This window comes from Allobosea sp. 05T438 (genome assembly GCF_056396025.1).
Map to the genome: position 1 here is coordinate 115,210 of NZ_JBFTKQ010000010.1, position 56,054 is coordinate 171,263.

At 66.3% G+C, this 56,054-nt stretch carries 50 protein-coding genes and 5 pseudogenes (2 of these 55 only partly in view); 31 read left to right on the forward strand and 24 right to left on the reverse strand.

Annotated elements, in window-relative coordinates:
* Together AC1DIN_RS19555 and AC1DIN_RS19560 are read left to right on the forward strand one after the other, a co-directional pair.
* Positions 1-479, forward strand: the 3' portion of a protein-coding gene (locus tag AC1DIN_RS19555) for an SDR family oxidoreductase (protein WP_476810997.1). 229 nt of this gene lie to the left of the window's left edge; the window shows 479 of its 708 coding nt (coding positions 230-708); its start codon lies beyond the left edge, outside the window; the stop codon is at positions 477-479.
* A gap of 314 nt (positions 480-793) precedes the next feature.
* A pseudogene (locus AC1DIN_RS19560) lies at positions 794-1,069 on the forward strand (3'-5' exonuclease); the annotation flags it as partial.
* Between the two features lie 74 nt (positions 1,070-1,143).
* Here AC1DIN_RS19560 and AC1DIN_RS19565 read toward each other — a convergent pair.
* From AC1DIN_RS19565 to AC1DIN_RS19575, 3 genes and pseudogenes are all read right to left on the reverse strand, one after another.
* Entirely contained in the window at positions 1,144-1,842 is a 699-nt protein-coding gene (locus tag AC1DIN_RS19565; RefSeq protein ID WP_476810998.1) for a hypothetical protein, read from the reverse strand.
* Between the two features lie 585 nt (positions 1,843-2,427).
* Positions 2,428-2,860 (reverse strand): annotated as a pseudogene (locus AC1DIN_RS19570) (NrsF family protein).
* Positions 2,861-3,272: 412 nt separating this feature from the next.
* Positions 3,273-4,271, reverse strand: a complete 999-nt coding sequence (locus tag AC1DIN_RS19575) for a GNAT family N-acetyltransferase (RefSeq protein ID WP_476810999.1) — start codon at positions 4,269-4,271, stop codon at positions 3,273-3,275.
* A gap of 112 nt (positions 4,272-4,383) precedes the next feature.
* Here AC1DIN_RS19575 and argE point away from each other — a divergent pair, with 112 nt between their 5' ends.
* The 6 genes from argE to AC1DIN_RS19605 all read left to right on the forward strand — a co-directional run bounded on the left by argE (position 4,384) and on the right by AC1DIN_RS19605 (position 10,979).
* A complete protein-coding gene (argE, locus tag AC1DIN_RS19580) occupies positions 4,384-5,517 on the forward strand; it encodes an acetylornithine deacetylase (protein ID WP_476811056.1) in 1,134 nt (377 codons plus the stop codon).
* Positions 5,518-5,541: 24 nt separating this feature from the next.
* A complete protein-coding gene (locus AC1DIN_RS19585; protein WP_476811000.1) occupies positions 5,542-6,465 on the forward strand; it encodes a 2-hydroxyacid dehydrogenase in 924 nt (307 codons plus the stop codon).
* Positions 6,466-6,495: 30 nt separating this feature from the next.
* Positions 6,496-6,855, forward strand: coding sequence for a cupin domain-containing protein (locus tag AC1DIN_RS19590; RefSeq protein ID WP_476811001.1), 360 nt, complete (start codon positions 6,496-6,498; stop codon positions 6,853-6,855).
* 132 nt (positions 6,856-6,987) lie between these two features.
* Positions 6,988-8,451 carry an aldehyde dehydrogenase family protein gene (locus tag AC1DIN_RS19595; protein WP_476811002.1) on the forward strand — a complete coding sequence of 488 codons (1,464 nt, stop codon included), beginning with the start codon at positions 6,988-6,990 and terminating at the stop codon, positions 8,449-8,451.
* 10 nt (positions 8,452-8,461) lie between these two features.
* Positions 8,462-9,505, forward strand: a complete 1,044-nt coding sequence (locus tag AC1DIN_RS19600; RefSeq protein ID WP_441471905.1) for a tartrate dehydrogenase — start codon at positions 8,462-8,464, stop codon at positions 9,503-9,505.
* 19 nt (positions 9,506-9,524) lie between these two features.
* Positions 9,525-10,979, forward strand: coding sequence for an NAD-dependent succinate-semialdehyde dehydrogenase (locus AC1DIN_RS19605; RefSeq protein WP_476811057.1), 1,455 nt, complete (start codon positions 9,525-9,527; stop codon positions 10,977-10,979).
* A 64-nt stretch (positions 10,980-11,043) separates the two neighbouring features.
* Here the strand turns inward: AC1DIN_RS19605 and AC1DIN_RS19610 are convergent, their stop codons facing one another.
* Positions 11,044-12,321, reverse strand: coding sequence for an NAD(P)/FAD-dependent oxidoreductase (locus AC1DIN_RS19610; RefSeq protein WP_476811003.1), 1,278 nt, complete (start codon positions 12,319-12,321; stop codon positions 11,044-11,046).
* A gap of 11 nt (positions 12,322-12,332) precedes the next feature.
* On the reverse strand, positions 12,333-13,001 hold the full coding sequence (locus AC1DIN_RS19615; RefSeq protein WP_441471907.1) for a haloacid dehalogenase type II: 669 nt from the start codon (positions 12,999-13,001) through the stop codon (positions 12,333-12,335).
* Positions 13,002-13,322: 321 nt separating this feature from the next.
* On the opposite strand from AC1DIN_RS19615, the gene AC1DIN_RS19620 reads away from it, so the two are divergent.
* From AC1DIN_RS19620 to AC1DIN_RS19650, 7 genes are all read left to right on the forward strand, one after another.
* Positions 13,323-14,174 carry a GNAT family N-acetyltransferase gene (locus AC1DIN_RS19620; RefSeq protein WP_476811004.1) on the forward strand — a complete coding sequence of 284 codons (852 nt, stop codon included), beginning with the start codon at positions 13,323-13,325 and terminating at the stop codon, positions 14,172-14,174.
* A 14-nt stretch (positions 14,175-14,188) separates the two neighbouring features.
* Entirely contained in the window at positions 14,189-15,565 is a 1,377-nt protein-coding gene (locus AC1DIN_RS19625; protein WP_476811005.1) for an aminotransferase class III-fold pyridoxal phosphate-dependent enzyme, read from the forward strand.
* Positions 15,566-15,857: 292 nt separating this feature from the next.
* A complete protein-coding gene (locus AC1DIN_RS19630; RefSeq protein WP_476811006.1) occupies positions 15,858-16,574 on the forward strand; it encodes an HAD-IA family hydrolase in 717 nt (238 codons plus the stop codon).
* A 64-nt stretch (positions 16,575-16,638) separates the two neighbouring features.
* A complete protein-coding gene (locus AC1DIN_RS19635) occupies positions 16,639-18,252 on the forward strand; it encodes an ABC transporter substrate-binding protein (RefSeq protein ID WP_476811007.1) in 1,614 nt (537 codons plus the stop codon).
* 88 nt (positions 18,253-18,340) lie between these two features.
* Entirely contained in the window at positions 18,341-19,291 is a 951-nt protein-coding gene (locus tag AC1DIN_RS19640; RefSeq protein ID WP_476811008.1) for an ABC transporter permease, read from the forward strand.
* A 2-nt stretch (positions 19,292-19,293) separates the two neighbouring features.
* Positions 19,294-20,151 (forward strand): ABC transporter permease, encoded by an 858-nt coding sequence (locus tag AC1DIN_RS19645; protein WP_476811009.1) that lies wholly within the window; start codon positions 19,294-19,296, stop codon positions 20,149-20,151.
* Positions 20,151-21,818, forward strand: coding sequence for an ABC transporter ATP-binding protein (locus AC1DIN_RS19650; RefSeq protein WP_476811010.1), 1,668 nt, complete (start codon positions 20,151-20,153; stop codon positions 21,816-21,818). The genes AC1DIN_RS19645 and AC1DIN_RS19650 overlap by 1 nt, the downstream gene beginning before the upstream one ends.
* A gap of 6 nt (positions 21,819-21,824) precedes the next feature.
* On the opposite strand, the gene AC1DIN_RS19655 is transcribed toward AC1DIN_RS19650, so the two are convergent.
* A complete protein-coding gene (locus tag AC1DIN_RS19655) occupies positions 21,825-22,313 on the reverse strand; it encodes an Lrp/AsnC family transcriptional regulator (RefSeq protein ID WP_199086284.1) in 489 nt (162 codons plus the stop codon).
* 219 nt (positions 22,314-22,532) lie between these two features.
* Here AC1DIN_RS19655 and AC1DIN_RS19660 point away from each other — a divergent pair, with 219 nt between their 5' ends.
* The 6 genes from AC1DIN_RS19660 to AC1DIN_RS19685 all read left to right on the forward strand — a co-directional run bounded on the left by AC1DIN_RS19660 (position 22,533) and on the right by AC1DIN_RS19685 (position 28,464).
* Entirely contained in the window at positions 22,533-23,858 is a 1,326-nt protein-coding gene (locus AC1DIN_RS19660; protein WP_476811011.1) for an NAD(P)/FAD-dependent oxidoreductase, read from the forward strand.
* Between the two features lie 143 nt (positions 23,859-24,001).
* Positions 24,002-24,745 (forward strand): ABC transporter substrate-binding protein, encoded by a 744-nt coding sequence (locus AC1DIN_RS19665; protein WP_441471915.1) that lies wholly within the window; start codon positions 24,002-24,004, stop codon positions 24,743-24,745.
* 22 nt (positions 24,746-24,767) lie between these two features.
* Positions 24,768-25,424, forward strand: coding sequence for an amino acid ABC transporter permease (locus AC1DIN_RS19670; RefSeq protein ID WP_476811012.1), 657 nt, complete (start codon positions 24,768-24,770; stop codon positions 25,422-25,424).
* 2 nt (positions 25,425-25,426) lie between these two features.
* Positions 25,427-26,155 carry an amino acid ABC transporter ATP-binding protein gene (locus AC1DIN_RS19675; RefSeq protein ID WP_476811058.1) on the forward strand — a complete coding sequence of 243 codons (729 nt, stop codon included), beginning with the start codon at positions 25,427-25,429 and terminating at the stop codon, positions 26,153-26,155.
* An 11-nt stretch (positions 26,156-26,166) separates the two neighbouring features.
* Positions 26,167-27,477 carry an NAD(P)/FAD-dependent oxidoreductase gene (locus AC1DIN_RS19680; protein WP_476811013.1) on the forward strand — a complete coding sequence of 437 codons (1,311 nt, stop codon included), beginning with the start codon at positions 26,167-26,169 and terminating at the stop codon, positions 27,475-27,477.
* Between the two features lie 87 nt (positions 27,478-27,564).
* The gene (locus tag AC1DIN_RS19685) at positions 27,565-28,464 is read left to right on the forward strand and encodes a LysR family transcriptional regulator (protein WP_476811014.1); all 900 of its coding nucleotides are present in this window, start codon (positions 27,565-27,567) and stop codon (positions 28,462-28,464) included.
* Positions 28,465-28,474: 10 nt separating this feature from the next.
* Here the strand turns inward: AC1DIN_RS19685 and AC1DIN_RS19690 are convergent, their stop codons facing one another.
* The 4 genes from AC1DIN_RS19690 to AC1DIN_RS19705 are packed head-to-tail and all read right to left on the reverse strand — an operon-like array spanning position 28,475 to position 34,225.
* A complete protein-coding gene (locus AC1DIN_RS19690; RefSeq protein WP_476811015.1) occupies positions 28,475-29,857 on the reverse strand; it encodes an FAD/NAD(P)-dependent oxidoreductase in 1,383 nt (460 codons plus the stop codon).
* The gene (locus AC1DIN_RS19695) at positions 29,854-30,171 is read right to left on the reverse strand and encodes a (2Fe-2S)-binding protein (RefSeq protein WP_476811016.1); all 318 of its coding nucleotides are present in this window, start codon (positions 30,169-30,171) and stop codon (positions 29,854-29,856) included. The genes AC1DIN_RS19690 and AC1DIN_RS19695 overlap by 4 nt, the downstream gene beginning before the upstream one ends.
* Positions 30,168-32,156 (reverse strand): hydantoinase B/oxoprolinase family protein, encoded by a 1,989-nt coding sequence (locus AC1DIN_RS19700; protein ID WP_476811017.1) that lies wholly within the window; start codon positions 32,154-32,156, stop codon positions 30,168-30,170. Before AC1DIN_RS19700 ends, AC1DIN_RS19695 begins: the two co-directional genes overlap by 4 nt.
* 5 nt (positions 32,157-32,161) lie before the next feature.
* Complete coding sequence (locus tag AC1DIN_RS19705; protein ID WP_476811018.1) at positions 32,162-34,225, reverse strand: hydantoinase/oxoprolinase family protein; 2,064 nt, start codon at positions 34,223-34,225, stop codon at positions 32,162-32,164.
* Between the two features lie 183 nt (positions 34,226-34,408).
* Here AC1DIN_RS19705 and AC1DIN_RS19710 point away from each other — a divergent pair, with 183 nt between their 5' ends.
* A complete protein-coding gene (locus AC1DIN_RS19710; RefSeq protein ID WP_476811019.1) occupies positions 34,409-35,551 on the forward strand; it encodes an NAD(P)/FAD-dependent oxidoreductase in 1,143 nt (380 codons plus the stop codon).
* A gap of 13 nt (positions 35,552-35,564) precedes the next feature.
* Here AC1DIN_RS19710 and AC1DIN_RS19715 read toward each other — a convergent pair whose 3' ends face one another.
* On the reverse strand, positions 35,565-37,619 hold the full coding sequence (locus AC1DIN_RS19715; RefSeq protein ID WP_476811020.1) for an oxidoreductase: 2,055 nt from the start codon (positions 37,617-37,619) through the stop codon (positions 35,565-35,567).
* 168 nt (positions 37,620-37,787) lie between these two features.
* On the opposite strand from AC1DIN_RS19715, the gene AC1DIN_RS19720 reads away from it, so the two are divergent.
* Positions 37,788-38,783 (forward strand): LysR substrate-binding domain-containing protein, encoded by a 996-nt coding sequence (locus AC1DIN_RS19720; RefSeq protein WP_476811021.1) that lies wholly within the window; start codon positions 37,788-37,790, stop codon positions 38,781-38,783.
* Between the two features lie 426 nt (positions 38,784-39,209).
* Here the strand turns inward: AC1DIN_RS19720 and AC1DIN_RS19725 are convergent, their stop codons facing one another.
* The 3 genes and pseudogenes from AC1DIN_RS19725 to AC1DIN_RS19735 all read right to left on the reverse strand — a co-directional run bounded on the left by AC1DIN_RS19725 (position 39,210) and on the right by AC1DIN_RS19735 (position 42,256).
* A complete protein-coding gene (locus AC1DIN_RS19725) occupies positions 39,210-40,442 on the reverse strand; it encodes an anion transporter (RefSeq protein ID WP_441471926.1) in 1,233 nt (410 codons plus the stop codon).
* 5 nt (positions 40,443-40,447) lie between these two features.
* A pseudogene (locus AC1DIN_RS19730) lies at positions 40,448-40,882 on the reverse strand (MFS transporter); the annotation flags it as partial.
* 246 nt (positions 40,883-41,128) lie between these two features.
* Positions 41,129-42,256, reverse strand: a complete 1,128-nt coding sequence (locus AC1DIN_RS19735; protein ID WP_476811022.1) for a trans-sulfuration enzyme family protein — start codon at positions 42,254-42,256, stop codon at positions 41,129-41,131.
* 127 nt (positions 42,257-42,383) lie between these two features.
* Here AC1DIN_RS19735 and AC1DIN_RS19740 point away from each other — a divergent pair, with 127 nt between their 5' ends.
* Genes AC1DIN_RS19740 through AC1DIN_RS19770 form a run of 7 tightly spaced genes read left to right on the forward strand, consistent with a single transcriptional unit; the run spans position 42,384 to position 48,334 of the window.
* Complete coding sequence (locus AC1DIN_RS19740; protein WP_476811023.1) at positions 42,384-43,574, forward strand: M20 metallopeptidase family protein; 1,191 nt, start codon at positions 42,384-42,386, stop codon at positions 43,572-43,574.
* Between the two features lie 36 nt (positions 43,575-43,610).
* Entirely contained in the window at positions 43,611-44,474 is an 864-nt protein-coding gene (locus AC1DIN_RS19745; RefSeq protein WP_441471929.1) for a transporter substrate-binding domain-containing protein, read from the forward strand.
* A 19-nt stretch (positions 44,475-44,493) separates the two neighbouring features.
* Positions 44,494-45,219, forward strand: a complete 726-nt coding sequence (locus tag AC1DIN_RS19750) for an ABC transporter permease (protein ID WP_441471930.1) — start codon at positions 44,494-44,496, stop codon at positions 45,217-45,219.
* 2 nt (positions 45,220-45,221) lie between these two features.
* The gene (locus AC1DIN_RS19755; protein ID WP_476811024.1) at positions 45,222-45,923 is read left to right on the forward strand and encodes an ABC transporter permease; all 702 of its coding nucleotides are present in this window, start codon (positions 45,222-45,224) and stop codon (positions 45,921-45,923) included.
* Positions 45,920-46,693: an ABC transporter ATP-binding protein gene (locus AC1DIN_RS19760; RefSeq protein ID WP_476811025.1), complete on the forward strand. Its 774-nt coding sequence runs from the start codon at positions 45,920-45,922 to the stop codon at positions 46,691-46,693. The genes AC1DIN_RS19755 and AC1DIN_RS19760 overlap by 4 nt, the downstream gene beginning before the upstream one ends.
* A 10-nt stretch (positions 46,694-46,703) precedes the next feature.
* Positions 46,704-47,426 carry a GntR family transcriptional regulator gene (locus tag AC1DIN_RS19765; protein ID WP_476811026.1) on the forward strand — a complete coding sequence of 241 codons (723 nt, stop codon included), beginning with the start codon at positions 46,704-46,706 and terminating at the stop codon, positions 47,424-47,426.
* Entirely contained in the window at positions 47,423-48,334 is a 912-nt protein-coding gene (locus AC1DIN_RS19770; RefSeq protein WP_476811027.1) for a homocysteine S-methyltransferase family protein, read from the forward strand. The genes AC1DIN_RS19765 and AC1DIN_RS19770 overlap by 4 nt, the downstream gene beginning before the upstream one ends.
* A 634-nt stretch (positions 48,335-48,968) precedes the next feature.
* Here AC1DIN_RS19770 and AC1DIN_RS19775 read toward each other — a convergent pair.
* The 3 genes from AC1DIN_RS19775 to AC1DIN_RS19785 all read right to left on the reverse strand — a co-directional run bounded on the left by AC1DIN_RS19775 (position 48,969) and on the right by AC1DIN_RS19785 (position 50,531).
* Positions 48,969-49,223, reverse strand: a complete 255-nt coding sequence (locus AC1DIN_RS19775) for a DUF2171 domain-containing protein (protein ID WP_476811028.1) — start codon at positions 49,221-49,223, stop codon at positions 48,969-48,971.
* A gap of 127 nt (positions 49,224-49,350) precedes the next feature.
* Positions 49,351-49,632: a chaperone modulator CbpM gene (locus AC1DIN_RS19780; RefSeq protein ID WP_441471935.1), complete on the reverse strand. Its 282-nt coding sequence runs from the start codon at positions 49,630-49,632 to the stop codon at positions 49,351-49,353.
* Positions 49,629-50,531, reverse strand: coding sequence for a DnaJ C-terminal domain-containing protein (locus tag AC1DIN_RS19785; protein WP_476811029.1), 903 nt, complete (start codon positions 50,529-50,531; stop codon positions 49,629-49,631). Before AC1DIN_RS19785 ends, AC1DIN_RS19780 begins: the two co-directional genes overlap by 4 nt.
* A gap of 133 nt (positions 50,532-50,664) precedes the next feature.
* Here AC1DIN_RS19785 and AC1DIN_RS19790 point away from each other — a divergent pair.
* A pseudogene (locus tag AC1DIN_RS19790) lies at positions 50,665-50,784 on the forward strand (IS3-like element ISMxa1 family transposase); the annotation flags it as partial.
* Between the two features lie 107 nt (positions 50,785-50,891).
* Here AC1DIN_RS19790 and AC1DIN_RS19795 read toward each other — a convergent pair.
* The 7 genes and pseudogenes from AC1DIN_RS19795 to AC1DIN_RS19825 form a co-directional block, all read right to left on the reverse strand.
* Positions 50,892-50,948 (reverse strand): annotated as a pseudogene (locus tag AC1DIN_RS19795) (hypothetical protein); the annotation flags it as partial.
* Positions 50,949-51,023: 75 nt separating this feature from the next.
* Entirely contained in the window at positions 51,024-51,221 is a 198-nt protein-coding gene (locus AC1DIN_RS19800) for a Clp protease/crotonase-like domain-containing protein (RefSeq protein ID WP_441471938.1), read from the reverse strand.
* Positions 51,222-51,359: 138 nt separating this feature from the next.
* Positions 51,360-52,652 carry a TRAP transporter large permease gene (locus tag AC1DIN_RS19805; protein ID WP_441471939.1) on the reverse strand — a complete coding sequence of 431 codons (1,293 nt, stop codon included), beginning with the start codon at positions 52,650-52,652 and terminating at the stop codon, positions 51,360-51,362.
* Complete coding sequence (locus tag AC1DIN_RS19810; protein ID WP_476811030.1) at positions 52,649-53,194, reverse strand: TRAP transporter small permease; 546 nt, start codon at positions 53,192-53,194, stop codon at positions 52,649-52,651. The genes AC1DIN_RS19805 and AC1DIN_RS19810 overlap by 4 nt, the downstream gene beginning before the upstream one ends.
* Positions 53,195-53,255: 61 nt before the next feature.
* Positions 53,256-54,287, reverse strand: coding sequence for a TRAP transporter substrate-binding protein (locus tag AC1DIN_RS19815; protein ID WP_476811031.1), 1,032 nt, complete (start codon positions 54,285-54,287; stop codon positions 53,256-53,258).
* A 58-nt stretch (positions 54,288-54,345) separates the two neighbouring features.
* On the reverse strand, positions 54,346-55,872 hold the full coding sequence (locus tag AC1DIN_RS19820; RefSeq protein ID WP_476811032.1) for an AMP-binding protein: 1,527 nt from the start codon (positions 55,870-55,872) through the stop codon (positions 54,346-54,348).
* A 4-nt stretch (positions 55,873-55,876) separates the two neighbouring features.
* A protein-coding gene (locus tag AC1DIN_RS19825) for an ABC transporter ATP-binding protein (RefSeq protein ID WP_476811033.1) crosses the window boundary here: on the reverse strand, positions 55,877-56,054 show its 3' portion. Its footprint extends 533 nt past the window's final position; 178 of the gene's 711 nt are visible here — the last part of the coding sequence; its start codon lies off the right edge, out of view — the gene reads right to left on this strand; the stop codon is at positions 55,877-55,879.

The following is a 56,054-nucleotide window of genomic DNA, read 5'->3' on the forward strand; positions in this document are numbered from 1 at the left end:
CCGGTATCACCGGCCCCAATAGGCTGATCGAGGACTATTCCTTCGCAGATTGGCAGCGCACCGTCGACATCAGCCTGACCAGCACCTTCCTGTGCTGCCGGGCCATCGTGCCTACCATGCGGGCGCAGAACAGCGGCCGCATCATCAATCTCGCCTCTATCGCCGGCAAGGAGGGCAACGCGACGATGACGGCCTATTCGGCTGCGAAAGGCGCCGTCATCGCCCTGACCAAGTCACTCGGCAAGGAACTCGCGGATACGGACGTCCGTGTGAACTGCGTTGCGCCCGCGGTCATCGCCACGCCGATGAACCAGCAGATGACACCGGATGCCTATGCAGCGGTCGTTGCCAAGATCCCGCTGGGACGCCCCGGACGACCGGAGGAAGTCGCCGCGATGATCGCCTGGCTGGCGTCCGACGAATGCTCGTTTTCGACCGGTGCCTGCTTCGATCTCTCCGGCGGTCGCGCGACTTACTAAAAGTGCTTGATCCACGCATAGAACCGACCTTGTGGCCAGCTCTCGTCGCGATGTTCAGGATGGCTAGGTCAATGCGGAGACTGAAGATGCGACACATCCTCGGTCCGCTGCCTCCATAGGCTGAAGAGTCCCATTCAGGGCATCCCAACGCTCGCCCCTTTGTTCGGCGCTCTCCGGGTCAGCCTCTGCAGCAGATCCAGACCCGGGACCGTCGTGCCGCCCTGGCGCAGTGTCAGTCCGCCCCCTGAGAGAAAACGTCCCTTTGGGAAAACCTCGCGTAGGCGGGCATTGGCAGCCTCCGCGCGGGGCCGAGCGGGGCGCGACCGTTCTCGGAGCTATTGCTATCGAGCGTTCGGAGCAGAGCTCGCGTCTACGCTGAGAACGCGCCTTTCGATATGAAGGATCACCTCAAGGCGAGAGGCTACCGATGGTCGGAGGGGAGTGACGGAAGGCCGCGCGCCTGGTGGATAGAAATCGACGAAGAGCTCTAAGACGACGAGCTCCGTTACCTCTGTTCTGACAGTTACTGCTGGGAGGACGCCGAGCCACTGACGCGACGACTGACGGCTGTTGATCGGTTTCGGGCGTGATCTGTTGCGCCTCGAGGAGGCCGTCGTCCAAGGCCGCAGTCGGCAGCACCCAACAGGTATCCCGCGAAAGCGCGCTAAAGGGCTCGGACCTCAACGAGGTCGGGCGTAGGTCGAAATCTCTGCAGTTTGAACCAGGCCTCCGGCAGCCCGGCTTGCTCGATCATCAGCCGTCCGAGGCCTACCTTGTCGTCTGGTGCCTGCTTGTGCCAAGCCTCCAGCCGGTCAACATTCGCCGTGATACCGATCGCCCCGGCCATTTGTTCGGCATCGCGCCTGACTGCCGAGTTGGGCAGAACGGCACGAAGAAAGAGCAAATGCCTCGATAGATCAGAAGTTACATGGTCTGAGTTCGGCACGCCTTTGAGAACTTCGGAGTAAAGCGCTTCCCAAAACTCACCGGCGCCCGGGAGCACGAGTTCGAACGGCACAATCGTCAAATGCTCCAAGTCGTTTTCGAGTGCCGCGACTTGACGCCGTTGCGGTACCGGCAATGCTTCGGCGGGAGCGAACTGCCAAACCCGATCAACCAGATAGCGCTCCAGGTGACGCAACTCGTGAGCTTCAATTCGATGGTCGAGCTCGCCACTGACTACGACATGAGCGGCTCGCGAATTGGGATCGACCTTGGCAAATGAGCGGTTCCGAACGTCGAGGAACCCCGCTTCACTGGGAACCGGCCGACGCATTCTGACAAGGTAGCCTGATTGCCCCTCGATATATTTAGCAAGAGTCCGGGCCTCTTGGCTGACTCTAAGACTGGAATCGATCCGCACCCGTCATCCCCTACCGCGCGCGACCGCCGCGCTCGGAGGCATTGATAGGGCCGAAGCAATAGATGGTCGAGCCGGCCACCGTCTGCGCTCTATCGCCTCGATCCGCGTCAGCATCCCGCCACTTGTAGAAGCCGATCTCGTTCGCAAATTCGCGGCCGGCCGCCAACTCGACGTCCTCGAGGGACGATAGCTTGAAGTTTAGGCCGATAGGTGTCGCGGCCGATGGGCTTGGACACATGCCAGGCCGTGCGAAACTTGAGAGGGCTGCGCGATAGGCCCCCTGGCTCAACAGCCGTCACAGAGGCATCACCCAATGTGCGCCCGCAGATCGAGATCCTGTCTTTGGCGAATGCGGCGCAGGTCTATCAGCGAACGGAATCGAGCGACGCCAAATTTCGCATGGTTCCGATGATGGTGGTCCTCAGCGCTGATCCGTTGGCGCCCCAATTCCTGACATTGGAGGCTTGCCCGAAAGCGGACGCCTGCCGAGCACCCACCTGGAACGCTCCAAGGCAGGTGCCAGAAGCGATGCCGGAATCTGAATCATCGTGACTGGCTGCCTCCCCGCGTTGGAAAGGCTTCATCTCACCAGTGCAGAAGGCGTGGAAAGATAAGCGCGCCGAGCGCTGCACCGATTACGGTCGCTATAGTGTACCAGGTTGCGAGAAAGGCCGCCGTATCATCCGGGCAATGCAGGCTGTACGCGACAGTAGCAGGCCCAGCCGAGGCGAGGCCGGCAAAGGCCCCTGTCAGGACTCGATCTACCGGTGCGCCGCGGCGCGCCAGCAGCAGCAGCAGGATGAGCGGAAGCAGCGCGTACAGCGGCACCGCGATCCACAAGGAGCGGGGCCGCGATGAGCGGCAGGCGCCGCGACGGCTTCAGGCCCGGCCGCAGGCTGTTCTGGAACAGCACGAGCGCGATGGCCGCAACGCTCGCGCCGAACGCGGCCTTGGCGATGACCGGCAGCGTGGTCCAGGCGCTGGCGAAACCTGGCCTGGTGCCGAGCGTGAGCAGCACGAGCCCAACCGTGATCGCGAGTGCTGCGAGGGCACAGAGCCACGTCGCGCGGCGCAGCCAGCCGGCATCTCGGATGATGGCAGCGGCAGCGGTGCAGGGCAAGGGACGCAGGCCGAGTTGGCCCAGCTATGTCGAGCCCGCCGGTCTGTCTCGGATGCCGGTTCGTCGCTGAAATCATCGCTTTTGCAGAATATAGTGAACTGCTCAGCATCGGCGTCTCACGCCGCACATGGCAATCTTGCCCTAGCGAGGCGCGTGCATTTCTCCGATGGGATTTACCTCGATCGAAAGATCAATCTCGGTTCCTCCCCTTCAGACGCCATCGCAAATGGGCCGCCTATGCGGAGGATTGCTTATTGGGAATTCAGCACGCCACCGACTTTGCCAAAGTACTGGACCTTTGACTGTAGCTCTAACCGATTGCTTGGCTGGCAAGTGCGATACGGCGCGGACCGAGAGCCGATAGCGGCGCGAACGGCGTCCGTCCCAGCCCCATCGACGTGGCGCTGTCGTGGATTTGCATTCCGCTTGCAACCAGAAAGTTCGTAAAGGCGGCATTGCATGCTGGCGTGTCGGCACGCAGGAATCGCCCGGCATGCGCCTCGACATGCGGGCGCGAGACGACGATCGCATCATCCTCGCTCGCAGCGACGACAGGGCCGATGACATGCCCTCGGCCGAAAGGCCGGCACAGGGCAAAGGCGACGATCTCGTCATTGCGAACGAGGACGTACCCTCGCGACACCGGCAGCAAGGCCTGGAAGGCGACGGAGCGATCATGGCCGGTCGCGGCATGGTCGAGCCGCTGAAGGCTGTCGTGATCGCTCTCGGCGAGAGGGCGAACCAAGCCTTCCACCTTTGCCGAAGGCGCAACCAACCCGGGAGTCAGCGCTTCCAGCGTCGCCTCTCCCTGGCACCGCAGAATCCTCTGTTCGTAACCATATCCGAGCGAACGATAGAGCCGCTTTGCCTCTCGTGTCGCGTTGAGGCCGAAGACGGCCCCCATGTTCAGCTCATGCGCCTTTTCCATGAGCCAGCGGCCCGCGCCCTGCTCCTGCAGCCGAGGCAGGGTGATGAGCATGCAGACCATCGCGAAATCCGCGTCGTAGCGCAGCCACATCACAGTTCCGACCACCCGCCCGATCTCATCAACGGCGGCGAGCCCCTGCCCCAGTTCAAGCAGCATTTGCCAGTCGCTGTCCCGGTGCGGCCATCCCACCGAAACGGAAAGCGCATGCAGCAGCTTGGGATCGACCTGCTTGATGTCGCGCAAGGTGAGCTCGAACGTGTCGATATGCAGTCGAGCAATCGTCTCCAAAGCGCGGCCTCCGCCGTGTCCACGGCTCTGTCCGGCCATGGGATCCGGCCGGTTTACCGATCGGTTGTAAACCAATCTTGCAACAGGAAGCACCGTTCTTCCGGGGCATTTCGGCAGGGAAGTCCGTCAGACCGCGATGAAACGATCCGACCGCCGGCGCACCGCCCCTATCCTGTCGCGAGCGCAGCTGGAGCCGGAGCCGTCCGTGACGCCGGAAGAGATCCTGAAGGCATTGATCCGATTCCCCTCCGTGGTGGGGCAGTCCAACGCCGCCATCGCGGGCTGGGTCGCGCAGTATCTCGGCGACTTCGGCATCGAAGCACAGCTACTCCCCGGCCCGGAAGGCGACCGGGCAAACCTGTTCGCCACGATCGGCCCGCGCGATGTCGCCGGCCTCGTCCTGTCCGGCCATATGGACGTCGTCCCGGCGCAGGAGCCGCAATGGAGCGCCGATCCGTTTCAGCTGCGCGCGGAGGGCGACAAGCTGTTCGGGCGCGGCACGAGCGACATGAAGGGGTTTCTCGCCGCGGTGCTCGCGATCGTCCCGGCTCTGGTTGCCCTGAGGTCCGCCCGGCCAATCCACCTCGCCTTCTCCTATGACGAGGAGGCCGGCTGTCGTGGCGTTCCCCATCTCATCGCCCGGTTGCCCTCGCTCTGCGCCATGCCAGCGGCAGCCGTCATCGGAGAGCCGAGCGGGCTCCGGCCGATCCTCGCCCATAAGGGCAAGGCCGCCGCGCGCGCCGAGATTCACGGCCGGTCCGGCCATTCCTCCCGCCCCGATCTCGGTCTCAATGCCATCCATGCAATGGGGCGGGTGATCGCAGCAGCGGAAAAGGCTGCCTCGAAGCTGAGCGACGGCCCGCTCGATCCCGTCTTCGAACCGCCCTACTCCACCATCCAGATCGGCACGATCCGTGGCGGCGACGCGCTGAACATCATCCCGGAAAGCTGCATCGTCGAGATCGAGGCGCGCGCCATCGCCGGCGCTTCGCCGGCGGCCTTGCTCGAACCGGTTCGCCGGGCGCTCGAGGCCCTGAGGGTCGAGGGCTTCGGAACCAGCTGGCAGCCGATCGCCGGCTACCCTGCCCTGTCCCTCCCCTCCGATGCGCCGATCGCCCGCCTCATGACCCGGATCACGGGCGAAGCGCCTCTCGCGGCAGTGAGCTATGGCACGGAGGCCGGCCTCTACCAGGCTGCCGGAATCGACGCGATCATCTGCGGGCCTGGCGACATCGCCCGCGCCCACAAGCCCGACGAATACATCACGCGCCGCGAGCTTGCGGCCTGCGTCGGCATGCTCGAACGGCTCTGCGCGCAATTCGCGCAGGAAACACTCTGATCTCCCGATCTCAAGGAGCTCGCCTTGACCTTCCTTTTCAATTCGACTGACGAGCGGGCACGGGTGTTCGCAGCGCAGTTTGCCGAAGAGCTGCCCGATATCCGCTTCATCAGAACCAGCGATCCCTACGACCCCGCCGAAATCCGCTACCTGATCACCTGGACGGCGCCGGAGAATCTCGAGCGCTTCTCCAATCTGGAGATCCTGTTCTCGATCGGGGCCGGCATCGACCAGATGAACACGGATGGCTTGCCGGCCGAGGTCCTGGTCGTGCGGATGGTCGACGAGGGCATCACCCGGATGATGCAGGAATACGTCACGCTCGGCGTTCTCGCCCTGCACCGGCAATGGCCGCTCTACATCGCCCAGCAGAGAGCTGCACACTGGGAACCCTACGATCTCGTATCCGCCCCGGACAGGCGGATCGGCGTGCTGGGGCTGGGCATGATGGGGTCGGCGGTCATCGAGCGCCTGAAGCCCTTCGGCTTCCCGATTTCCGGTTGGAGTCGCTCGCCGCGGACGATCGACGGGATTCGCTGCCTTCACGGATCGGCGGGCCTTGCGACCCTGCTCGCCGAAACCGACATCCTGATCTGCCTGCTGCCGCTCACGCCGGAGACCGCCGGCATCCTGAACGCGGAACTCTTCGCGCAGCTGCCTGCCGGCGCCGGCCTCGTGCATGTCGGCCGCGGACAGCATCTCGACCACGCCGCCCTTCTTGATGCCCTCGACAGCAGCCATCTCTCGGCTGCCGTCCTAGATGTCACCGAGCCGGAGCCGCTGCCGGTCGATCATCGCCTGTGGAGCCATCCCAAGGTGATCCTGACGCCGCATATCGCCAGCAAGGTCGAGGCCGCGCCCGCCGCCAAGGCCGTGATCGAGAACCTCCGCCGTCACCGCTCCGGCCTGCCGCCGATCGGCCTCGTCGATCGCAGCCGCGGCTACTGAAACCCTTCACCCCCCACGAAAGGCTTCCCCATGTCCCTCCTCGTCAAGCTCGACCTTGCCCCGACCAGCGAGCCCAAGCATTCGAAGGCGGCCCCGGATCGCCTGATCTCCGGCGATCCCTCGTTCAAGACCTGGGCGCAGGACGAGTCCCGAGAAGGCACGGGGAAAGTCCGTACCGGCGTCTGGGAAGCGACGCCCGGCGAGAACCACTCGATCAAGGGCGAGATGATGGAGTTCTGCTACATCCTCTCGGGCGTCATAGAGCTGACCGAGCAAGGCCAGGCGCCGCGGACCTTCCGGGCCGGCGACAGCTTCGTGATGAAGCCCGGCTTCGTCGGCGTCTGGAAGACGATCGAGACCGTCCGAAAGATCTACGTGATCGTCGGCTGACGTAAGCGTACCGAAGAATCGGCCGCCCGGGACCTCGCAAACAGGATTTCCGGTCGGCGGGGCGGCCCTCACAGGCGCAAACTTCGGGCCGGGCGGAACTAGGCTCGGGAGACCACCATCCGGAGATACGCCGTGCCGCTGAGTTTCGATCCCGCTTCGGTCACGCTCCCGCGCGGCCATTTCATCGCCGGCGAATGGGTCGACGCTAGGGATGGCATTGATCTGCATCGCCCCTCCGACGCGATTGCCTTTGCCGCCTGCCCGATTGCCGATGCCGATATCGTCGACCGCGCCGTGGCCGCCGCCAAGGCAGCCCTCGCGCAAAGCGGCTGGGGACGGCTGGCGCCGCGCGAGCGTGCCCGCGCGCTCCACCGCTGGGCCGATCTCATCGAGGCGGAAGCGGAAACCCTGGCGCGGCTGGAGGCCATCGCCTCGACCCGGCCGATCTCCGAGCTGATGGCGGGCGACGTCCCCGTGACGGCCGAGCAAATCCGCTTCTTCGCCGAATTCGCCGATAAGGAAGGCGGCGATCTTGTCCCGACGGGCTCCGACAGCTTCGGCATGATCGCGACCGAGCCCTATGGCGTCGTCGGCGCCATCACGCCCTGGAACTTCCCGATCAACATGGCCGGCTGGAAGCTCGGCCCCGCGCTCGCGGCCGGCAATGCCGTCGTACTGAAACCATCCGAGATGACGCCGTTCGCGACGCTCTACCTGGCGGAGTTGTCGGTTCGGGCCGGATTGCCGGCCGGCTTGATCAACATCGTGCTCGGCGACGGTTGGACGACCGGCACCGCGATCACCGGCCATCCCGATATCGCCAAGGTCAGCTTCACCGGCTCGACTGCCGCCGGCGCCGCGATCATGGAAAACATTGCCCGCACCGGCATCAAGCCGATGACGCTCGAACTCGGCGGCAAGAGCCCACAGCTCGTCTTCTCCGACGCCGATCTGCCGCTCGCCGCCGCCGCCATAGCCCGCAGCATCCTCGGCAATGCCGGCCAGGCCTGCGTCGCAGGCTCGCGCCTGATCGTGGCGGAGAGCGTCGCGGAGGAGTTGGTCGACCTCATCGTCGAACGTATGCGCGCGGTCCGGCCCGGCCCGACCTGGGATGCGACGAGCGCCTATTCGCCGATCATCTCGGAGCGGCAGATCGCTCGCATGGAAAGCATCGTGGATGCAGCGGTGGCGGGCGGCGCCAAGTGCCGGCTCGGCGGTAAACGCCTAGACCGCGCGGGCTATTTCTATGCGCCGACCGTGCTGGAGGGCGTCGACGCCATCTCGCCTGCCGTGACCGAGGAAATCTTCGGGCCGGTCCTGACCGTCCAGACCTTCCGGGAGGAAGAGGAAGGGCTTGGGCTCGCCGATCATCCGACCTACGGGCTTTGCGCCGGCCTCTACACGCGCGACCTGTCGCGGGCGCTGCGCGCGATCAACCGCCTGCAGGCCGGCACCGTTTGGGTCAATCGCTACGGGCGCTCGCGCGACCACATCCTGCCGACCGGCGGCTACAGGCAGTCCGGCCTTGGCAAAGACCTCGGGCGCGAGGCCTATCTTGCGAACCGGAAATCGAAAAGCGTCCTGATCGCGCTGTGAGGAGCAAACCGTGACATCCTACAAGATCGCCCTGATCCCGGGCGACGGCATCGGCAGCGCCGTCATCGACGCGACCTGGGAGGTGCTGACCAAGGCGGCTTCCGGCGCGGGCTTCGCGCTCGACGGCACCAGCTTCCCCTGGTCCTGCGACTTCTACGAGGAGACCGGCGCGATGATGCCGGCCGACGGCATCGAGACCCTGCGCGGCTTCGACGCGATCCTGCTCGGCGCGGTCGGCTGGCCCAAGCGCGTGCCGGATTCGGTCTCGCTGCACGGGCTGCTGCTGCCGATCCGCAAGGCCTTCGTGCAATACGCCAATATCCGGCCGCATCGCCTGCTGCCGGGCGTCGAGGGTCCGCTGCGCGCGGGCGCCTTCGACATCCTGTGCATTCGCGAGAACACGGAGGGCGAGTACGCAGGAGCCGGTGGACGCGTCCATAACGGCACGGCCGATGAGGTCGCCGTCGAGACATCGATCTTCACGCGCAAAGGCGTCGAGCGCATTCTGCGCTTCGGCTTCGAGCAGGCTCGCAAGCGCCGCGGCAAGCTCGCCTCGGTGACGAAGTCCAACGCCCAGAAATATTCGATGGTGTTCTGGGACGAGATCACCGCCAAACTCGCGGCGGATTATCCCGATGTCGAAGTCGCGAACTACCACATCGACGCCATGGCGGCCCGCATGGTGATGGCGCCCGAGAGCCTCGACGTCGTGGTCGCCTCCAACCTCTTCGGCGACATCCTCACCGATCTCGGCGCCGCCATCCAGGGCGGCCTGGGCTATGCCGCCTCGGCCAACATCAATCCGGAGCGCGACGCGCCTTCGATGTTCGAGCCCGTGCATGGCTCGGCGCCGGATATCGCGCATCTCGGCATCGCCAACCCGATCGCCGCGATCTGGTCGGGCGCGATGATGCTGGAGCATCTCGGGCAGGCACAAGCCGCCGCAGCCGTGATGGGCGCCATCGAGACCGCCACCGGCCGCGGCATCGGCACGAAGCCGGGCGAGCACAAGACCACCGAGATCACGGCCGCCATCCTCGCGGCACTGAACTGACAGGAGAGCCGACATGACCATCGATGGCCTTCGCGATCCCGGCCTCGTCCGGGAGGCCTGCCTGATCGGCGGCGCGTGGGGCGCCGGCGCCTCCGGCCGCACGCTCGACGTGATCGATCCGGCGACCCAAAGCGCGCTGGGCACGGTGCCGGATGCCGGCACAGCCGAGACGCGCGCGGCGATCGAGGCCGCAACCGCCGCCTTCGACAACTGGCGCGCGAAGACGCCGGCCGAGCGCGCCGCGCTGCTGGAAGCCTGGCATGCGCTGATGATCGAGCATATCGAGGATCTGGCGCTGATCCTGACGCGCGAGCAGGGCAAGCCGCTGGCCGAGGCGCGCGGCGAGATCCGCTACGGCGCCTCCTTCGTGAAATGGTTCGCCGAAGAAGCCCGCCGGATCTACGGCTCGACGATTCCCGCGCCGACGGCCGACCGCCGCATCCTCGTGCTGAAGCAGCCGGTCGGCGTCTGCGGCATCGTCACGCCGTGGAACTTCCCAAACGCGATGATCACTCGCAAGGTCGCGCCGGCTATCGCCGCCGGCTGCACCGTGGTGATCAAGCCCTCCGAGCTGACGCCCTACTCGGCGATCGCGCTCGGCGTGTTGGCCGAGCGGGCGGGCATCCCGGCCGGCGTGATCAACATCGTCACCGGCATGCCGAGCGAGATCGGCGCCGAGCTCACCGGCAATCTCGCCGTGCGCAAGATCTCCTTCACCGGCTCGACGCGCATCGGCGCGCTGCTGATGAAACAGGCCTCCGACAGCATCAAGCGGCTGAGCCTCGAACTCGGCGGCAACGCGCCTTTCATCGTCTTCGACGATGCCGATCTGGACATCGCGATCGAGGGCGTCCTGGTTTCCAAGTTCCGCAATGGCGGCCAGACCTGCGTCTGTGCCAACCGCATCCTGGTGCAGGACGGCATCTACGACCGCTTCGCCGAGAAGCTTTCGGCCCGCGTCAACGCGATGAAGGTCGGCCCCGGCACCAATGCGGGCATCGACATCGGCCCGATGATCAACGCCGCCGCACTCGAGAAGATCGAGCGCCATGTCGAGGACGCGCTGTCGAAGGGCGCCACGCGCCTCGCCAGTGCCGCCGACATGCCAAACGGCAAGCAGTATGCGACGCCGACCGTGCTGGGCGAAGCGACCACCGTGATGCTGCTGGCGAGCGAGGAGACCTTCGGGCCGGTCGCGCCGCTCTTCCGCTTCCGCAGCGAGGAGGAGGCGCTGGCCATCGCCAACGGCACGCCGTTCGGCCTCGCCGCCTATTTCTTCACGCAGGACATCCGCCGGTCCTGGCGCGTCGGCGAAGCGCTGGAGTTCGGCATGGTCGGGCTCAACACCGGCGCGATCTCGATGGAGGTCGCTCCCTTCGGCGGCGTCAAGCAATCCGGCCTCGGCCGCGAGGGCTCGCAGCTCGGCATCGAGGAATATCTCGAGGTCAAGGCCTTCCATATCGGCGGTCTCTGAAACGCCAAGGGCGACGGGAGAAACCTCCCGGCGCCCTTTTTCCGTCTACCGTCGGCGATGCGATTCACTGAATCCGGTCGAGCATCTTGTAGTAAAGGCCGACCAGCGGCATGAACCAGGGTTTGCCGAAATGGCCCGGCACCGCTGGCCAGGCGAGTCCCTCGAGCGGGTTGCGATTGGGGCGGCCGAGGATGGCGTCGGCCATGATCATGCCGAGATGCGTCGACATCTGCGCGCCGTGGCCGGAATAGCCCATCGCATACCAGACGCCGTCCTCATAGCCGGCGCGCGGATAGCGATCCTTGGTCATGTCGACCAGCCCGCCCCAGCAATAGTCGATCCCGACATCCTTCAATTGCGGGAAGATGCCGGCGAGGCTCGCGCGCAGGATGGCGCCGCTCTTGGCATCCGAGGTCTGGTCGGAGCTTGCCGAAAAGCGCGCCCGCCCGCCGAAGATCAGCCGATTGTCCGGCGCGAGGCGGAAGTAGTTGCCGATGTTGAGCGAGGTCACGGCGGTGCGGTTGCCCGGCATCGTCATGGCAACCTCGGCATCGCTCAACGGCCGCGTCGCGATCAGGAAGCTGCCGACGGCGACGATCCGGCGCCGGAACCAGGAGAAGGGTCCGGCCGTATAGGCGCCGGTGGCCACCAGCACATCCTTCGCCGAAACGCTTCCGCGCGGCGTCTGGAGGACATGCCGCCGGCCCTCCTGCCGCCGCTCGGTGACGGGCGCGTGCTCATGGATCACCGCGCCGTGCCGGACGGCCGCCGCGGCCAAGCCTGTCACGAAGCGGCCCATATGCATCATGGCGCTCTTCTTCGAGAGCATCGCACCATGGAAGCTATCGGAGCCGATCTCGCCCGCAAGCTCGGCCCGGTTCAGCATGGCTGTATCGGGATCGGCCTCGCGATGCAGCACCTCGAAATTGCGGGTGAGCGAGGCGACATGTTCCGGCTTCGAGGCGAGCTTGAGCTTGCCGGCGCGCCGAAAGGAGCAGTCGATGCCCTCCTCGGCGACGATCCGCTCGATCGTATCGACGGAATCGTCGAAGGCCTTGTAGAGGGCGACGGCACGCTCAGTGCCCATCGCCGCCTTGGCGGCGATGAAGCTGTGGGCGAGGCCATTGTTGAGATGGCCGCCATTGCGGCCCGAGGCTCCGTATCCGACGCTTTCCGCCTCCAGCACCACGACCCTGGCGCCGGCCATGGCAAGTTGGCGCGCAGCGGCGAGGCCGGTGAAGCCGCCGCCGACGACGGCCACGTCATAGATGCCTTCGACCGGCCCCTCGGCGGCGCCGGAGAAGCTGTTGGCCGTATCATGCCAATAGGATTTGAACTGCATCGGCCGCGGCCTCAGAGCCCGAACACGCCGGGCAGCCCGCCGATGTCCTTGATCTCGGTATAGCCATAATAGGGATTGGCCGGCTCGTGCCCGCGATTGACCCAGACCTTGTTCTTGATCCCGAGGTCATGCGCCGTCATCAGGTCGTAGCGGAACGAGGAGGAGACGTGGCAGACGTCCTCCGGGCCGCAGCCGAGCATATCGAACATGTATTCGAAGCCCTTCATACGCGGCTTGTAGGACCGGGCCTGCTCGGCCGTGTAGACGGCATGGAAGGGCGCGCCGAGCCGAGCGACGTTATGCGGGATCTGGTCGTTCTGGGCATTTGACAGGATGACGAGCGGGATTTCCTTCGCCACCTTGGCGAGGCCAGCCGGCACGTCCGCATGCGGCCCCCAGGTCGGCACCTGCTCATAGATCCAGCGCGCATCCTCGGGGCGGAAGGCGACGCCGTTACGGCGACAGGTGCGCTCCAGCGAATTGTAGACGACCTCTTCATAGGGCTTCCAGTCGCCGAGGATCTCGTCGAGCCGGTAGGCCGAGAAATTCGTGATGAAGGTCCGCATCGCCGGCTCGTCCAGCTTGTCGCCGTAAAGCGCGCGCGCGGCCTTATCCATCGCGAAATAGATCAGCGTGCCGTGGCAGTCGAAGGTGACGAATTTGGGCTTGAAGACAGTCATCCGCTGAAATCCCCTATGGCGAAACGGTTGTGTCCGTTAGCGGGGATCATAGACGGGGGCAGAACGGCGCGAGCACCGCATTGCCCGCGGCAGGAAGCACAAACTGCCGTCCGTCCATAAGGCTATGGCAGAGAGTTGCGCCCGCATCGCCGCCCGGCCCCGCTCTGCCCTGTGACTACCGACTCCTTCTGGGGGTTCGTGGCATTCCATGCGGTCGCTCCGCATTCCTACGGTCGAAGATATCGCCCGGCACCGTTCCTTAGGAGCAACTGCGCCGGCGCACGGCCTATCCATGATGCAACGGATACGAAGTGAAGCATCATGAACCCGGAAACGATCGATCTCGTCGCATTCGACGAACACCATCTCGATGGCGCAGTTCTGCTTTCACGCGAGGCTGGCTGGCCCCACCGGCGCGAGGACTGGGCGATGCTCCTGACCCTCAGCCACGGCTTCGTCGCGCTTCAGGGCGATGTCGTGGTCGGCACCGCCATGTTGACGCCGTTCGGGGACAATTGCGCGACCGTGAACATGGTGATCGTCGCAGCCAGCATGCGCGGACGGGGCCTTGGCCGGAAGCTCATGGATGCCGCCCTGCATGCCTGCGGCGCGCGCGAATGCCGGCTCACCGCGACCGCGGACGGCCTGCCCCTCTATGAAAAGCTCGGATTCAACGCGACTCACGAGATCCGTCAGCACCAAGGCATTCCCGCGCCGCTGCCGGCGGATGCGGCGAACGACGCCATCGAACTGGATTGGGTCGGTTCGGAAAACTTCCCTGCGGTCGCCGCGCTCGATCTGGAGGCGCAGGGGATGGATCGCCGCCCTCTGCTCAGGCTCCTGGCCGAAGCCGGGCGAATGGTCATCCTCCGTGAAGCCGGCCGGGTCGTCGGCTATGCCGCGCTGCGCCCGTTCGGCCGTGGCGAGGTGATCGGACCGGTCGTCGCGAATACCCTGGAACAGGCGCAGAGCCTCATGAGCTTCCTGATCGCCAGCCGGTCTGGGGCCTTCCTGCGCGTCGACACGGCCGAATGGCATGAGCTTTCGCCATGGCTTTCCGCCCGCGGCCTCGTGGGCGTCGGCGGCGGAATCGCCATGCGCCGCAACGTGACCGGCCGGCCGCCGCTCGGCCCCGCCAAACCCTTCGCACTCGCCAGTCAGGCGCTCGGATAGTCTGGAGAACCGCCATGTTGAGCAATTCCCTGATCGAACTTGATCGCGAACACTGGATTCACCCGGTCGCCTCCTATCGGGGCCATGAGAAGGCCGGCGTGCGCGTGCTGCGCTCCGCGAAGGGGGCGACCATCACCGACGCTTCCGGCAAGCAGCTCATCGATGGCTTTGCCGGGCTATGGTGCGTGAATGCCGGCTACGGGCAGGACAGCATCGTCGAGGCCGCGGCGAACCAGATGCGCGAGCTGGCCTACGCCACGGGCTATTTCGGCCTCGGCTCCGAACCCGCGATCCGGCTGGCGGCCGAACTCGCCGAGCGTTCGCCCGGGGATCTCAACCGCGTCTATTTCACACTCGGCGGTTCCGACGCGGTCGACAGCACGGTCCGCTTCATCCGCTATTACCAGCAGGCCCGCGGCAAGCCGCAGAAGGACCAGTTCATCTCGATCGAGCAGGGCTATCACGGCTCCTCGACCGTCGGCGCCGGCCTCACTGCCCTGCCCGCGTTCCACGCCGGCTTCGGCGTGCCCTATGATTGGCAGCACAAGATTCCGTCCCATTACACCTACCGCAACCCGGCTGGTTCCGCGCCGGAAGCCGTCATCGCCGCCTCGTTGGCAGCGCTCAGGGCTAAGGTCGAGGCCGTGGGCGGCGCCGATCGCGTCGCAGCCTTCTATTGCGAGCCGATCCAGGGCTCCGGCGGCGTGCTCGTTCCGCCACCAGGCTGGGTCAAGGCAATGCGCGAGCTCTGCCGCGAATTCGACATCCTCTTCGTCGCCGACGAGGTCATCACCGGCTTCGGGCGCACCGGCCCGCTCTTCGCATGCGAGGACGAGGACATCGTCCCCGACCTGATGACGGTCGCGAAGGGGCTGACCTCGGGCTATGTGCCGATGGGCGCCGTGCTGATGTCGCAGAAGGTCTACGACGTCATCGCGGACGGCTCGGGCGCGGCGGCGGTCGGCCACGGCTATACCTATTCCGCCCATCCGGTCAGCGCCGCCGTGGGTCTCGAGGTGCTGCGTCTCTATGAGAACGGTCTGCTCGACAATGGCCGCAAGGCCGGCGCTCGCCTGATGGCAGGCCTCGAAAGCCTCCGCGACCACCCGCTGGTCGGCGAAGTGCGCGGCCGCGGCATGCTGGCCGCCGTCGAGCTCGTGACCGACAAGGCGAAGAAGACGCCACTTCCTGCCGCTGCCGTCCCGGCCCAGCGCGTCTTCGACCGCGCCTGGGACAAGGGCCTCGTCATCCGCGCCTTCGGCAACGGCGTGCTGGGCTATGCCCCGCCGTTGTGCTGCACCGATGCCGAGATCGACGCGATCGTCGAACGGACCCGCGCGACGCTCGACGAGACGCTGGCCGACCCGGATGTGCGCGCTGCGATGGCGTGACGCGGACAGGCTCCGCGAAGGCGGGGCGGATGCAGGGTCATCCCCGTGCCCGCTCCGCGAAGGCCAGATGCCGCGAAGGCTGTGAATTCGGAATTTTGTGCCGCACGATTTTCGACATTCAGCGTATCCGGCGAGCCAGCAGTGGGAAACTCGCTCATGGCCGACAGAGACCGGCTAGGGGAACAGAGCGCAACCGTCACGACCAGTGGCCGAGCAGCCCGGTGACGATGCGAGTGCGCTCGCTGACGACCACGGATTCCCGCCTGTGAGTGGCGGGGGAAGCGGAGAGGCGATGGCTAAGAGTTTCGGCGACTTCCGCTATATGACGTTCGACGTCGTGGGCACCCTGATCGATTTCGAGGGCGGCCTCGTCGATAGCCTGGCGGCCATCGCTCGCGAGGCCGGGGTGCCGTTCGATGGCGAGGAAGCCCTCAGTCTCTACCGGGCGGCCCGGTATATGCCCGATGTCCAGCATTTCCCTGATGATCTCGTCCGCGTCTACGGCGTCATCGCGCCGAAGCTCGGCCTGCCGTCCGGCGAGAGCCGTGGGCAGCGCCTGCGGGACGCCGTCAAGGACTGGCGCCCCTTCCCGGACAGCATCGATGCCCTGGCCCGGCTGTCGAAGCGCTACAAGCTGATCGCGATGACCAATGCCCAGCGCTGGGCCTTCGAGCATTTCTCCCGCGCCCTCGGCAACCCGTTCTATGCCAGCTTCACCGTCGACGACACCGGCACGGAGAAGCCGGACCCCGCCTTCTTCGAGCAGGTCTTCTCCTTCGTCGAGAAGGATGGCGGCTCGCGCGCGCAGATCCTGCATGTCGCGCAGAGCCAGTATCACGACATCGGAATCTCGCGGAAGCTCGGCCTGACCAATTGCTGGATCCAGCGGCGCCACGCCCAGCCCGGGTATGGCGGCACTATCGAGCCGGAACGCTTCACCGAACCCGACTTCCACTTCACCTCGATGGGCGCGCTCGCCGACGCCGTCGAGGCCAGTCTGGTGGCTTGAAGGAACCCGTAACGAAGAAGACCAACGCCGGAACAACGGCGCAAATCAGAACAGGGGAATGAGCATGACCGACAAGATTTCTTCCAGCTGGACGAGCGCCGACGACGCCATCGTCGAGAATGCGATCCGCCGCGGCGCCAGCCGCCGCGACCTCCTGCAGATGCTCATGGCCGGCGGCCTGGCGGCCTCCGCCAGCAGCCTCGTGCTGGCGCGCGCCACCTCCGCGCTCGCGGCGACGCCGGTCAAGGGCGGCAACCTGAAGGCGGCCGGCTGGTCATCCTCGACCGCCGACACGCTCGATCCGGCCAAGGCCTCGCTGTCGACGGACTATGTCCGCTGCTGCGCCTTCTACAACCGCCTGACCTTCCTGGACGGGGACGGCAAGCTGCAGATGGAGCTCGCTGACAAGTTCGAGACCAAGGATGCCAAGGTCTGGACCGTCACGATCAAGAAGGGCGTCACCTTCCATGACGGCAAGCCGCTGACCTCCGCCGACGTCATCTACTCGCTGAAGCGCCATCTCGACCCGGCCGTCGGCTCGAAGTCGAACTCGCTCGCCAAGCAGATGACCGAATTCAAGGCTGTCGATCCGCTGACGGTCGAGATCACGCTGGCGGCGCCGAACGGCGACCTGCCGACCATCCTGTCGACGCACCATTTCATGATCATCGCCGACGGCACCACGAACTTCGCCAAGGCGAACGGCACCGGCGCCTTCACCTGCGAAAGCTTCGAGCCCGGCGTGCGCTCGATCGCGGTCAAGAACAAGAACTACTTCAAGTCCGGCGGCGCGAACCTCGACTCCTTCGAGTTCTTCGCGATCACCGACGACACCGCGCGCGTCAATGCGCTGCTCTCGGGCGACATCCAGCTCGCCGCCGCCATCAATCCGCGCTCGATGCGCCTGGTCGAGAGTCAGCCCGGCGTCGTGCTGTCGAAGACCACGACCGGTAACTACACGAACCTCAACATGCGCCTGGACATGGCACCGGGCAACAAGATGGATTTCGTGACGGGCATGAAATACCTGCTCAACCGCGAGCAGATCCAGAAATCGGCGTTGCGCGGCCTCGCCGAGATCGCCAACGACCAGCCCGTTCCGCCGATGAACGTCTATCACAACAAGGATCTGAAGCCGAAGGCGTTCGATCCGGAGCGGGCGAAATCCCTCTTCCAGAAGGCAGGCGTCCTCGGCCAGTCGATCCCGATCGTGGCCTCGGATGCCGCCGGTTCCTCGGTCGACATGGCCGTACTCGTCCAGCAGGCCGGCAACGCGATCGGCATGAAGTTCGACATCCAGCGCGTTCCCTCGGACGGCTATTGGTCGAACTACTGGCTCAAGGCCCCAGTCCATTTCGGCAACATCAACCCGCGGCCAACGCCGGATATCCTGTTCTCGCTGCTCTACGCCTCCACGGCGCCGTGGAACGAGAGCCAGTACAAGTCCGAGAAGTTCGACAGGATGCTGCTCGAGGCGCGCGGCTCGCTCGACGAGGCCAAGCGCAAGCAGATCTACGGCGAGATGCAGGTGATGGTCGCCGACGAGGCCGGCACCGCGATCCCGGTCTACATCTCGAACGTCGACGCGATCTCGAACAAGCTCAAGGGCCTGCTCCCGAACCCGCTCGGCGGGATGATGGGCTACGCCTTCGCCGAGTACGTCTGGCTCGAAGGCTAAAGCCTTTTTCTCCTGCGGGCCGGGCGCGTGCGTCCGGCCCTCATTTCGTGTCACACTCCGGTCGGAGGTGTCAGCTGCGGGAGCGTCGATGAACCTTCACCTGTTGTCCCTGCTTGGCGGACGGCTGCTCGTCGCACTGCTGACGCTGCTGATCGTCTCCTTCGTGGTGTTCTGCGCCACCCAGATCCTGCCCGGCGACGTGGCGGAGGTGCTGCTCGGCCAGGCGGCGACGCCGGAAGCCGTGGCGGGCCTGCGCGCAGCGATGCACCTCAACGACCCGGCGATCCTGCGCTTCTTCCGCTGGCTCGGCGGAATGCTGACCGGCGATCTCGGCATTTCCTACGCCAATAACCGGCCGATTGCGGAACTCATCGCCGGGCGCCTGGGCAATTCGCTCCAGCTTGCGGCGGCAACCGCGCTCTTCTCGGTTCCGATCGCGCTCGCGCTCGGGATCAGCTCCGCCATGCTGCGCGGTTCGCTTTACGACCGCTCGATCACGATGGCGACGATCACGGTGATCTCGGTGCCGGAATTCATGATCGCGACAGCAGGCGTGCTGATTTTCGCGGTCTGGCTGAAATGGCTGCCGGCGCTCTCCTTTGCGCGAGACATCCACTCCTTCGGCGAGATGTTGCGGATCTACGCGATGCCGGTCTTCACGCTGAGCTTCGTCATTTCCGCCCAGATGATCCGCATGTCGCGCGCCGCCGTCGTCGAGGCGCTCAACACGCCCTATGTGGAGATGGCGCAGCTGAAGGGCGCATCGCGCCCGCGAGTCGTGTTGCGCCATGCGCTGCCCAACGCGCTCGGTCCTATCGTCAACGCCGTTGCGCTGTCGCTCTCCTACCTGCTGGGCGGCGTCATCATCGTCGAGACGATCTTCAATTACCCCGGCATCGCCAAGCTCATGGTCGATGCCGTGGCGACGCGAGACCTGCCGCTCATACAGAGCTGCGCGATGATCTTCTGCGTCGTCTACCTGTTCCTGATCACGACGGCGGACGTCATCGCCATCCTGTCGAACCCGAAATTGCGCTGACCATGGCCATCGACGCCACCAACACGACGACCACCATCCCGCGCCGAGCCAGGTATCGGTTCAACCTCACGGGCTGCACCAGCCTCATCATCATCCTGGCCTGGGCGCTGATCGCGATCCTCGCGCCCTATATGACGCCCTATGGCATCAGCGACATCGTTGATACCGATTATTTCGGCCCGATGAGTCTGCAGTTCCCGCTCGGGACGGATTATCTCGGCCGCGACATGCTCTCGCGTATTCTGTTCGGGGCGCGCTACACCGTCGGCATCTCGCTTGCGGCGACGCTGATCGCCTGCACCATCGGCGTCACGCTCGGCATGGCGGCGGCCGTCAGAGGCGGCTGGTTCGACACTGTGCTGAGCCGCTTCGTGGATGCGCTGAGCTCGATTCCCAGCAAACTGTTCGCTCTCGTCGCCGTTGCCGGCGTCGGTTCCTCGATCCCCATTCTGATGCTGATCCTCGGCATCATCTACACGCCCGGCTCCTATCGCTTCGCCCGGGCACTCGCGGTCAACGTCAACACCATGGATTTCGTAACCGTGGCGCGCATCCGCGGCGAGAAGCTGAGCTACCTGATCCGCGCGGAAATCCTGCCCAACATCATCGGGCCGGTGCTGGCCGATGTAGGCCTGCGTTTCGTCTTCATCGTGCTGCTCTTGTCCGGCCTGTCCTTCCTCGGCCTCGGCGTGCAGCCGCCGGAGGCCGACTGGGGCTCGCTGGTGCGTGAGAATATCGGCGGCCTGCCTTTCGGCTCGCCGGCTGTGATGGCGCCGTCCTTCGCCATCGCCAGCCTGACGATCGCGGTGAACATGCTGATCGACAACCTGCCGCAGAAGATCCGCGACCGGAGCGAATGATGAGCCCTCTCGTCGAAATCCGGAACCTCAAGGTCGAAGCCACCACCGATGCCGGCCGACGCGTCGAGATCATCAGGGACGTGAGCTTCGAGATAGCGCCTGGCGAGATCGTCGCGCTGATCGGCGAGAGCGGCTCGGGCAAGACCACGATCGCGTTGACCCTGCTCGGCTACACCCGCACGGGCTGCCGCATCACCGGCGGAAGCGTCAGCGTCAACGGCCGCGACATGGCCGGCTTGCCCGAGAAGGAGCGAGCGAAGGTCCGTGGCGTCACGGTCTCCTATGTGCCGCAGAGCGCGGCCGCCGCCTTCAATCCGGCGCAGCGGATCATGGACCAGGTGATCGAGATCACCCGCATCCATGAACTGATGCCGCGTGCCGAGGCCGAGGCCAAGGCGGTGGACCTGTTCCGAGCACTGTCCCTGCCCTCGCCGGAGACGATCGGCGGGCGCTATCCGCACCAGGTTTCCGGCGGCCAGTTGCAGCGTTTGTCAGCGGCCATGGCTCTCATTGGCGATCCGAAGGTCGTGATCTTCGACGAGCCGACGACGGCGCTGGACGTCACCACGCAGATCGAAGTCCTGCGCGCCTTCAAATCCGTGATGCGCCAGAGCCGGATGGCCGGCGTCTATGTCTCGCACGATCTGGCCGTCGTCGCGCAGATCGCCGACCGCATCGTCGTCCTGAAGGGCGGCGTCATCCAGGAGATCGGTGCCACTGCACAGATATTGTCGGCGCCGAAACACCCCTACACCCAGAAATTACTCGCAGCCTTCGCGCCGCCCGGCCGCGTCCCTGCACAGGTGGCGAGCCCGGAAGGCGCGGCTCCCCGCCCCGTGCTCGAACTTGCATCCATCAGCGCCGGTTACGGCAAGCTGCAGGCGGATGGAACGCCGCTGATCCTGGCCGTCGACAAGGTCAGCTTCAAGCTGGAGCGCGGGCGCAATCTCGGCATCATCGGCGAGTCCGGCTGCGGAAAATCGACGCTCGCCCGCTCCATCGCCGGCATCATCCCGCCCTCCTCAGGCACGATCGCCTTCAACGGCAAGCCGATGGCGCCGCGGGCGCAGGACCGCAGCGCCGATGAATTGCGCAAGCTCCAGATCGTGTTCCAGTCGGCCGATACCGCGCTCAACCCGGCCAAGTCGATCGAGGACATCCTGGGCCGGCCGCTCACCTTCTACCATGGCCTGCGCGGCGCCGCCCGCGATGCGCGCATCGACCGCCTGCTCGAACTCGTGCATCTGCCGCGTGCGCTTAAGCATCGGCTGCCAAGCGAATTGTCGGGCGGGCAGAAGCAGCGCGTGAACCTCGCGCGCGCTCTCGCAGCCGACCCCGAACTGATCCTCTGCGACGAGATCACCTCCGCGCTCGACACCGTGGTGGCCGCGGCCATCATCGAGTTGCTCAAGGATCTGCAGCGCGAGCTCGGCCTGTCCTACCTCTTCATCAGCCACGACCTGACGACAGTGCAGGCGATCTGCGACGAGGTCGCGGTCATGTATCGCGGCGTGAAGGTCGAGCAACTACCCGCCGGCCAGGTCGGCAGCGCCGCCGGCCATCCCTATTCGCGGCTGCTGATGTCGTCCGTGCCCAAGCTCGATCCGGCCTGGCTCGACAAGCTCGAACGGGACCCGGAACTCGTCGCGGCCTTCTCGAAGCGCTGAGGCCGCTCAGCTCGTCGCCGTGACCGGAAACAGGCTGGTCAGCGGCATATGCGGCTTCACGATCGGCGACTTCAGCACGACGAAGCTGAAATACTTGTCGATGCCGATATCGAGGTCGATCAGCCGCTCCATCAACGTCTGGTATTCGATGATGCCGCTGGTGACGAACTTGACGAGATAGTCGTAGCCGCCCGAGACCAGATGGCATTCGATCACCTGGTCGAGCTTTTCGATGGCGGCCAGGAAGCGCGCGAAATCGATCTGCCGGTGGTTCTTGAGCGTTACCTCGGTGAAGACCGTCAGCGTCTGGCCGAGCTTGCCGATATTGATGCGGGCGGAATAGCCGGTGATGTAGCCGTCCTGCTGCAGCTTCTTCACGCGCATCAGGCAGGGGCTCGGCGACAGGTTCACCAGCTCGGCCAGCTCGACATTGGTGATCCGGCCGTTCTTCTGCAGCTCGTAGAGGATCTTGATGTCGATCTGGTCAAGCTTCATGGGTGTTCCCTTCGATCGACGGATGGCCACGCCGCGCCTTCCGGCCCAGCGCTCCGGCAGCAGATCATGCCGCGAACCATGCGCAGTGTCTAACAGGTGCCGGGCGCAAGCGATGGCAGAATTGGGCTGTCGAAACGGAAGGAAATGCTGCGGCGATCCGATCTGCGGTGCACATGCCCGTTGGCCGGCAGATAGTCTCGCCTCCACAAGGAGACCGCGATGCCAGCGCCACTGTCCGAGATCGAGACCAGCCCTGCCCTGCCCGAGAGTGCCGATGTCGTCATCATCGGCGGCGGCATTGTCGGCGTCTGCGCTGGCTACTATCTCGCGCGCCGCGGCCTGAAGGTCGCGCTCGTCGAGAAGGGCCGCATCGGCGCCGAACAGTCGAGCCGCAACTGGGGCTGGTGCCGGCAGCAGAATCGCGATGCCCGCGAGCTGCCGATGGCGACGGAAAGCCTCACGCTCTGGAATCGGTTTGCCGAAGAGATCGGAGAGGATCTCGGCTTCCGGCGCTGCGGCCTGCTCTATCTAAGCGATGACGACGCGCAACTGGCTGCCTGGGCGAAATGGCGCGATTTCGCGGTCGGCGAGGGTGTCGTCACCCATATGCTCTCCGCTGACGAAGCCTCGGCCCGCGGCAGCGCGACCGGCAAGCGCTGGAAAGGCGGCGTGTTCTCGCCGACGGACGGCACCGCTGACCCCGCCCGCGCGGCGCCAGTGATCGCGCGCGGCATCCTCAAGGCTGGCGGCAGCGTGCATCAATTCTGTGCCGCGCGCGGGCTCGAGACGACGGGCGGCCGCGTCTCGGCCGTCGTGACCGAGAAGGGCACGATCCGCACGGGGACGGTCATCCACGCGGGCGGCGCCTGGGCCTCGTCCTTCCTCAACCAGTACGGCATCCGCTTCCCGCAATCCTCTGTCCGTTCGTCGATACTGTCCGTCGCACCGGGCGCTACCGGCCTGCCCGACGCGCTGCATACGGCCGCAGTCTCGGTGACGCGCCGCAGCGATGGCGGCTACACGCTGGCGATCAGCGGCGGCGCCCGCGTCGATCCCACGCCGCAGCAACTGCGTTTCGCTCGCCAGTTCGTGCCGATGTTCATGCGTCGCTGGCGCAACCTCGCCATCGGCGGGCTCGAAGGCTGGAAGGCCGGCCATGAGACGCTCGGCCGTTGGAAGCTCGACGCGCCGACGCCGATGGAGGCCAACCGCATCCTCGACCCGACGCCCGATCCGCGCCAGATCGCCGAGACCCACGTGCGCGCCCAGCGCCTGCTGCCGGGCCTCAAATCCGTGCCGGTCGCGGCACGCTGGGCCGGCTACATCGACAGTACGCCGGACGGCGTGCCGGCCATCGGCGAACTCGCGGGCCTGCCGGGGTTCATTCTCGCGGCCGGGTTTAGCGGCCATGGCTTCGGGATCGGCCCGGGCGCAGGTCACATGATCGCGGATATCGTGACCGGCGCGAAGCCGATCGTCGATCCGCGAGCCTACCGGCCCGAGCGGCTGGAGGGCTCAGCCTTCGGCAAGGTGGCGGAGTTCTAAGTGGCGGTGCTGCTCGCAGCGGACCGCATAAGTCCGTCTTATGGTTCCGAAACAAATCCGTCTTGTCGTTCGCCCCGGCAGGTACGGATGCTGCATGGCCCGGCTCCGATTCTGGGTGACTTCAACGCAAAAAGGGGAATGGGATGATCGGGTTCAGAACGGTTGCAGCGCTCGGCATGATGATCGCCGCGGCGACCGCCCAGGCGCAGACAGTCTACAAGGTCGGCTCAACGCCGACGGGCACGCCCTTCACCTTCCTCGACGCCAAGACCAACACTATCCAGGGGATGATGGTCGACGTGATCGAGGAAATCGGCAAGGACGCCGGCTTCAAGGTCGAAATCCAGCCGATGCAGTTCTCGACGCTGATCGCCTCTCTTACCTCGGGCAAGATCGATATCATTTCCGCCGCCATGTACGGCTCTCCGGAGCGCGCCAAGGTCGTCGACTTCAGCCAGGACGTCTACGCCTATGGCGAGGGTCTGGTGGTTCAGTCGGGCGATGCCAAGGACTATGTCGGCTTCGAGGATCTCAAGGGCAAGAAGGTCGGCGGCCAGATCGGCACCCGCTATATCGACGCCCTCAAGGCATCGGGCGCGCCGGCCGAGGTGAACGCCTATGACAGCCTGCCCGACATCCTGCGCGACGTGTCCAACGGCCGCCTCGACGCCGGCATCGGCGACTATCCGATCCTGGCCTACAATCTCGCGCAGGGGCGCTTCCCGCAGCTGCGGCTGGTCAAGTCCTACAAACCTTCGGTGCCGGGGCCGATCAACATCGCCGTCAAGCAGGGCAATGCCGAGCTGCTTGCGAAGATAAACACCAGCCTCGCGAACATGAAGAAGGATGGCCGCTTCGAGACGATCCTGAAGAAGTGGGGTCTCTAAGCGCTAGGCGTCCCATCCGGCCATGACGCATTTTCTCACCCAGGTTCCGACGTATCTGCCGATCCTGATGCAGGGCGTCTACCTCACTCTGCTGGTCACGCTCGGCGCCTTCGTCCTCGCGACGGCGCTGGGCCTGGTCTGGGCCTTCATGCGGGTGAGCGGCATCGCGCCGCTCGCCTGGACGGCGCGCACGATCATCGTCATCGTGCGCGGCATCCCCGGTATCGTCACCCTGTTCTACATCTACTTCGTGCTGCCGGATCTCGGCCTGTCGCTGAGCGCCGTGCAGGCGGCCATCATCGGCCTCGGCATCGCCTATTCGCCCTACATGGCCGAGGTCTTCCGGGCCGGCATCGAAGCGATCGACCGCGGGCAGACGGAAGCGGCGCTCTCAATCGGCATGGGCTGGGGCCTGCTGATGCGGCGGGTCATCTTGCCCCAGGCGATCCGCGTGGCGCTACCCCCCTATGGCAGCACAATGGTCATGCTGCTCAAGGATTCCTCGCTCGCCTCGACGATCACCGTCGCGGAGCTGTCGCTGCAGGGCAAGCTCTTGGCATCCTCGACTTTCGAGAACACCACGATCTTCACGCTCGTGGCGCTGATCTATCTCGGTATGAGCCTGCCGCTCACGGCCTTCAACAGCTGGCTCGAACGACGCATGAGGCAGGCCCGATGAGCATCATCGAACTGCGCAACATCCGAAAATCATTCGGCACTCTCGAGGTCATCCACGACGTCTCCTTCGCGGTCGAGAAGGGTGAGGTGGTCTGCATCATCGGGCCGTCCGGCTCCGGCAAATCGACGCTCCTGCGCTGCATCAACGGCCTGGAGACCTATCAGGGCGGCGAGATCACCGTGCATGGCGAGCGGGTCGACACCGGCTCGCCCAGCATCCGACAGGTGCGGACCCGCGTCGCCATGGTCTTCCAGCGCTTCAACCTGTTCCCGCATCGGACGGCGCTGGAAAACGTCGCGGAAGGCCCGATCTTCGTGAAGAAGGAACAGCGCGAGGAGGTTCTGGCGCGCTCGCGCGAGCTGCTCACGCGGGTCGGGCTCGGCGCCAAGATCGACGCTTATCCGGCCCAACTCTCCGGCGGCCAGCAGCAGCGCGTCGCGATTGCGCGCGCGCTCGGCATGAAGCCCGACGCCATTCTGTTCGACGAGCCGACTTCGGCGCTCGACCCGGAGCTCGTGGGAGAGGTCCTCGCCGTCATGCGCTCGCTTGCCGACGAAGGCATGACGATGGTCGTCGTCACGCACGAGATGGGGTTTGCCCGCGAAGTCGCGGACCGCGTGCTGTTCCTCGATGGCGGCGTCCTCGTCGAACAGGGCTCGCCCGAAGCCGTGCTGAGCCGGCCGCAACATCCGCGAACGCAGGATTTCCTGCGGCGCATCCTGCCATCCTGAGGGTTACGCGCATGGCACGCCTGTCCGGTCCGTTCTTCAGCGACGACGCGGTCGACACGCCCTATTGGTGGGACGCCGCGAGGCCTGCGGCGCAGGCCCCGGTAGAACTTCCGGCACAGAGCGAGGTCACCATCGTCGGCGCGGGCTTCACCGGCCTCAACGCCGCGCTGACCCTGGCGCGCGCCGGCAAGCAGGTGACCGTGCTGGACGCGGAAGCGCCGGGCTGGGGCGCCTCCTCCCGCAATGGCGGGATGCTCGGCCCCGGCTGGGCGACCTTCGACACCGCGATGGCCTATGGCCCGGACAAGGCGCGCGCCATCGTCGAGGAGAGTTTTCTCGCCTTGCAGCACGTCAAGGACGTGGTGGCGCGGGAGGCCATCGACTGCGATCTGGCGGTGGTCGGCTATTTCCGGGGGGCGATGACGCCACGCCTCTACGAGGCGATGGGGCGCAATCTCGACCGCATCCGGCAGGTCATGCCCTGCGATGCCTACCTGGTCCCGCGGGCCGAGCAGCAAAGCGAGATCGGCACCGAACTCTATCATGGCGGCCTCGCCATGCCCGGCTATGCCGGCCTGCATCCGGCCCGCTATGTCGCCGGTCTCGCCGAAGCCGCGCGGCGGCTCGGCGTGCAGATCGTCAGCGGCGCCAGGGTCACGGCGATCTCGCCGCAAGGCAGCGGGTTCAATCTCTCTGTGGGCAAACGAAAAACCGCGGCGAAGCAGCTTCTCGTCGCGACCAACGGCTATACCGGCGCGCTCCTGCCCTTCCTGCAGCGGCGGATCATTCCCATCCGCAGTGCGCTGATCGCGACCGGCCAGCTCCCGGCCGAGGTGATGGATCGCCTCATGCCGAAGCGGCGCATGCTGGCGGGCAGCCAGCGTGTCGTGACCTATTACCGCCCCTCGCCCGACGGGACCCGGATTCTTTTCGGCGGACGCGTGCTCAAGGTGACCGGGGAGAATGTCGCCCACGCCAATGCCGGGCACCTGCGCAAGCAGATGCTGCAGGTCTTCCCCCAGCTGGAACGGACGCCGATCACCCATTACTGGCACGGCCAGACCGGCTTCACCTTCGACAAGCTGCCCCATCTCGGCGAGCAGGAGGGTGTCTTCTATGCCTGCGGCTACAACGGCACCGGCATCGCTCGGGCGAGCTGGTTCGGCCACAAGATCGCGCAGCGCATGCTCGGCGATACGGGGCAGCCCAGCGCCTATGCCGGCCTGCCCTTCCGCAGCCGCCCGCTTTATTACGGCAAGCCCTGGTTCCTGCCGCTGGCCGTGCTCTTCTACGAAATGCGGGATCGATGGGACCAGCGATAGACCGGGAGCAAACCCGAGGGCGGTTGAGGCTGGACATCCGCGCCGGCGGCGGCGATGTCTGCGCTATCGCCGTTGATGGGAGGACAGATGCGGGCGCGCCAACTCGAAGTCTTCTGCACGTTGATGCGCTGCGGCACGGTCACCGGCGCGGCCGCGATGCTGAACATCTCGCAGCCGGCCTTGAGCCAGATTCTTCTTCACGCCGAGGACCAACTCGGCTTCAAGCTGTTCAACCGCGTGCGCGGCCGGCTTGTGCCAACGCAGGAGGCGGAGGAGCTGTACTCCCAGGCCGAGCACATCTTCGGCGAGCTCGATGCGCTCAGGCGACGGACGGTCGACATGCGGCACGGGCGCACCGGCCTCGTCCGGCTCGCCGCGTCGGCTCCGCCTTCCATGTCGATCGTGCCGCGCGCCCTGACCGCCTTCCGGGAGGAGCATCCCGAGATTGTGGTGCGCTCGCTCATCGCCTCGCAGACATCCATCGTCGAGATGCTGCGCAATGGCGAAGTCTCCCTCGGCATCGCCATGAACAACCTGCCGCATGCGGGCATCCATGCCGAGACGGTCGGGCGCGCCACGCTGGTCTGTGTCGTGTCGGCCGGGCATCGGCTGGCCGCGCTCGACCGCGTCTGCTTCGCCGACATCTGCGACGAGACGCTGATTTCCTACCGCGCCGACACGTTGCCGGGACGGTTGCTGGCAGCATCGGCTGAGGCCGAAGATTTTGCTTACGCCCCGGCGATCGAGATCGACCTATCGATCACGGCCCTGCCCTATGTGCGGGACGGGCTCGGCATCGCCATCGTCGACAGTCTCCTGCCCTGGGAGCAGTTCAACGGCGTCGTGACCCGGCCGTTCGAACCCCGGATCGAAGTGCCCGTCGCCATCCTGACCAGCAAAGACCGGCCACTCTCGGCCAGCCATGAGCTGATGCGCAATTGCCTGCGTGCCGCCTGCCGGGACCTCAATCGCCCGCCCGGCGCCTGAGCGCTCGACCCTATCCGTCGGCAGGCGCATCCTGAATCAGGGCAGCGATCGGCGCTGGCCTCACCGGCGCTTGTCCGCGCAGCCGGCCCGCCGCAGCCGCGCAAGCATGCCCCGCGCTGCCGGCGACGATTTCCGCGGCGGCCAGTTCGCAATAGCGGCCCTGGCAGCGCCCCATGCCGGCGCGCCCGAGCGATTTGACGCGATTGACCTCGCCACCACCGAAATCGACGGTCCGGCGCAGCTCGCCGGCCGTAACACCTTCGCAACGACAGACCACCGTCTCATCCGGCAATTCGGCCGCCGTCTCGGCCGGCCAGGGAAAAGCCTCCGCGACGCCGCGCGCGAAGCGGCCGAACCGGGCCAACAGGCGCTTATCCGCCGCCATGTCCGGTGCCGGCAGACCGAGATCCTTCAGACAGGCCGCCGCGGCGAGCCGCCCTGCGACCTCGGCCCCATCGGCGCCGAGTATCCTGAGCCCGTCCCCGGCGAGATAGACGCCGCGTCCGGCCCGCCCCATGGCGTCGGCCTGCGGCAGCCATTGCCGCCAGGTCTCGTCATAGGCGAAGTCGCAGCCGGCCAGGTCCGCAAGACGGGTCTCTGCCCGCAGGTGCCAACCCATGCCGACCGCATCGCAGGCCGTACGCTGGCTCCGGCCCGCTTCATCGCGCCAGAACAGGGCGACCGGGCCGCGCTCATTCACCTCGATGCGATCCAACTGGACGCCGGCATGGTAGAGCCCGGCCAGGCGCCGGCGCATCATCAACCCGCGCAAGGCAAAGAGCGGCCTTGCCGAGAGGCCTGAGAAGCCGCGCAATTGCCGGCGCATGGGCGCGGTATCGAGGACCGCCGCGATCTGCCCTCCGGCCTTGAGCAATTGCACCGCGAGCAGTGTGAGCAGCGGGCCGGAGCCAGCCAGCACGATGCGCCGTCCCAACGCGGCCCCCTGCGCCTTCAGCGCGATCTGCATCGCGCCGAGCCCGTAGACGCCGGCATTCTCCCAGCCCGGCACGGGCATGATGCGATCCATGGCTCCCGCAGCGAGGATCAGCCGGTCATAGGAAACCCAGCGCGCCCCTGCGTCGCCAATGACCTGCAATCGCCCGTCCGCAATGGCGATGACGGAACTGCGTGAATGATGAAGGAGGCTGCCGGCCGCCGCCAGGGAATCGAAGGTCTGGTGCAGCGCGATCGCCTTGGCAGCCTCGGAGCCATAGAGGGCCTCTGGCGGGCGCGTGAAACCCTGCGGCGGCCGGCGATAAATCTGGCCTCCGGCGCGCTCGCCCTCGTCGATGACGATGGGCATCAGCCCGCCGACAACGAGTGCCTCGGCAGCCCGGATGCCAGCCGGCCCGGCCCCGACGACAACGACCCGCGGTCCTGCTGCGTCGCTCATGGCCATTTTCCCGGCGCGTCGGACAGGAGGCGCATGCCTTCGGCCAGCGGCGTCGAGCACGCCCGCAGCCTTGGTCCATCCTCCTGCCAGATCCAGCAGTTCTGGCAGGCTCCCATGAGACAGAAGCCTGCACGGGCCTCCGGGCCGAATTCCGAGCGGCGCAGTGCCGGCGCGACCGACAGCACCGCGCTGAGCACGGTGTCGCCCGTCAAAGCCCGGTGCTCGCTGCCATCGAGGAAGAAGCGCAACGGGGCGCGATCGACCTCGGCCAATCGAACCAGCCGGCCCGCCCCTTCGCTCGCGGCTGTGCTCATTCGGCCGCCTCGGCATGGACCAGCCGTGGCTCCGGCATCTCGGGAAACCGCAGCTTGGCCGCGGCAAAAGCCTCGTCGACACCATCAGCGCCGGCCCTGCCCTTCATGCGGCGGAAGATCTCGGTCTTCGCGAAGAAGCGCCAGTGGATCGGCAGGCCGGCGAGGATCGCCGTCAGCCTGTCATAGGCGTCCCGCGTCCATTGCGCCTCGTAGCCCTCGCGCTCCGGGCCGAAATGGAAGTGGCCGGCGATGGGCGCTCGGTCGGCGCGCCGCGCCTTCGTCGCTTCCTCGTCCAGGACTCCGTCCTGCGTGACGACGCCATAATCCCGCTCCGCCGCCTCCGGCGAAACATAGCCGCGCACGACGTCCTGCACCACGCGCCAGGCCTCCCGGTCGAAGGGGTGCCCGCGGCCGCCGCCGCCGGCCGAGCGGATCTCCAAGACATCCCCCGGCTGAAGCACGGCGGTGTCGATATTGCCGAGCCGCCGTTCCTCGGGCTGGCCGGGATTGACGACCATGTCGGACAGCCCCGCCGCCTTGCCGCCCAGCACGCCCCAGGGCCGGAAGAAGCTGCGGTCGCGGTTGCGGGCGGTGATGCGGCTGTCGGGCGCGAAGACGCGGAAGGCCATGTCGGTGGCAAGCCCGCCGCGCCAGCGCCCGGCACCACCGCTATCTTTGGCCAGCCCGTATTTGACGAATTCGACCGGGGTCTCGGTTTCGGTGATCTCGATCGGCGTGTTCTTGAGATAGGCCGCGTCGGCACCGGAGCCGTTGGTGCCGTCGCGATGCGGCATGCCGCCGCCGCCGCCCACCACCGGGTTCACAGCGGCGATGACGGTCCGGCTCGTGCGCTCGTCCGTCGTCATCACGTTGACGATGCAGTTGTTGCCGGCGGGCGCGGCGGGCAGCCGCTCCGGCACGGCCTGCGAAAACGCACCGAAGATCACGGAACGAAGCCTGGCACAGGTGAGCGAGCGCATGCCGACAGCGGCCGGGAAGACCGGGTTCAGCACCGTTCCCTCCGGCGCGATGCAGGTGAAGGGACGCGTCAGCCCGGTATTGAGCAGGATCTTCGGATTCAGCGTGTAGAGGACGTAGTAGACCCCGACGAGCAGGATCGTGTGCCGCGGGTTGCCGCCGCTCGGCACGTTGAGCGAGGAAGCGAGCTGCGGATCGGAGCCGGTGAAATCCAGTACCGCCTCGTCGTCGCGGATGGTGAGCCTGAGCTTCAGGCGGCAGGGATTGGCCTCGACCGAATCCTCGTCGGCATAATCGGCGAATTCCCAGGTTCCATCCGGCATGCCGCGCAGCACCTCGCGCGCCTGCGCCTCGGCATGGTCGAGCAGCGCCTCGACGCCGCCGAGGAAGGCCTCGCGGCCAAACTTCTCGATCATGGCCAGCGCCTTGCGCTCGCCGGTGTTGAGCGCGCCGACCAGGGCCTTGATGTCGCCGATGTTCAGGTCCGGCTTGCGGACATTGGTCGTCATGATCCTGAGGATCTGCTCGTCGAAGACACCTTCGTTGACGAGCTTCATCGGCGGAAAGCGGATGCCCTCCTGATGGATTTCGATCAGTGCCCGCGAGAGCGAGGCCGGCACTGCGCCGCCCATGTCGGTGTTGTGGATATGGCCGCCGGTCCAGGCCACGATCTCGCCCTCGTGGAAGACCGGCTTCCAGAGATGGGTATCGGGCGCGTGGGTGGCGACGAAGCAGGAATAGGGGTCGTTGGTGAAGGCGACGTCGCCGGGCTTATAGTCGTCGACCATCGCCAGCGCCGGCGCCCAGGACAGGCCGGGATACCAGGTCGCGCCCAGCTCCATCGGCACGGCGAAGGTGTCGCCGCTGCGGCTGATCAGCATCACCGTGAAATCCTCCGTCTCCTTGACGAAGGCGGAATGCGCCGTGCGGTGCAGCGTATGCGCCATGTTCTCAGCGGCGGCGCGCGCATGGTTCGCGAGCACCTGAAGCTTCATCCGGTCGAACATCGATATCACCCAGCGAAAGTCAGATGAAGGTTGAGATGGCCGTCGATCCGCGCCATCGCGCCGGCAGGTATGGCCACCGTGGTGTCCTCCTGGGCAACGACAGCCGGGCCGGCGAAGCGGCTGCCGGGCGGCAGGTCGGCGCGGCGGTACAGTCCGACCGCCCTTCGCGACCCGCCGGTATGGATATCGAGTTCGCATACCGGCGTCGCGGCCGCGTCGACCTCGGCGGCTTCGGGAAAAGTGAGGACCGGTCCCGCACCGACGGCCGAGAGGCGCAGGTTGACGATCTCGATCCGGCCGTCCGCGTCGTCGAAATCGTAGATCCGCTGGTGAGTCCGGTGGAATTCGCGAGCGATCGCCGCCGGGTCGCCGGCTTCGAGCCAGGCCGGCTGCAAGGGAACCTCGATCTCGTAGCTCTGGCCGACATAACGCATATCCGCCGAGAACCTGAGATCGGCCGGGCCGGCATGGCCCTGCGCCGCAAGCCAGTTGCGCCCCTCCTGAACCATCGCAGCCGACGCCGCCTTCAGCTCCGGCAGCACCGTCGGGGACAGCTCGGCGAAGAGCGTGCGGACGAAATCGCCGCGCAGATCGGCGACGAGCCCGCCCAATGCCGAGACGACACCCGGCCGGCGCGGCGCCAGCAGCCTGGTCATGCCGAGTTCGCGGGCGAGGAAGGCGCCGAGCATCGGCCCACCGCCGCCGAACGGCATCAGGGTGAAGTCCTTGAGATCGACGCCCGCCCGCGAGGACAGCTTCTCGACCTCGACGAACATCTCGGAGACGGCGATATCGAGGATCGCCTGCGCCGTGTCGTCGAGCGACCGGCCGAGCCTCTCGGCGAGGCGCCCGACGGCGGCCCGGGCGAGGCCGGCATCCATCTTCAACTGGCCATAGGCCATCTCGCTATGGCCGAGCCAGCCGCAGACCACCATGGCGTCGGTGACGGTCGCTCGCTCGCCACCGCGCCCGTAGCAGGCCGGCCCCGGTGTCGAGCCGGCCGATTCCGGCCCGACCCGCAGCACGCCCTGCCCGTCGACCGTCGCGATCGAACCGCCACCGATGCCGATCGAGCTCACCGAGACGGAAGGGATGTACAGCGGGAACTCGCCGATCATCTCGCCGGTGCCGTATTGCGGCTCGCCGTCGATGATCAGGGCGAAGTCGGCGGATGTGCCGCCGATATCGAGCGTCAGCACGCGCTTCTCGCCGGCTTGGCGGGCGAACCAGGTCGCGCCGATCACGCCCGAAGCCGTGCCGGAGAGCAGCATGGAGACGCAGGCGCGCTTGCCCTCGGCAGCGTTCATCACGCCGCCATTCGACTTGGTCAGGAGCGCCCGCGCCGGCACGCCGCGATCCGCCAGCCGCTGCTCCAGCGCCGTCAGATAGCCCGCGATGCGGGGATGGACGTAGGCGTTGAGGATCGCCGTCGTCGTCCGCTCGTATTCGCGGATCACCGGCCAGACCTCGGCGGAGGTGAAGACGAAGAGCTCCGGAGCCAGCCGGGCGATCTCGGCCTTCACCGCCTCCTCCTGCGCGCCGTCGCGCCAGGCGTGGAGGAAGGCGATGACGATGCCGACAGCTCCCCGCGCCTTTGCCGAAGCGATGGCGGCAGCGACGGCTTCGAGATCGGGCTTCACCGTCTCGCGCCCGTCCGAACGCATGCGGGCGGGAATGCCGAACACCCGGTCGCGGGTGATGAGCTGCTCCGGGCGGGAGCAGAACAGCGAATAGACCTCCGGCATGCGCAGCCGCGCCAGCTCGATGACATCTTCGAAGCCGGCATTGGTGAACAGCGCCAGCACTGCGCCCTTGCGCTGAATGATCGTATTGACGCCGACCGTGGTGCCATGGACGAAGCGCGTGACGGCCCCGGGATCGAGCCCCTCGCGCTCGACGAGCAGCGAGAGGCCCGTCATCAGCTCGGCGCCCGGATCGTCGGGCGTCGTCAAGACCTTCAGCGACGCGACCTGGCCGGAGCGCGTCTCCAGCGCGCAGAAATCGATGAAGGTGCCGCCGATATCGACGCCGACCTTCCAGTCCGCACTCGGCACAGTTCCGCCGTCCATGTCCGCTCCTCTTGCTGGCGGCCGGAAGCTGGCACGGAAGCCGCGACGCGGTCCAAGAGACATGCGGGGCAGGACCATAGGCTGGACTTATGGCCTGCCGGCCATCGCGTCTTTGACGGCTCCGCGCACCCGCGTCAGGTTCGGCCGCGTGTAAATTGCCGCCGCAGTGGCAAGAGGCTGGACATGGATGTGATCGTGCTCGGCGGCGGCCTGATGGGAACCGCCGCAACCTTCTTCCTGAAGCGGCGCGGCCTGAAGGTCACGCTGATCGAACGTCACCGGGTCGGAACGGGCGCCACCGTCGCATCCTTCGGCAATATCCGCCGGACCGGGCGGCATCTCACGCAATTGCCGCTCGCGCATCGCTCCCGCACGCTATGGGGCGATGCGGAACGGTTGCTCGGCCGCGATGTGGAATTCCGCGCGACCGGCCATCTCCGGCTCATCTTCGAAGAGGATGCGCTGGCCGATATGCGCGCCTATGCCGAGGCGGCGCGGCCCTGGGGGCTCGAGCTCGAAGAACTGGGCGCCAACGAGATCCGCGCGCGCTTTCCCGGCCTCGGCCCCGGCGCGATCGCAGCCTCCTATTCGCCTCAGGATGGCTCGGGCAATCCACGCCTGATCGCGCCCGCATTCGCCGACGCCGCGTGGCGGCTCGGCGCGGAGATCGTCGAGGATTGCGAGGTCGGCAGCATCGAGAAGATCGAGGCAGGCTTCCGCGTCACGACATCGAAGGGCGTGTTCGAGGCCGGCAGGCTCCTCAACACGGCCGGCGCCTGGGGGATGCGGATCGCCGCGCAATTCGGTGAGCCGGTGCCGCTTACCCCGCGCGGGCCGCAGATGGGCGTGACTGAGCCCTTGCCCCATCGCATCCTGCCGGTCGTCGGCATCTGGACTCGCCGGCATGGGACCGACGCCTATTTCCGTCAGGTCGAGCGCGGCAATATCGTCTTCGGCGGCGCGGCCGAACGGGTCGACGTCGCGCTTGAACCTGGCCACGCCAAGCCCGACCCGGCGCGGCTGCCGGCGCAGCTTCGCGCCCTGACACAACTCCTGCCGGCCCTGGAGAATGTCTCGGTGATCCGCACCTGGTCGGGCTGCGAGGGTTATCTCTCCGATATGCTGCCGGTCATGGGCCCATCCGGCACCACGCCGGGACTGTTCCACGCCTTCGGCTTCAGTGGCCACGGCTTCCAGCTCGGCCCGGGTGTCGGCGACACGATGGCCGAGCTGATCGCGACCGGCACGACCGACATCCCGCTCCATGACTTCCGAGTCGAGCGTTTCGCCGACGCGAAAGGCGGCCGAAGCCCGGCCGCAGCTTGAAAGCGCCGACCGCTCAGAGCTTCGAGCAAAGCCGGTAGGCCTCGTAGATCGCGGAATAGAGGTCGCGGCTCGAAACGGCGTCGCCGATACGGTGCAGGAGGAAGCGCCCCGGCGCCGGCGCGGCCGCCTCCTCGCTCCCCAGCATGAACGCGATATCGGTCACCCCGTCATTGGCCGAGAGATGTCGCAACTCGTGGTAGATTTCGGCGGCCGGCAGCGTGCCGTATTCGACGACGATCTGGCCGGCCTCGACTTGGCTTTCCGCGCCGGTCAGCTCGTTGCGGAACGTGGCCTGCAAGGCGTTGCCCCGGCGCTCGACCTTCTCCAGCCTGACATCGACGAGCGAGCGGATGCCGAGCTCGGCGAAGCGCTTCCTGAAGCTCGACTTGTCGATATAGGACATCTCGACGGCAAGCGCGTCATCGGGCGTGGCGATGCAGACCGACCGGCCCTGCCGAGCAAGCTGCAACGCGCAGGATGCCGCGGCCTGACGCCCCGTCCCATCATAGACGAGCACGTCGCTCTTGCCGGGCACCGTGCCGGTCAGCACGTCCCAGGCACTGTCGCAGAGCTCCGAACCTTCGAACCAATCGGTATCCGGAACGCCGCCTGTGGCGACGATCACGAGGTCCGGTGCCTCGGCGCGAACCGTATCGGCCTCCGCATAGCAGTTCACCCGCATATCGACGCCGAGCCGATCGAGTTCCGCGATGCGCCAATCGACGATGCCGATCAGGTCGCGACGCTCGTCGGCAGCGCTGGCCACGAGCAACTGCCCGCCCAGCTTGGCGGCAGCCTCAAATAGCACGACCGAATGCCCTCGCTCAGCACAGACGCGGGCGGCTTCCAACCCGGCCGGCCCGCCGCCGACCACCACGGCCTTCAGGCTTCGCGAGGCCGGCGCGACTTCATGGCCGAGCACGGTTTCGCGCCCGCTGGCGGCGTTATGGATGCAGTTGACCTTCTTGTAGAGGCAGTAGGAGGCGCCGACGCAGGGGCGGATCTGCTCCTCCTCCCCGCGCCTGATCTTGTTGACCAGATGCGGGTCGGCAATATGAGCACGGGTCATGCCGATCAGATCGACGACGCCCTCGCGGATGGTGTGGCGAGCGGTCGCGACGTCGCGAATGCCGCCGGCATGGATCAGCGGCAGCTTCGTCTCGCGGCGAAACTGCGCCACCGAAGCGAGATAGGGCGCGTTGCGCTGGAACATGCCGGGCATGTTGTCCTCGGCCAGCGCGAGATCCGTGTCCATGCGGCCGTAGATGCAGTTGAAATAGTCGATATAGCCTTCGCGTTCGAAGATCCGGGCGAGCCGCAGGCAATCCTCGAAATCCGACCCATCGGCCACGCCCTCGTCGATCACGAAGCGGATGCCGACGACGGCGTCGTTGCCGACGCGCTTACGGATCGCCTCGTGGACCATGAGCCCGAAGCGCGCCCGGTTCTCGGGCGAGCCGCCGAAACCGTCGGTGCGCTTGTTGGTGCGCGGCGACAGGAACTGGCCGATGAGGTGGCCGCCGGTCACCGTCTCGATGCCGTCAAGCCCACCCTCCATGCAGCGCACCGCCGCATCGGCATAATCCCGGATGATGCGCGCGATGTCCGCATCGTCCATCTCCTTGGGAAAATTGCGGTTGCGCGTCTCCCTGACGCGCGACGGCGCCAGCACCGGAAGCCAGTTCCAGCCATAGGAGGTCGCGCGGCGGCCGAGATGCGAAACTTGGCACATCACGGCCGCACCATGGCCGTGAATGCGGTCGGACAGCGCCGCGAGATGCGGAATGATGCGGTTACTGGAGAGGTCGAGCTGGCCGCCGCCCCAGCTCGAATCCGGCGATGTCATCGCCGAGCCACCGATCATCGTCATGGCGAGGCCGCCACGGGCCTTTTCCTCGTGATAGCGCTGGTAGCGTTCGAGCGGCAGGCCGCCATCGTCCAGCATCGAGGCATGGCTGGTGCTGACGATGCGGTTGCGAAGTCGCAGCTTCTTGATGGCGAACGGCTCCAGAAGCGGGTCGCGCGGCGCAGCGAGGGGCCGATCCGGCATGGAAACCGTTGCGCTCATTGAATGGCTTCCCTGTGATCGAACCGGAGTGGGACAACTGCGCTATTTCAGTCCGGGAGCACCGGCAGCCCCGAAACTGCGGCGCTGCTGAACAACTTCGGCGATCGTGGCGGCAAGTCTGAAACCGGACCAGATTGAAAAACCTTGGGAGAAGCATACGCTGGGCGTATGGCTCAGCTCTCCCGCCTTATCCCCTCCGCGAGGGGGCTTCTGGTTTTCGAGGCCGCGGCCCGCACCGGCAGCTTCACGGCCGCGGCCGCGGAGTTCAACGTCAGCCAGCCCTCGATCAGCCGCAGCGTCGCCGAGTTGGAGGCTGCGGTAGGAGCCAGACTCTTCGAACGGCGGGCACGCGGGCTCGAACTTACCGCGGATGGCAGCGATCTCTTCGGCGTCGTCGGCGAGGCCGTCGGGCGCATTGCCGATGCGGTCCAAGCGATCCGGCAGCGGCAGAATACGACGAAGCCGGTCGTCACCCTCTCCATGTCCAGCTCGTTCGTGGCCCACTGGCTGTTGCCGCGGCTGGGCGAATTCCATGCGGCTTTTCCGGAGATCGATATCCGTTTCGACCTCATCCCGGGCGTCCTGCGCGGCATTCCCGACAATGTGGATCTGGCAACGCGCATCGTCGAAGACGACGACGCGCGCTACCATCGCTGGTTCTTCGCGCCGGAGATCATCTTCCCCGTCTGCAGCCCGGCCTATCTGAAGGCGCGCGGCAGGCTCGATCACGCCGGGGACGGGTTGGGGCATGTGTTCTTGTGGCTCACGGACCACGCTATGCCCAAATGGGCGCGGGAATGGGGCAATGTCGCCCAACGAAACAGTTCGAAAGGCGTCTGGCACGAGTTCACGGATTACTCCGTCATCCTGCAAGCCGCCCTGAACGGGGAAGGCATCGCTCTCGGCTGGCTCAGCGTGGTCTCGAGCGCCTTGCTGAAGGGAACTCTGATTCCCGCCCCCGACCTGATCATCCGCACGGGGCAGCACCACAGCTTGATCGCGCCGCGGTCGAGGCCTCTCAATGCGATGGTCGAAGGGGTGGCGCTATGGCTTCGGACCCAGATCGCGACGGAATTGGATGCACTCGACGAGGCGCTCCGGCCACGCCCGAAATGCTCGCCCGACATCTCGGATGGTCAGAGCCAAGACCATGAGCGCCGATAGCTGGCTCGCGCTAAAGTAACCCGGCACAACAACTTAGAACATTTATAATGTTTCCGGCTCGACTAGCCCTTTTCCCGCAGGGGCGTAAAGAGCTCGCCGCACAGACTACATTTCCTGGACATAGCGCGTTGGCCGACTCAGGGGTGGGAGAGCATCATTGCGGCGAAGCCGGACGTCGTCACAATACTATGAGCGAGATCGGCTTCCACGAGCGTAGAGATTTCATCCAATTGTAGATCGCGTTAACGACCTTGTTGGAGCGATATCGTGAAGCGCGAAGAACGTTATCCTCTGCAAAGCGCGCGAACCGCTTGAGCTTCACGCCGGCCGGATTTTTCCAACACAATCGGGGCGAGCCGGCCTCCAGGCACCGCCAGCGGCTGTGATTTAGGTGGACTGCCAAGCCTCCCAGACAGTTTTTTGAATTCAGGGCAGCATGATGATACCGATCGCCAACGTCGCGAGCGTCAGCGGCGCGCCGACCTTGAAATAGGTCCAGAAGTCGATGGTGATGCCGTCCTTGGCGGCGCGCTCGGCGACGATCAGGTTGGCGACGGAGCCCAGGAGCGTGAAGTTGCCGGCGAGAGTCGAGGCCATCGCCACGACGAGCCAGGCGCGCTGGGGATCGTGCAGCTGCTCGACGAAGGGCTTCAGCACGAGAACCGCTGGGACGTTGCTGACGAGGTTGGACAGCACCGCGGTGACGCCGGTCAGGGTCGCCGCGTTGCCGAGGTCGAGGCGGGCGGCCTGCGCCAGCAGGTCAGGCGTCAACACCGCTTGTTCAAGCCCCCGCACCACGACGAAGAGCCCGGCGAACATCAGCAGGAGCGGCCCGTCGATCTCGGCGTAGACCTTGCGCGGCTCGATCCTGCGGGTGAGCAGCAGCAGCGCTGCCGCGCAGATCGCCACCTTCGCCACCGGCTGGCCGAGGAAGAACAGGGCGATCATCGCCACCGAAACCAGCGCTGCCTTCGTCGCGAGCCAGCCGTGATAGTGAGCGGGAACGGTCACGCTGCGCAGCGCCTGCCGCGTCATGTATTCGCGCGGATTGAGCAGGAGCACGAGCAGGATCGTCACCAGCAGCCCCAGCACCGCGATCGGCAGCAGCGCGCCGGTGAAGGCGCCATAGGAGATGCCCGAGAGATTGCCGATGATCATGTTCTGGGGGTTGCCGGTGATCGTCGCCGTCGAGCCGACATTGGAGGCGAGCGCCACCGCGATGAGATAGGGCACCGGGTTGCGGTCGAGCGCGCGGGTCAGCGTGATCACGATCGGCGCCATCACCAGGCAGATCGCGTCGTTGACGAGGAAGGCGGAGAGCACGCCGGTCGTCATCACTACGACCGACAGTAGCAGCACCGGATGCCGCGCCCGGCCTGCGGCCCAGCCGGTCACCATGCGGAAGAAGCCCGAGAGCCGCAGATTGGCGACCACGATCATCATGCCGAGCAGCAGCGTGATGGTGTCGAGATCGATCGCCCGATAGGCATCCTCGAGGGAAAGCACCCCGCAGCCGACCATGAGCGCAGCCCCGATCAGCGCCGCTCCCGCACGGTCGACGCGCAGGCCGGGCATACGGCCGATCGCGATGGCGACATAGGTCGCGAGGAAGATCGCGATCGCGAGGATCTGCGTCGCGTTGAGGCCCCAGCCGGTCATGCAGATCAGGCCATTCTCTCGCTCGCCGCCGGCACCGGGCGGGCGCCGTGGTCGGTCGGCGGCTCATAGCCGTGCGTTTCCGGCATGGCAACGACATAGAGAACGAGGCCGCAAGCCGCGATTGCCGCAAGCGTGACGAAGCCGGCGGAATAGCCGGCGGTGACGATGATCACGCCCGCCGGCAAGGCGGAGATCGAAGCCCCCACGCCCTGGACCGTCGCGACGGCACCTTGCGCGGCGTTGAAGCGGCCGGTGCCTCGGGTCAGGTCCGCCACCACGATGGGGAACAGCGCACCGAAGATGCCGGCGCCGACGCCGCTGAGCGCCTGCACGGCCACCAGCCAGAACGGGTTGTCCGAGACGACATAGGGCGCGCCGCTCAGCGCCCGCACGCCTAAGGTGACCAGGAAGATCGGCTTTCGGCCCCGGGCATTGACCTTGAGCGGGCTCATCCGGTCCCAATGTAGAAATTTCGTTCCTATGCGGGCGAAGAGGGCGCCTCGCTTGGGGCGCTTCACTAGCAACCGAAGAGCGTTTTCTCCGCCGCGCGCCGACCCAGCTTGAACTTCAAGCCCCCCGGATTTTTTAACACAATCGGCGCGAAGCCGCTTGATGCTTCTAATGGATAAGAAGCCAACTGCGAAGGCTAGCTGAGAGCCAGTTTCGCCATTCGCCGCTCCCAAGAATCAGCGAGGCGCTATACTGCGGAACATCTCCATTAAATCTGCCAGGAGATCGTCCGGATGCTCCAGTCCGATCGACAGCCGGATCAGTCCCGGCGGGCAATCGGATTCCTCGCCTTCGGTGCTCAACCTGTGTTCGATCAGGCTCTCGGGCGACCCGAGCGAGGTCGAGGGGCGGAAGACCCGCGTCCGGGCGCAGAGATCTACGGCCTCGGCCGCGTCGGCGAGTTCGAAGGAGAGCATGCCGCCGAAGCCCTCCCGGAATTGCCGGCAGGCCAGTCCGTGCTGCGGGTGCTGTGGCAACCCCGGATAATGCACCTTGCAGACGCGCGGATGACGGTCGAGCCAGCCCGCGAGCGTCAGAGCCGTCGTGGAGACACGCTCCATCCTAAGTGCCAGTGACCGCATGCCGCGCAGCAGCAGCCAGGCCTCGAAGGGCGGCAGGATGCTGCCATGCGCCTCGCGGGCGGCTAGCATCGCATGCCACCACCCATCGTCCTCTGCCGCAACGAGCACGCCGGCGACCAGATCGCCATGGCCGTTGAGGTATTTCGTCGCCGAATGCAGCACGAGATCGGCGCCCAGCGTCAGCGGCCGGCAGAGCACCGGGGTCGCCGCTGTCGCATCGACCAGCAGCCTTGCGCGATGCCGATGCGCCAGCGCTGCCAGCGCAGCGAGATCCGGCACGCGCCAGAGCGGGTTGCTCGGGCATTCGGCCCAGACGAGCCGCGTCGGCGCGGCACCGAGGCTCAGGGCGACCGCATCGAGATCGCAGAGATCGGCCCGCGCCAATCCCAGACCGAAGCGTTCCGCGAAGGCGCCAATCATGCGTCCGAACTCGTAGTAGAGGCCGCTGTCGATCAGCACCCGGTCACCGGGTCGCAAGGTCGCGAGCACGGCCTGGGCCGCTGCCGCTCCGGCCCCGAACGCCGCGGCCACGGCGCCACCTTCGAGCTGACAGAGGATGGTCTCGATAAGCGCCGCGCCGCTGTTTCCCGAGCGGGCATAGCCCAGGGCGATGTCGCTTCCGGGCCGGACATAGGTCACGCCGGGATGGATCGACGGCACCAGCCCGCCCGTCGACGGATCCGTGACGTGGTCGAGCTGGGCCAGGATGGTCGCGGCGTGCATCGGAATATCATGCTCCGGGGAGCGCGCATTTTAGAAGTCTATTGTCGATTGTCGATCCTCGGTCCAATTGCGGCGACTGATGATCTGTGCGAAGTTCAGGTCTCCTTACCGTCCGTCAGAGCCTCTGATGTCTGCCGACCGCCAGAACGACCTCTCACTCGCGATCGAACGCCATGTCGCCGAGATCGAGCCGCAGCTGATCGCCATCCGGCGCGACATCCACGCCCACCCCGAAATCGGGTTCGAGACCGCGCGGACCGCCGAGATCGTCGCGCAGGAGCTGGAGCGCATCGGGCTCGTGCCGCAGCGCGGCGTCGGGCGCACCGGTGTCGTGGCCGAGATCGCCGGCGGCGCTCCCGGCCCCTGCCTGCTGATCCGAGCCGACATGGATGCCCTGCCGATGGAGGAGCTGACGGGGCTGCCCTTCGCCAGCACCGTGCCCGGAAAGATGCATGCCTGCGGCCATGACATTCACACCGCCACGCTGCTCGGCGTCGGCTCGGTGCTGCAGGCGATCGCGCCCCGGCTGCGCGGCAGCGTCAGGCTCGTGTTCCAGCCGGCGGAGGAGACGGTCGAGAGCGGAGCCGCCGCCATGGTCGCGGATGGCGCGGCCGATGGCGCTGCCATCGCGCTCGCCTTCCACAACCGGCCGGAGATGCCGGTCGGTCGCTTCGGCTATGTCCGGGGGGCGTCCACGGCGTCCAGCGACGAATTCGACGTGGTCGTGCATGGCAAGTCGGGCCATGCGGCGCGCCCGCATTCGGCGCTCGATCCGATCGTCGCCGCCTCCGCGATGATCATGCAGCTGCAGACGGCGATTTCGCGCGTGATGGACCCGACCCGCTCGGCGGTGCTCACCATCGGCCACATCCAGGGCGGCTCGACGCACAACATCATCCCCGACAGTTGTCTGTTCCAGGGCACGGTCCGCTGCCGCTCGCCCGAGAGCCGCGACACGATGGAAGCCACCTTCCGGCGCATCTGCGACGGCGTCGCTGCAGCGATGGGCGTAACCTGCGAGATCGACTACAAGCGCGGGGCCCCCGCGCTCATCAACGATGACGGCGTCGTCGATGCGGTGATCCGCTCGGTGTCCGAGCAATTCGGCGGGGACAAGATCGACCAGCTCGAGGGACGCTTCGGCGCCGAGGATTTCTCCTATTTCTCGGAGCGGATCCCGTCCTGCCAGTTGCTGGTCGGCTCGTCGCAGCCCGGCCGCGACGACCGCGTGCACAATTCCGACTATCAGCCGGACGAGCGCTGCATCGGACTGGGCGCCGCAGCCCTCGCCCGCACCGCCTTCGACATCCTGTCCTGATCCCGCCCGCATTCTCTAAGGCCCTGGAGACCCGACATGACGATCACCCGCTCCGACTTCCTCAAGCTGGGCCTCGGCGCGGCCGCCGGCCTCGCTCTGGGCGTGGCTCCCCGTGCCGCCGCCGCCAAGGAGTGGAAGGTCATCCGCGTCGCCACGGAAGGCGCCTTCCCTCCCTACAACATGCACGCGCCTGACGGCCGCCTGATCGGCTTCGAGCCTGACCTGCTGCAGGAGCTGTCCACCCGCATGAACGTCAAATGCGAGATGATCGCACAGGCCTGGGATGGCATGATCGCCGGGCTGACCGACGGCAAATACGACGCGATCATGGACGCGCTCTCGATCACGCCCAAGCGCGAGGAGGTGATCGCCTTTTCCCGTCCCTACGCCTCCGCCGGCTCGGGCTTCGCGATCATGAAGGAAGGCAGCATCAAGGCCATGCCCGGCACCGGCACGCGGGTACCGCTGACCGACGAGGCCGCCGCCAAGAAGGCGATCGATGAACTCGCCAAGTCGCTCGCTGGCAAGACCGTCGCGGTTCAGGTCGCGACGATCCAGAACGACGTGCTCAACCGCTACTTCAAGGACGTCCTGACCATCCGCACCTATCCCTCGGGGCCCGACACCTTCCTGGACCTGAAGAGCGGCCGCGTCGACGCCGTGATGGCCTCCCAGATCAACATCCAGGCCACGGCGAAGAAGTCGAACGGCGAGATGATCCAGTCCGGCTATCTCTTCGCCGGCGGTCTGCTCGGGCTGGGTTCGGCAGTCGGCCTGCGCAAGGGCGATCCCGAGCTCAAGGAGATGTTCGACAAGGCGCTGAAGTCCGTCATTGACGACGGCACGCTGAAGAAGCTGGCGCTGAAGTGGTTCGAGATGGACATCACGCCCGCGAGCTGACCCAGGCGGGCAGGACGAGATGGATGACAGCCTGACATTGCTCGGCTTCGGCCCGGAGGGCTGGGGCCATGCTCTGCTGAACGGCGGGCTGATGACGCTCGCCGTCTCGGCCAGCGCCTTCGCGCTCGGGCTCGGGCTGGGCACGCTCTGCGCCTGGGCGCGGATCGCCGGCTCCGCGCCGGTGCAACGCCTCGCGCAGGGCTATGGCGTGGTGATGCGCGGCATCCCGGATCTGCTGGTCATCTATCTCTTTTATTTCGGCGGCCGGCAGATCGCGTCCACCGTCGCCAAGCAGTTCGGTCATGTCGGTCCGGTCGAGATCAGCGGCTTTGCCGCCGGCTGCCTCGCGATCGGCCTGCTTTCAGGCGCCACGCAGGCGGAAGTGCTGCGCGGCGCCTTCCATGCCATCGCGCCCGGAACGCTAGAGGCGGCGCGCGTCACCGGCATGGGCCGCTGGACGATGTTCCGGCGCATCATCGCCCCGCTGGCCCTGCGCACCGCGCTGCCGGGCCTCGGCAACCAGTGGCAGTCGGTCATCAAGGAATCGGCGCTGGTCTCGGTCACCGGGCTCGTCGAGACGCTGCGCGCGGTGACGGTGGCCGCGAACTCGACCGAGCTGCCCTTCCTGTTCTTCCTCGCCGGCGGCGGGATCTATCTCGCCATCACCACGGTCTCCGGCTTCCTCTTCCGCATCGCCGAATGGCGCTCGATGCGGGGGCAGGCAGCAACGACCGGCAGGGGGTAGCGATGGATATCGCATTCATCGCCCAGATCTTTCCCAAGCTGCTCGCCGGGCTGCCGCTGACGCTGCTCCTGGCGGTGCTGGCGCTTCTCGGCGGCGGCCTTATCGCGCTGGGGCTGTCGGGCTTGCGCGCCTCCTCCTGGATCGGCGCGCGGATCGCCGACTTCTACGTCTACATCTTCCGCGGCACGCCGCTGCTGATCCAGATCTTCCTGATCTATTACGGTCTCGCCCAGTTTCCGGCGGTGCGTCACTCGCCGCTCTGGCCGCTGCTGCGCGAGCCGTATGTCTGCGCCGTCCTCGCGCTGATGCTGAACGACGCCGCCTATACCTCCGAGATCCTGCGCGGCGGCCTTCGCGCCGTTTCCACGGGTGCGATCGAGGCCGCGCGCGTCTCCGGCATGACGCGCCTGACCATGCTGCGCCGGATTGTGCTCCCCCTCGCTTTCCGCCAGGCGCTGCCGGCCTATGGCGCGGAGATCACCAGCATGGTCAAGGCGACCTCGCTCGCCAGCGTCGTGACGCTGATGGAGATCACCGGCATCGCGCGCGCGGAAGTCTCCGAAACCTACCGCGCCATCGAGATCTTCCTGTGCGCGGCGGTGATCTATCTCGTCTTGGTGACGGTGATCGCCCGGGCGGTCGATTGGCTCGAGCAGCACCTCTCCCCCTATCGCCGGCCGACCGGCGCCCGGAGCGTGGCATGAAGCCGATCACGGTCAGGCTGACCGACATCCGAAAGAGCTTTGGCGGGCAGGAGGTGCTGCGCGGGGTCGACCTCGCCGCCCGCGACGGCGACGTGATCGCCATCATCGGCGCGAGCGGCTCGGGCAAGAGCACGCTGCTGCGCTGCATCCCGCTGCTCGAAATCCCGGATCGGGGCGAGGTCAGCGTCGGCGATGCGCAGATCCGCATCAGGAATGCCGGCCATCGCTTCTCGCGGGCCGAGCGGCAGACCGTGCGCCGGCTGCGCGGCCAGCTCGGCTTCGTCTTCCAGAGCTTCAATCTCTGGCCGCATATGACGGCGCTGCAGAACGTCATGGAGGTCCCGCTCCACGTCCAGGGGCGGCCGCGCGCCGAATGCCGCGAGGAGGCTGAGGCGATGCTCGCCAAGGTCGGGCTCTCCGACAAGTTCGACGCCTGGCCGGCCCATCTCTCCGGCGGCCAGCAGCAACGCGTCGCCATCGCCCGCGCTTTGGCGATGCGGCCCCGCGCGCTGCTCTTCGACGAGCCGACCTCGGCCCTCGACCCGGAACTGGTCGGCGAAGTGCTGCGCGTCATCCGGGCCTTGGCCGAAGAGGGCCGCACGATGCTGATCGTGACCCATGAGATGACCTTTGCGCGCGAGGTCTCCAACCACGCCATCTATCTCCAGGACGGGCGCGTCGAGGAACAGGGCCCGCCCGAGCAGGTCTTCCTCGATCCGCAGTCGGAGCGCTGCCGCCGCTTCGTCGGCATGCATCGCAGCGGCGTGTGAGGAGCGGCCAGTGCCCCTGACCGACGACCAGCAGCCGATCGAGCGGCTCAGCCTCGCCGATATGGCGATGCGCCGCCTGCGCGATGACATCGTCCGCGGCCGGCTGCTGCCGGACGAGGTGCTGACCGAGATCGCGCTGGCAGGCCGCCTCGGGGTCGGGCGCGGCACGGTGCGGACCGCCCTGTTCGCGCTGGAGGCCGACGAACTCGTGGTCCGCGCGCCCTATTCGAACTGGCGCGTCGCCAGCCTCAACGACCAGGTGATCTGGGAAATCTACACCCTACGGGAAGCGATGGAGGGGCTGGCGGCGCGCATCCTGGCCGACCGCGGCGAGACGCGGCCCCGAGAGCTGCTGGCCGCCGCCTTCGCGAAGCTGGCGCCGGCGGAAGCGAGTTCGATCGACGACCGCGTCGCGGCCGATCTCGGCTTTCACCGAGCGATCGTTGAGGCGACCGGCCACCGCCATCTGATCAAGCGATACGCTGCCCTCTCCACTAAGATGGAATGGCTCTACCGCTGGTCGGAGATGCATTGGCCCGCGCGTTTTCCGCTGGAAGCCGATCACCGCGCCCTGTTCGAGGGCGTGATGCGCGGCACGCCCGACGAGGCGGAGCGCGCCGTGCGCGCCCATATCGATCCCAGTCTCGCCGCCGATCTCGAAGGATACCGCAGTCTGGTCTCAGTGGGCGACATAGGTTCAGAAGCCGCAAAGAGGACACGCGATCCGACATGAACGAGAGAATGATCGTCCTCGATGGCGGCATGGGCCGCGAGCTGAAGCGCATGGGCGCCCCGTTCCGGCAGCCGGAATGGTCAGCGCTGGCGCTCATGGAAGCGCCGGAAACGGTCGTCGCGGCGCATCGCGCCTTCATCGAGGCAGGCGCCACGGTCATCACCACCAACAGCTACGCGGTCGTGCCCTTCCATATCGGCGAGGAGCGCTTCGCGCAGGACGGCGCGCGTCTCGCCGCGCTGTCCGGCGAACTGGCCCGTCGCGCTGCCGATGAGGAGAGGCTGCGCAGCGGCCGCGGCATCGCCGTCGCCGGCTCGCTGCCGCCGCTGTTCGGCTCCTACCGCCCCGATCTCTTCGATCCGGCGCGGGCGCCCTCCCTGCTGGCGGTGCTGATCGAGGCGCTTCTCCCCTCCGTCGATCACTTCCTCGCCGAGACGCAAAGCTGCATCGCCGAGGCGCTGGCGGCCTGCGCCGCCGTGCGCCCCACCGGCAAGCCGATCTGGGCGTCCTTCACGCTGCAGGACGAGGGCGCGGCCGGCGGCCTGCCCGTGCTGCGCTCCGGCGAATTCGTCGCGGAAGCCGTCGCCGCCGTCCGCGACGCTGGTGCCGCCGCCGTGCTCTTCAACTGCAGCCTGCCGGAGGTCATGGGCCCGGCCGTCGACGTCGCCCGCTCCGTGCTCGGCGACGCCGAGCTTCCGATCGGCGTCTATGCCAATGCCTTCCCCGAAAAGACCGGAGATGCCGCGGCCAACGAGGGCCTGAGCGATCTGCGCGACGATGTCGGGCCGCTGCGCTATCGCGACTTCGGGCGGGACTGGCGGCGCCGCGGCGCCCGTATCATCGGCGGATGCTGCGGCATCGGCCCCGACGCGATCTGCGCGCTGCACACCGAATTAAGGGCTGATTGAACGCGCGCTTACCGGCAGTGTGCCAAGTTCCGCATCTGGCGCACGGCCGACTGGTTACCAGAGTGGGGCCGCAAAAGCCGCCTTGGGCCGGAAGCAGACCTGTTTGCTATCAACTCGATTAGCCAATCCAGCGGATGGGCTGCACGGCGGCGGCCATAAGAGAAGCCGCCGACTCGACGACAACTTGGCTCGTCGGCCCCGCTCCATGAATGTGAGATACCGAGCCGATCTTTTCGTCGCCCGCCCGTCCGCGACAGGGGATAGCTGGCTGCACCCTGGTTCATCCACCATCCATTTCCCGGCTTGCCCGGAGAGAGAGCCGCCGATCCGCGGGAGCCATCATCAACGGCCACCACAAAGCGCTGTCGAAGATCTCACGCCATGGCGCGTCCGGAAAACCTCGACCCCAAATCCGTAAGCCACTGGCGCGGCGCTTACGTCAGCAACGCCACGACGGGCTGCGAAATCATGGAAGGAACGCCTGATTTAGTCGACGACCAACTCGATAACCTTCATTCAAATCAAGCCGGTCGCCCGGGCTTGATGCTGATGATGGTGCGACACGGCGGCCACAAAAATAACCCGAAGGAATTGGTGGCCCGGCGTCATGCAGGATGTGAAGTCGCTGGTTTCTTCACAGATCGACCGGCTTTCCCGATCCCTCCTCCTCAAGCTTCACGGCGATATCCGCATTGGCGGAAAGGCGCACCTTGTCGCCTTGGACACCGGCGACGAAGCCGAGCTCAATGTAGTGATGGTGGCCCTCATGACGGCCGTAAGCATCGCTTTTCTTGAGCTTGATGCGCCCTCCCTCGACTCGATCGACCGTTCCGACATGGACGCCGTCGGCGCCGATGAGTTCCATGTTCTCCCTGATCTCGTCCGTCATCCTGAACTCCTCCTGGTTTGAAGCGTGGCCACGCTCGAACGCTGTGCCGGCGGTCACGCCGCCCGCGGCTCCAGCCGTAACCACCGGCGGCTCGGACGGGTTCCATGCGTTTCGCCAGTGGCGTGCCTCAACCCTGGCGCTCCTTCATTCCCTCCCGTAGTTCGGCGAGGACGCGCCGCAGCCCGTGGACCTGGTCCATGAGATTCAAGATCACATCGATGCCCTCGTCGTTGGCGCCGATATCGTCCTTGAGCTGCCGAATGAGACGGGCGCGCGCGATGTCGATATCGTGGAAATGCATCTCGCCGTCCGCCTCCTCCGGGACCAGCCAGCGCTGCTCCAGCCAGAACTCCAGCACCTGCGCCTGCAGCCCCGATGAGATCAGGAACTCCTGCTTGGTCATCCTCATGACACACCGCCCTCGCGCGGATCGTAGTCCTTGGCCTTCCAGCTCGACACGAAGGCTTCGAGCTCAGGATCCACAGTCTTCGGCAGCACCACCTTCAGCTTGACGAACTGATCGCCCTGGCCACCACCCCGCTTCGGGGCTCCCCTGCCGCGCAATCGCAGCCGGGTCCCAGCGTTCGATCCCTTCGGCACAGACATCGTGACGTCGCCCGTCGGCGTTGGCACCCTGACCTGTCCGCCGAGAACCGCCTCCGTGAGCGAGACTGGCAGCTCGAATGTGATGTCGTCACCCTCGCGGGTGAAGCGGCGATCCGGCCGGACCTCGACCTCGATCAGCGCGTCCCCCGCCCCGCCCTTGCCTGCGCCGGGTGCGCCCTTGCCTTTCAGCCGGAGCGTCTGGCCATCGACGAGGCCCGGCGGGATCTTCACGTCAATCGTGCTGCCATCCGGCAGATCGAGTCGCTTGGTTCCGCCGGTGATCGAATCGGCAAAGTCGATCACCAGATGGTAGTGCAGATCCTGCCCACGCCGGTTCGCCCGCGCCCTCTGGCTGCGCCGGAGAAGCTCGGCGAAGGCATCGTCCTGATCCATGAAGTCCGCAAAGCCGGAGGCATCGGCATAGGGGTCTCCCTGAGACGAGGTCGCAAAATCCCGATAGTAATGGTGCTGCGGCCGTTCGGCGCCAGAGGCGTCGATATCGCCTGCGTCGAAACGCCGGCGCTTGTCGGTATCGCTCAGCAGATCATAGGCGGCCGCCACCTCCTTGAATTTGTCCTCGGCGGTCTTGTCGCCGGGGTTGAGGTCAGGGTGCAGCTTTTTCGCCAGCTTGCGATAGGCGCTTTGGATCTCGGCGGGTGAAGCCGTCGAGGCAACGCCGAGAACCTCGTAGGGATTTTTCACGGGTTACTCCGAAGGCCTATTCGGTGGCGAAGGTGCGAGGCGAATTGTGTCACTTCGCGTGAAATTTGATAGCGGCATGCGTCCATCTCAGAATGACTTGTGCCCCGACCTGCCGCAACGGCACAGCGTCACCCGCTGCAAGGACGCCGGCGTGAGGCCATCGACCGGCTCCGTCGGCCACGCCTATGACAACGCCATGTGCGAGGGCTTCTTCGCGACATTGGAATGCGAACTGCTCGATCGGCATCGCTTCCGAAACTGGCCTCTTAAAAAGCCCTGTCGGCAGCATCGGAGCCTTGGCCTTCTGCCCACAACACGCGGCAGAAACCAGGCTCCGCCATCTCCCGGAATCAGGCCAAGCTTGACGAAATTCTCACCGAAGCTCGCATTCTCGGAGGCGATGCGAAGGTCGCACATCAATGTCAGGTCGCAGCCCGCCGATCGCCGCCCCGTTGACCGCCGCGATGATCGGGATTTCGAGCGCTTCGAGCGTCAGGGCAGGTTCTGGATTCCGCTGCGATAATTGCCCCGCGTTCGCACCAGCAGCCGATCGTTGAGGCCGCTGCCGCTGCCCATCTTCTTCAGATTGCTGCCGCAGGAGGATGCCGTGCCGGCTCCGGTCAGGATCGCGACGCGGGCAGCCGCATCGGCTTGGAGCCTATCCCACGCGGCAAGCAGCGCTGCGACCATATCCTCATCCGAGATCGGATTACGGAGCTCGGCCTGTTCAGAGGCAGGGTGACGATCCCCTGAGGGTCGTCCCGGGAGCGAACCGCTTCGGTCATTTTGCGCCACGTTGAACTGCTGAAATGCGTGAGAGAAGGGCCGTCAGCCGGCCATCATCTTGCGCGGCAGCCAGAGGATGATCTCCGGCCACGCGACCAGAACCGCGATGACGACGATGTGGGCGATGAAGTGCGGCAGCGAACCGCGGAAGATCTCCTGCACCGGCCGCCCCGAATAGCGCGCAACGACGAAACAGTTGAGCCCGATCGGTGGCGTGATCATCCCGACTTCCGCGGTGACGATCTTGATGATGCCGAACCAGAGGGGGTCGAAGCCGAGCACCTTGATCAGCGGCAGGACGATCGGCACGGTCAGGACCAGGATCGCGATCTGGTCCATGAACATGCCGAGGATGATGTAGCCGCACAGGATGAGCGCGATGATCAGCCAGCGCGAGACCTCGAGCGCGCCCACCCAGCCGACGAGCGTCTGTGTGACCTGGGTCAGCGTGAAGAAATAGCCGAAGATCTGGGCGCCGAGCAGGATCATCACGATCATGCAGGTGCCGTTGGCGGAGCGGCGCAAGACGCGCACCAGCGCCGGTAGCGTGACCTTGCCGTACCAGGCCGCAATGGCGAGCGCGCCGGCGGCGCCGAGCGCCGAAGCCTCTGTTGGCGTGGCGATACCGGTATAGATGACGCCGGTCACTGCTCCGAACAGGACGACCATAGGGCCGACAACCCTGAGCCAGGCGATCTTCTCGCGCCACGGGACGGGTTTTGCCGGCGGGGCGCGGGAGGGGTCGAGCAGCACCAGTACGTAGACCGTCGCCATGATCGTGAGCATGACGAGGATGCCGGGAATGATGCCGCCGATCAGCAGCGCGCCGATATTAACCTCGGCAAGCAAGCCGAAGATGACGAGCGCGACACTGGGCGGGATCAGCATTGCGAGGGTGCCGGAGATCGCGACGACGCCGCCGGCCATCGCCGGCTCGTAACCCTGCTTGAGCATGGCCGGCAGGCTCGTCGCCGAAAGCGTCGCAGCCGAGGCGGTGCTCGTGCCGCAGATGGCGCCGAAGCCGGCGCCGGCCAGCGCCGTCGCCATGGCCAAACCACCCCGCACCCGCCCCATCCACGCTGCCGTCGCGCGGAAGAGGTCGTCGGCGACGCCGCTGAGGAGCACGAGCTCGGCCATCAGCAGGAACATCGGGATGGTGATGAGCTCATAGGCTCCGACGGTCGAGAGCGGCGCCGTCTCAAGGATGCCCGAGAGCATCGACATGCCGCCCACCAGCCACAGGCCAAGGACGCCCGATGCGATCATGGCAAAGCCAACAGGTGTGCCGATGGCGAGCAGGAAGAACAGCACGCCCAGTCCGATGGCGACGATCATTCGAAATGTTCTCCCTCGCCATGCCCGATCCTGACCGGCACGAAATCCCGGCCCGTGGCGAGACTGAGCAACTGGGCGATGAACTGGACTGCGAGCCGCACCGTCATGAGCCCGCAACCGAGCGGCACCAGCGCGAGCGACGGCCATGTCGGCCAGGGAATGGCACCCGACAGCACGTCGCGGGAGGCATAGGCATCGATCGTCCTCAGCGCACCGAAATAGGTGATGAGCGCGAAGACGAGTGCGCCGATCGCCGCGGTGACGAGTTCCGTCAGCCGGATCGTGCTGGGCGGAAAGGCCTGCTGCAGGATATCGACATTGACATGTGCTCCCTCGGTATAGGCGGCCGACAGCGAGAGAAAGAAGACGGCGGCGACGAGATAGAGCGAGATCAGGTCATAGGCCCAGGACAGCGGGCTGTGGAAGAAGTAGCGCATGATGACGTCGCAGAAGACGATCAACATGATCACGAACATCGCGGCAGCCGACAGCCAGCCGAGAGCATTCTCGACTACGGACAACGCACGCAGGACCGACTTCATCTGAGTTCCTTTCGGCAGAGGCAGGCGACGCGGGCTGAGCTCCCGCGCCATTTGCGGCAGCTCAGCCGCCAGCCTGCTTCTTCAGCAGAGCCCGGAACTCCTTCAGCACCTCGCTGCCCTTCTTGCCGCGCCCGTCGAGGCCCTTGGCCCATTCGTCACCGACCGCGCTGAGCTTGCCTGCTATGCTGGCATGCATCGCTGCCGGCAGAGGAGCGAAAGTGACGCCGGATGTCTTCAGCTTCTGCCGGGTCTCGTCGTCCTGGCGATCGACCTCGGCGCAGGCGCTCTTGTTAACGACCTCAGCCGCCTCGGCCATGGCCTTCTGCGTCTCGGGGGCAAGCTTGCTCCAGGCGGCGTCGCTGATCGAATAAGCGACGATGAAGCTGCCGAAATTCTCGCCTTCGGTGGAGTGCTTCACCAGCTTGTCGACATTGTAGGAGATCACGCTGTCGAGCGGGAACAGCACGCCGTCGAGCGTGCCGCGCGAGAGCGACTCGTAGGTGTCGGGCGCGGCCATGCGCACCGGCGTCGCACCGATGCTGCGCAGGGTCAGGTCCTGCGCGCCGCCTGTCGTGCGTAGCTTCAGTCCCTTCAGGTCCGCATCGGATGCCACAGGCGCCTTCACCGTCAGAATCTGATAAGGCGGCAGCGCGACGGCGAGCAGCAGCTTGATCTTGTTGGGCGTGTAGTCCTCGGCCGCCACGAGCCCGTTGCGCGCCGTTTCCAGATAGGCCTTCGTGCCTTGGCAAGCCGCGGTGAAGCCGCCCGGCAGCATCGCGACCTCGGAAGCCACCATCTTGTCCGACACATAGGCCGGCGCGACATAGCCGATATCGACCACGCCCGATTGCGTCAGCTTCAACATGTCAGCCGCCTTGCCGATCTGCTGGCTCGGGAAATAGTCAAAAGTGACGCCGCCGTTCGTGCGCTTGGTGACCTCCGCCATCCAGGGCTGGATGATCAGCTTCACGAGGTAATGACCCGCGGGGAAGGAATCCGCCACGCGCAGCTTGCGGGTCTCCGCCTGGACGGAGGCGCTCAGCACGCCGAGCGCCGTCGCGGCAAGGCATGCCGCCATCAGGGTCCTGTTCATGTGTTGTCCTCCGTCTCGAATGGGGGCGCGTTGCGGCCGCGCTCTTGAGGTGGGTGGCTCAACCGGCCTGTCGGCGCAGCTCCGTCTTCAGGATCTTGCCGTAGGAGTTCTTCGGCAGGGCCTCGAAGAACCGGTATTGCTTGGGCTTCTTGAAGCGAGCGATGTGAGCCTCGCACAGGGCGTCCAGCTCTGCGGTGACGACGGAAGCGCCTTCATGCAGGCTGAGCGCCGCGACGACTTCCTCGCCCCAATCCGGGTGTCTGCGCCCGAAGACCGCGACTTCCGCGACGGCCGGGTGCAGGAGCAGCACCTCCTCGACCTCGCGCGGATAGATGTTCACGCCGCCGGAGATGATCACATCCTTGGAACGGTCCTTCAGCGTCAGCAGGCCATGCTCGTCGAGCGAACCGAGATCTCCGGTATGAAGCCAGCCGTCGTGCAGCGCCGCCGCGGTCGCCTCCGGATTGTTCCAGTATCCGCTCATGACGCTGTCGCCGCGGACCAGAACTTCCCCGACCTCGCCGGCGGGCAAGGACGCGCCGTCACTGCCGACGACCCGCAGGGAGACGATGGCCTGCGCATAGCCGACGGACCCGAGCCGGTGATCGAGCAGACCGTCGCCCGTATCCTTGTGAAGGCCGCGCGGCAGCACCGTGATCGTCATCGGGCTTTCGCCCTGACCGTAGATCTGGACGAGGCGTTGGCCGAATACCTCGAGCGCACGCCGGCTGTCCTCCACATACATCGGACCTCCGCCATAGATGATCGTCTTCAGGCCTGCGCGTTCGGCATCGCCAATCACGCCGGCATTCATCAGGCGGGTAACGATCGTCGGCGCGGCGAAGAAGGCGCAGCCTCGATGGCTGCGCAGCAGCGAGGCGAGCTCGGCCGGGTCGAACCGGCCGCTCTCGGGCACGACCTGGGCAGCCATGCCGGCGACATGCGGCAAGGCATAGAGACCCGAGCCATGCGAGAGCGGCGCCGGGTGCAGGATGCAATCCCCGGGCGAAACCGTGTCGACCTCTGCCAGGTAGCCCAGCGTCATCGCTAACAGGTTGCGGTGGGAGAGCACCGCCCCCTTCGAACGGCCCGTCGTGCCGCTGGTGTAGAACAGCCAGGCCGGATCGCCAGCGATGACATCGCGTTCAGCAGCTTCCTCCGATCGAGCGAGAGTGCGATGATCCCGGCTGCCGATGGCGACGACCGGGGGCAGGCGCTCCCGCATGAAGCCCAGCGCCTCCGAGACCGTGCCGGCCAGATCCGCCGTGGAGAAGACGAGGGCCGCGCCGGAGTCGTCGAGGATATGAGCGACCTCCCTGGCGTGGAGCTTCGCGTTCACCGGCACGCAGATCAGCCCGGCGCGCCAGCAGGCGAAGAGCAGCGCGAGATAGTCGGGGCAGTTGCGCATCACCAGCGCGACCCGATCGCCGGGCCGGAGGCCGTGGCCTTCGACGAGCCCCCCTGCGAGCCGCGCCGCCAGCGCAGCCCATTCCGCATAGCTCCAGACCGGCGCCGTGCCCTCGTAGACGGCGATGCGGCCGGGGGTCAATTTGGCGGCGCGGCGGAGGAGGGATGCGATGTTCATGGCGTCATTGTCCCAGATAGGCCGCGCGAACCTGGGGGTCGGCCAGCAGCTGAGCCGCTTCTCCGCGCAAGACGATCTCGCCCTGGCGCAGGACATAGCCTTCGTCGACAGAGCGCAAGCTGAGGTGGACGTTCTGCTCGACCAGAAGCAGGCTGAGCCCCTCCCGGGTGAGCGTGCTCAGG

What these genes read in the sequence shown, in the direction of transcription:
- AC1DIN_RS19590 (WP_476811001.1), top strand. Translation starts at nt 6,496, where the DNA reads ATGTCCCTCCTCGTCAAGCTCGACCTTGCCCCGACCAGCGAGCCCAAG.
- AC1DIN_RS19610 (WP_476811003.1), bottom strand. Translation starts at nt 12,321, where the DNA reads ATGCAGTTCAAATCCTATTGGCATGATACGGCCAACAGCTTCTCCGGC.
- AC1DIN_RS19615 (WP_441471907.1), bottom strand. Translation starts at nt 13,001, where the DNA reads ATGACTGTCTTCAAGCCCAAATTCGTCACCTTCGACTGCCACGGCACG.
- AC1DIN_RS19620 (WP_476811004.1), top strand. Translation starts at nt 13,323, where the DNA reads ATGAACCCGGAAACGATCGATCTCGTCGCATTCGACGAACACCATCTC.
- AC1DIN_RS19625 (WP_476811005.1), top strand. Translation starts at nt 14,189, where the DNA reads ATGTTGAGCAATTCCCTGATCGAACTTGATCGCGAACACTGGATTCAC.
- AC1DIN_RS19630 (WP_476811006.1), top strand. Translation starts at nt 15,858, where the DNA reads ATGGCTAAGAGTTTCGGCGACTTCCGCTATATGACGTTCGACGTCGTG.
- AC1DIN_RS19635 (WP_476811007.1), top strand. Translation starts at nt 16,639, where the DNA reads ATGACCGACAAGATTTCTTCCAGCTGGACGAGCGCCGACGACGCCATC.
- AC1DIN_RS19640 (WP_476811008.1), top strand. Translation starts at nt 18,341, where the DNA reads ATGAACCTTCACCTGTTGTCCCTGCTTGGCGGACGGCTGCTCGTCGCA.
- AC1DIN_RS19645 (WP_476811009.1), top strand. Translation starts at nt 19,294, where the DNA reads ATGGCCATCGACGCCACCAACACGACGACCACCATCCCGCGCCGAGCC.
- AC1DIN_RS19650 (WP_476811010.1), top strand. Translation starts at nt 20,151, where the DNA reads ATGAGCCCTCTCGTCGAAATCCGGAACCTCAAGGTCGAAGCCACCACC.
- AC1DIN_RS19655 (WP_199086284.1), bottom strand. Translation starts at nt 22,313, where the DNA reads ATGAAGCTTGACCAGATCGACATCAAGATCCTCTACGAGCTGCAGAAG.
- AC1DIN_RS19660 (WP_476811011.1), top strand. Translation starts at nt 22,533, where the DNA reads ATGCCAGCGCCACTGTCCGAGATCGAGACCAGCCCTGCCCTGCCCGAG.
- AC1DIN_RS19665 (WP_441471915.1), top strand. Translation starts at nt 24,002, where the DNA reads ATGATCGGGTTCAGAACGGTTGCAGCGCTCGGCATGATGATCGCCGCG.
- AC1DIN_RS19670 (WP_476811012.1), top strand. Translation starts at nt 24,768, where the DNA reads ATGACGCATTTTCTCACCCAGGTTCCGACGTATCTGCCGATCCTGATG.
- AC1DIN_RS19680 (WP_476811013.1), top strand. Translation starts at nt 26,167, where the DNA reads ATGGCACGCCTGTCCGGTCCGTTCTTCAGCGACGACGCGGTCGACACG.
- AC1DIN_RS19685 (WP_476811014.1), top strand. Translation starts at nt 27,565, where the DNA reads ATGCGGGCGCGCCAACTCGAAGTCTTCTGCACGTTGATGCGCTGCGGC.
- AC1DIN_RS19690 (WP_476811015.1), bottom strand. Translation starts at nt 29,857, where the DNA reads ATGAGCGACGCAGCAGGACCGCGGGTCGTTGTCGTCGGGGCCGGGCCG.
- AC1DIN_RS19695 (WP_476811016.1), bottom strand. Translation starts at nt 30,171, where the DNA reads ATGAGCACAGCCGCGAGCGAAGGGGCGGGCCGGCTGGTTCGATTGGCC.
- AC1DIN_RS19700 (WP_476811017.1), bottom strand. Translation starts at nt 32,156, where the DNA reads ATGTTCGACCGGATGAAGCTTCAGGTGCTCGCGAACCATGCGCGCGCC.
- AC1DIN_RS19705 (WP_476811018.1), bottom strand. Translation starts at nt 34,225, where the DNA reads ATGGACGGCGGAACTGTGCCGAGTGCGGACTGGAAGGTCGGCGTCGAT.
- AC1DIN_RS19710 (WP_476811019.1), top strand. Translation starts at nt 34,409, where the DNA reads ATGGATGTGATCGTGCTCGGCGGCGGCCTGATGGGAACCGCCGCAACC.
- AC1DIN_RS19715 (WP_476811020.1), bottom strand. Translation starts at nt 37,619, where the DNA reads ATGAGCGCAACGGTTTCCATGCCGGATCGGCCCCTCGCTGCGCCGCGC.
- AC1DIN_RS19720 (WP_476811021.1), top strand. Translation starts at nt 37,788, where the DNA reads ATGGCTCAGCTCTCCCGCCTTATCCCCTCCGCGAGGGGGCTTCTGGTT.
- AC1DIN_RS19725 (WP_441471926.1), bottom strand. Translation starts at nt 40,442, where the DNA reads ATGACCGGCTGGGGCCTCAACGCGACGCAGATCCTCGCGATCGCGATC.
- AC1DIN_RS19735 (WP_476811022.1), bottom strand. Translation starts at nt 42,256, where the DNA reads ATGCACGCCGCGACCATCCTGGCCCAGCTCGACCACGTCACGGATCCG.
- AC1DIN_RS19740 (WP_476811023.1), top strand. Translation starts at nt 42,384, where the DNA reads ATGTCTGCCGACCGCCAGAACGACCTCTCACTCGCGATCGAACGCCAT.
- AC1DIN_RS19745 (WP_441471929.1), top strand. Translation starts at nt 43,611, where the DNA reads ATGACGATCACCCGCTCCGACTTCCTCAAGCTGGGCCTCGGCGCGGCC.
- AC1DIN_RS19750 (WP_441471930.1), top strand. Translation starts at nt 44,494, where the DNA reads ATGGATGACAGCCTGACATTGCTCGGCTTCGGCCCGGAGGGCTGGGGC.
- AC1DIN_RS19755 (WP_476811024.1), top strand. Translation starts at nt 45,222, where the DNA reads ATGGATATCGCATTCATCGCCCAGATCTTTCCCAAGCTGCTCGCCGGG.
- AC1DIN_RS19760 (WP_476811025.1), top strand. Translation starts at nt 45,920, where the DNA reads ATGAAGCCGATCACGGTCAGGCTGACCGACATCCGAAAGAGCTTTGGC.
- AC1DIN_RS19770 (WP_476811027.1), top strand. Translation starts at nt 47,423, where the DNA reads ATGAACGAGAGAATGATCGTCCTCGATGGCGGCATGGGCCGCGAGCTG.
- AC1DIN_RS19775 (WP_476811028.1), bottom strand. Translation starts at nt 49,223, where the DNA reads ATGACGGACGAGATCAGGGAGAACATGGAACTCATCGGCGCCGACGGC.
- AC1DIN_RS19780 (WP_441471935.1), bottom strand. Translation starts at nt 49,632, where the DNA reads ATGAGGATGACCAAGCAGGAGTTCCTGATCTCATCGGGGCTGCAGGCG.
- AC1DIN_RS19800 (WP_441471938.1), bottom strand. Translation starts at nt 51,221, where the DNA reads ATGGTCGCAGCGCTGCTTGCCGCGTGGGATAGGCTCCAAGCCGATGCG.
- AC1DIN_RS19805 (WP_441471939.1), bottom strand. Translation starts at nt 52,652, where the DNA reads ATGATCGTCGCCATCGGACTGGGCGTGCTGTTCTTCCTGCTCGCCATC.
- AC1DIN_RS19810 (WP_476811030.1), bottom strand. Translation starts at nt 53,194, where the DNA reads ATGAAGTCGGTCCTGCGTGCGTTGTCCGTAGTCGAGAATGCTCTCGGC.
- AC1DIN_RS19815 (WP_476811031.1), bottom strand. Translation starts at nt 54,287, where the DNA reads ATGAACAGGACCCTGATGGCGGCATGCCTTGCCGCGACGGCGCTCGGC.
- AC1DIN_RS19820 (WP_476811032.1), bottom strand. Translation starts at nt 55,872, where the DNA reads ATGAACATCGCATCCCTCCTCCGCCGCGCCGCCAAATTGACCCCCGGC.